Annotated in this window: 52 protein-coding genes and 1 riboswitch (2 of these 53 cut by a window edge); of the genes, 51 read left to right on the top strand and 1 reads right to left on the bottom strand. The window is 39.0% G+C overall.

The features are described from left to right. The 14 genes from HMPREF0873_RS09600 to ftsH form a co-directional block, all read left to right on the top strand. Positions 1-107, top strand: partial view of an amidohydrolase gene (locus HMPREF0873_RS09600; RefSeq protein ID WP_008603490.1) — the 3' portion only. It extends 1,033 nt beyond the left edge of the window; 107 of the gene's 1,140 nt are visible here — the last part of the coding sequence; its start codon lies beyond the left edge, outside the window; its stop codon occupies positions 105-107. A 110-nt stretch (positions 108-217) separates the two neighbouring features. After that, positions 218-1,774: an ABC-F family ATP-binding cassette domain-containing protein gene (locus HMPREF0873_RS09595; protein ID WP_008603488.1), complete on the top strand. Its 1,557-nt coding sequence runs from the start codon at positions 218-220 to the stop codon at positions 1,772-1,774. Positions 1,775-1,782: 8 nt separating this feature from the next. Further along, complete coding sequence (folE, locus tag HMPREF0873_RS09590; protein ID WP_004695394.1) at positions 1,783-2,352, top strand: GTP cyclohydrolase I; 570 nt, start codon at positions 1,783-1,785, stop codon at positions 2,350-2,352. Continuing rightward, positions 2,345-3,178: a dihydropteroate synthase gene (folP, locus tag HMPREF0873_RS09585; RefSeq protein WP_004695397.1), complete on the top strand. Its 834-nt coding sequence runs from the start codon at positions 2,345-2,347 to the stop codon at positions 3,176-3,178. Before folE ends, folP begins: the two co-directional genes overlap by 8 nt. Beyond that, complete coding sequence (folB, locus tag HMPREF0873_RS09580) at positions 3,178-3,540, top strand: dihydroneopterin aldolase (protein WP_008603485.1); 363 nt, start codon at positions 3,178-3,180, stop codon at positions 3,538-3,540. The genes folP and folB overlap by 1 nt, the downstream gene beginning before the upstream one ends. Next, positions 3,540-4,010: a 2-amino-4-hydroxy-6-hydroxymethyldihydropteridine diphosphokinase gene (folK, locus tag HMPREF0873_RS09575; RefSeq protein WP_008603484.1), complete on the top strand. Its 471-nt coding sequence runs from the start codon at positions 3,540-3,542 to the stop codon at positions 4,008-4,010. Before folB ends, folK begins: the two co-directional genes overlap by 1 nt. A gap of 101 nt (positions 4,011-4,111) precedes the next feature. Further along, the gene (locus HMPREF0873_RS09570; protein WP_008715821.1) at positions 4,112-4,927 is read left to right on the top strand and encodes a hypothetical protein; all 816 of its coding nucleotides are present in this window, start codon (positions 4,112-4,114) and stop codon (positions 4,925-4,927) included. Positions 4,928-5,021: 94 nt separating this feature from the next. Beyond that, entirely contained in the window at positions 5,022-5,969 is a 948-nt protein-coding gene (locus tag HMPREF0873_RS09565; RefSeq protein WP_038125918.1) for an L-lactate dehydrogenase, read from the top strand. Positions 5,970-6,146: 177 nt separating this feature from the next. Further along, positions 6,147-6,479 (top strand): septum formation initiator family protein, encoded by a 333-nt coding sequence (locus HMPREF0873_RS09560; protein WP_004698500.1) that lies wholly within the window; start codon positions 6,147-6,149, stop codon positions 6,477-6,479. A gap of 70 nt (positions 6,480-6,549) precedes the next feature. After that, positions 6,550-6,951 carry a S1 RNA-binding domain-containing protein gene (locus HMPREF0873_RS09555; RefSeq protein WP_004695410.1) on the top strand — a complete coding sequence of 134 codons (402 nt, stop codon included), beginning with the start codon at positions 6,550-6,552 and terminating at the stop codon, positions 6,949-6,951. Between the two features lie 96 nt (positions 6,952-7,047). Then, complete coding sequence (locus tag HMPREF0873_RS09550) at positions 7,048-7,944, top strand: phosphatase (protein ID WP_008603478.1); 897 nt, start codon at positions 7,048-7,050, stop codon at positions 7,942-7,944. Continuing rightward, complete coding sequence (gene tilS, locus HMPREF0873_RS09545) at positions 7,913-8,911, top strand: tRNA lysidine(34) synthetase TilS (RefSeq protein WP_038125915.1); 999 nt, start codon at positions 7,913-7,915, stop codon at positions 8,909-8,911. Before HMPREF0873_RS09550 ends, tilS begins: the two co-directional genes overlap by 32 nt. A 23-nt stretch (positions 8,912-8,934) precedes the next feature. Beyond that, positions 8,935-9,480: a hypoxanthine phosphoribosyltransferase gene (hpt, locus tag HMPREF0873_RS09540; protein ID WP_004695416.1), complete on the top strand. Its 546-nt coding sequence runs from the start codon at positions 8,935-8,937 to the stop codon at positions 9,478-9,480. 88 nt (positions 9,481-9,568) lie between these two features. Then, positions 9,569-11,497: an ATP-dependent zinc metalloprotease FtsH gene (gene ftsH / locus HMPREF0873_RS09535; protein WP_008715818.1), complete on the top strand. Its 1,929-nt coding sequence runs from the start codon at positions 9,569-9,571 to the stop codon at positions 11,495-11,497. Positions 11,498-11,550: 53 nt separating this feature from the next. On the opposite strand, the gene HMPREF0873_RS09530 is transcribed toward ftsH, so the two are convergent. Beyond that, entirely contained in the window at positions 11,551-12,894 is a 1,344-nt protein-coding gene (locus HMPREF0873_RS09530; RefSeq protein WP_008715817.1) for a threonine/serine exporter ThrE family protein, read from the bottom strand. Positions 12,895-13,065: 171 nt separating this feature from the next. Here HMPREF0873_RS09530 and HMPREF0873_RS09525 point away from each other — a divergent pair, with 171 nt between their 5' ends. The 37 genes from HMPREF0873_RS09525 to kdsA all read left to right on the top strand — a co-directional run. Further along, complete coding sequence (locus tag HMPREF0873_RS09525) at positions 13,066-14,040, top strand: biotin--[acetyl-CoA-carboxylase] ligase (RefSeq protein ID WP_008715815.1); 975 nt, start codon at positions 13,066-13,068, stop codon at positions 14,038-14,040. A 9-nt stretch (positions 14,041-14,049) separates the two neighbouring features. Beyond that, entirely contained in the window at positions 14,050-14,817 is a 768-nt protein-coding gene (locus HMPREF0873_RS09520; RefSeq protein WP_004695423.1) for a type III pantothenate kinase, read from the top strand. 94 nt (positions 14,818-14,911) lie between these two features. Continuing rightward, the gene (gene dusB, locus HMPREF0873_RS09515; RefSeq protein ID WP_008715813.1) at positions 14,912-15,898 is read left to right on the top strand and encodes a tRNA dihydrouridine synthase DusB; all 987 of its coding nucleotides are present in this window, start codon (positions 14,912-14,914) and stop codon (positions 15,896-15,898) included. Between the two features lie 123 nt (positions 15,899-16,021). Next, positions 16,022-16,495, top strand: coding sequence for a transcription elongation factor GreA (gene greA / locus HMPREF0873_RS09510; protein WP_004695428.1), 474 nt, complete (start codon positions 16,022-16,024; stop codon positions 16,493-16,495). Between the two features lie 29 nt (positions 16,496-16,524). Next, positions 16,525-18,042, top strand: coding sequence for a lysine--tRNA ligase (gene lysS, locus HMPREF0873_RS09505; RefSeq protein WP_008715811.1), 1,518 nt, complete (start codon positions 16,525-16,527; stop codon positions 18,040-18,042). A 430-nt stretch (positions 18,043-18,472) separates the two neighbouring features. After that, positions 18,473-18,571: riboswitch (purine riboswitch) on the top strand. 61 nt (positions 18,572-18,632) lie between these two features. Next, a complete protein-coding gene (locus HMPREF0873_RS09500; protein ID WP_008715810.1) occupies positions 18,633-19,976 on the top strand; it encodes an NCS2 family permease in 1,344 nt (447 codons plus the stop codon). Between the two features lie 101 nt (positions 19,977-20,077). After that, the gene (gene guaD, locus HMPREF0873_RS09495) at positions 20,078-21,358 is read left to right on the top strand and encodes a guanine deaminase (protein ID WP_008715808.1); all 1,281 of its coding nucleotides are present in this window, start codon (positions 20,078-20,080) and stop codon (positions 21,356-21,358) included. 242 nt (positions 21,359-21,600) lie between these two features. After that, positions 21,601-22,554, top strand: coding sequence for a cation diffusion facilitator family transporter (locus tag HMPREF0873_RS09490; protein WP_004695437.1), 954 nt, complete (start codon positions 21,601-21,603; stop codon positions 22,552-22,554). A gap of 125 nt (positions 22,555-22,679) precedes the next feature. Further along, entirely contained in the window at positions 22,680-23,960 is a 1,281-nt protein-coding gene (gene serS / locus HMPREF0873_RS09485) for a serine--tRNA ligase (protein WP_008715806.1), read from the top strand. A 13-nt stretch (positions 23,961-23,973) separates the two neighbouring features. Beyond that, positions 23,974-24,618 (top strand): fructose-6-phosphate aldolase, encoded by a 645-nt coding sequence (fsa, locus tag HMPREF0873_RS09480; RefSeq protein WP_008715804.1) that lies wholly within the window; start codon positions 23,974-23,976, stop codon positions 24,616-24,618. A 59-nt stretch (positions 24,619-24,677) separates the two neighbouring features. Next, positions 24,678-25,640, top strand: coding sequence for a class II fructose-bisphosphatase (gene glpX / locus HMPREF0873_RS09475; protein ID WP_004695442.1), 963 nt, complete (start codon positions 24,678-24,680; stop codon positions 25,638-25,640). 202 nt (positions 25,641-25,842) lie between these two features. After that, entirely contained in the window at positions 25,843-27,108 is a 1,266-nt protein-coding gene (gene murA, locus HMPREF0873_RS09470; RefSeq protein ID WP_004695444.1) for a UDP-N-acetylglucosamine 1-carboxyvinyltransferase, read from the top strand. Then, positions 27,089-28,474, top strand: a complete 1,386-nt coding sequence (locus tag HMPREF0873_RS09465; protein ID WP_038125913.1) for a rod shape-determining protein — start codon at positions 27,089-27,091, stop codon at positions 28,472-28,474. The genes murA and HMPREF0873_RS09465 overlap by 20 nt, the downstream gene beginning before the upstream one ends. A gap of 227 nt (positions 28,475-28,701) precedes the next feature. After that, positions 28,702-30,042, top strand: a complete 1,341-nt coding sequence (locus tag HMPREF0873_RS09460; RefSeq protein WP_008715801.1) for a phosphodiester glycosidase family protein — start codon at positions 28,702-28,704, stop codon at positions 30,040-30,042. An 88-nt stretch (positions 30,043-30,130) separates the two neighbouring features. After that, positions 30,131-30,415 (top strand): biotin/lipoyl-containing protein, encoded by a 285-nt coding sequence (locus HMPREF0873_RS09455; RefSeq protein WP_004695449.1) that lies wholly within the window; start codon positions 30,131-30,133, stop codon positions 30,413-30,415. A 12-nt stretch (positions 30,416-30,427) separates the two neighbouring features. After that, complete coding sequence (locus HMPREF0873_RS09450; RefSeq protein ID WP_008715799.1) at positions 30,428-32,410, top strand: SpoIVB peptidase S55 domain-containing protein; 1,983 nt, start codon at positions 30,428-30,430, stop codon at positions 32,408-32,410. A 30-nt stretch (positions 32,411-32,440) separates the two neighbouring features. Further along, a complete protein-coding gene (locus HMPREF0873_RS09445) occupies positions 32,441-33,202 on the top strand; it encodes an ABC transporter permease (protein WP_004695453.1) in 762 nt (253 codons plus the stop codon). 21 nt (positions 33,203-33,223) lie between these two features. Beyond that, positions 33,224-33,982: an ABC transporter ATP-binding protein gene (locus HMPREF0873_RS09440; protein ID WP_004695454.1), complete on the top strand. Its 759-nt coding sequence runs from the start codon at positions 33,224-33,226 to the stop codon at positions 33,980-33,982. Next, positions 33,982-35,241, top strand: a complete 1,260-nt coding sequence (locus tag HMPREF0873_RS09435; RefSeq protein WP_008603460.1) for an MlaD family protein — start codon at positions 33,982-33,984, stop codon at positions 35,239-35,241. Before HMPREF0873_RS09440 ends, HMPREF0873_RS09435 begins: the two co-directional genes overlap by 1 nt. Positions 35,242-35,283: 42 nt before the next feature. After that, complete coding sequence (locus HMPREF0873_RS09430) at positions 35,284-36,744, top strand: TolC family protein (protein WP_038125910.1); 1,461 nt, start codon at positions 35,284-35,286, stop codon at positions 36,742-36,744. A gap of 179 nt (positions 36,745-36,923) precedes the next feature. Further along, positions 36,924-41,213, top strand: a complete 4,290-nt coding sequence (locus HMPREF0873_RS09425) for a translocation/assembly module TamB domain-containing protein (protein WP_038125909.1) — start codon at positions 36,924-36,926, stop codon at positions 41,211-41,213. Positions 41,214-41,389: 176 nt separating this feature from the next. Then, the gene (locus HMPREF0873_RS09420; protein ID WP_038125908.1) at positions 41,390-43,558 is read left to right on the top strand and encodes an outer membrane protein assembly factor; all 2,169 of its coding nucleotides are present in this window, start codon (positions 41,390-41,392) and stop codon (positions 43,556-43,558) included. Between the two features lie 106 nt (positions 43,559-43,664). After that, positions 43,665-44,153: an OmpH family outer membrane protein gene (locus HMPREF0873_RS09415; RefSeq protein ID WP_004695463.1), complete on the top strand. Its 489-nt coding sequence runs from the start codon at positions 43,665-43,667 to the stop codon at positions 44,151-44,153. Between the two features lie 29 nt (positions 44,154-44,182). Further along, the gene (locus tag HMPREF0873_RS09410) at positions 44,183-45,154 is read left to right on the top strand and encodes a hypothetical protein (protein ID WP_008715796.1); all 972 of its coding nucleotides are present in this window, start codon (positions 44,183-44,185) and stop codon (positions 45,152-45,154) included. 11 nt (positions 45,155-45,165) lie between these two features. Next, positions 45,166-45,693 carry an OmpH family outer membrane protein gene (locus tag HMPREF0873_RS09405; RefSeq protein ID WP_004695467.1) on the top strand — a complete coding sequence of 176 codons (528 nt, stop codon included), beginning with the start codon at positions 45,166-45,168 and terminating at the stop codon, positions 45,691-45,693. 31 nt (positions 45,694-45,724) lie between these two features. Beyond that, entirely contained in the window at positions 45,725-46,756 is a 1,032-nt protein-coding gene (lpxD, locus tag HMPREF0873_RS09400) for a UDP-3-O-(3-hydroxymyristoyl)glucosamine N-acyltransferase (protein ID WP_004695469.1), read from the top strand. Between the two features lie 6 nt (positions 46,757-46,762). Beyond that, entirely contained in the window at positions 46,763-47,665 is a 903-nt protein-coding gene (locus tag HMPREF0873_RS09395; RefSeq protein WP_004695471.1) for a lysophospholipid acyltransferase family protein, read from the top strand. Positions 47,666-47,928: 263 nt separating this feature from the next. Beyond that, a complete protein-coding gene (lpxC, locus tag HMPREF0873_RS09390) occupies positions 47,929-48,768 on the top strand; it encodes a UDP-3-O-acyl-N-acetylglucosamine deacetylase (protein ID WP_038125906.1) in 840 nt (279 codons plus the stop codon). After that, positions 48,765-49,190, top strand: coding sequence for a 3-hydroxyacyl-ACP dehydratase FabZ (gene fabZ, locus HMPREF0873_RS09385; RefSeq protein ID WP_004695477.1), 426 nt, complete (start codon positions 48,765-48,767; stop codon positions 49,188-49,190). Before lpxC ends, fabZ begins: the two co-directional genes overlap by 4 nt. A gap of 19 nt (positions 49,191-49,209) precedes the next feature. Next, a complete protein-coding gene (gene lpxA, locus HMPREF0873_RS09380; protein WP_082717876.1) occupies positions 49,210-50,022 on the top strand; it encodes an acyl-ACP--UDP-N-acetylglucosamine O-acyltransferase in 813 nt (270 codons plus the stop codon). Positions 50,023-50,389: 367 nt separating this feature from the next. Then, entirely contained in the window at positions 50,390-51,226 is an 837-nt protein-coding gene (locus HMPREF0873_RS09375; RefSeq protein ID WP_038125905.1) for an LpxI family protein, read from the top strand. Further along, entirely contained in the window at positions 51,226-52,368 is a 1,143-nt protein-coding gene (gene lpxB / locus HMPREF0873_RS09370) for a lipid-A-disaccharide synthase (RefSeq protein WP_008715788.1), read from the top strand. Before HMPREF0873_RS09375 ends, lpxB begins: the two co-directional genes overlap by 1 nt. Further along, complete coding sequence (locus tag HMPREF0873_RS09365) at positions 52,361-54,091, top strand: ABC transporter ATP-binding protein (protein WP_008715786.1); 1,731 nt, start codon at positions 52,361-52,363, stop codon at positions 54,089-54,091. The genes lpxB and HMPREF0873_RS09365 overlap by 8 nt, the downstream gene beginning before the upstream one ends. 2 nt (positions 54,092-54,093) lie before the next feature. Next, positions 54,094-55,398 carry a 3-deoxy-D-manno-octulosonic acid transferase gene (locus HMPREF0873_RS09360; protein ID WP_038125904.1) on the top strand — a complete coding sequence of 435 codons (1,305 nt, stop codon included), beginning with the start codon at positions 54,094-54,096 and terminating at the stop codon, positions 55,396-55,398. Between the two features lie 54 nt (positions 55,399-55,452). Continuing rightward, complete coding sequence (lpxK, locus tag HMPREF0873_RS09355; RefSeq protein WP_004695492.1) at positions 55,453-56,565, top strand: tetraacyldisaccharide 4'-kinase; 1,113 nt, start codon at positions 55,453-55,455, stop codon at positions 56,563-56,565. Positions 56,566-56,609: 44 nt separating this feature from the next. Beyond that, positions 56,610-57,341, top strand: coding sequence for a 3-deoxy-manno-octulosonate cytidylyltransferase (gene kdsB / locus HMPREF0873_RS09350; RefSeq protein ID WP_004695494.1), 732 nt, complete (start codon positions 56,610-56,612; stop codon positions 57,339-57,341). Beyond that, on the top strand, positions 57,342-57,671 hold the 5' portion of the coding sequence (gene kdsA, locus HMPREF0873_RS09345) for a 3-deoxy-8-phosphooctulonate synthase (RefSeq protein ID WP_008715784.1). Its footprint extends 489 nt past the window's final position; only the first 330 of its 819 coding nucleotides appear in the window; the start codon lies at positions 57,342-57,344; the stop codon falls past the right edge of the window.

Here is a 57,671-nt window from a genome sequence, read left to right as displayed (position 1 = left end):
CGCCAGAATTTACTTGTGCTGCTGGATCTGACTATGGGTTAGACCAAGCGATTAAGGGTGCTAAGATTATGGCTGTTGTAGCCTTGCGTTATGCGATGTGTAAGTAAGTTCAATTTTTGACATATAGAGGTCAAAAAGGTACAATAGATATAATATTTAAGTAAGTATGAAATAAGCCGTCTTCAACAAGACGGCTTTTATTCCGGTGGAGATAGATATGAGTGTTTTAACCGTTTCAAATGTAACTCATGGTTTTGGAGCGCGACAAATTTTAGATGATGCATCATTCCGTTTGCTAAAAGGTGAACATGTAGGCCTCATTGGTGCAAATGGTGAAGGTAAATCTACGTTTCTTAATATCATTACAGGTAAATTGCCACCTGATGAGGGGAAAATTGAATGGTCCAATCAGGTAACTGTTGGGTATTTGGATCAACATGCTGTTCTTGAAAAAGGTATGACCATCCGTGATGTATTACAACGTGCTTTTGATGATTTATTCGTCATGGAGCAAAACATTAACGATGCGTATAATCGCATGGGTGATGTGTCCGAAGATGAAATGAATAAGCTACTTGAACAGGTAGGGGAATGGCAAGAAATTCTTGAGCAACGTGGGTTCTATGAAATTGATGCGGTTATTGAGCGTACCGCTGCCGGATTGGGACTTATGGATATCGGCTTAGATCGAGATGTAACAGAGCTCAGCGGTGGTCAACGTACCAAGGTTTTGCTCACAAAACTATTACTAGAGAAACCGACTATTTTGCTCTTAGACGAACCGACAAACTATCTTGATGTGGAGCATATTCAGTGGTTGCAAAACTATTTGCAAAATTATGAAAATGCCTTTATCTTGATTTCTCATGATATGGAGTTTTTAAACTCCGTAGTCAATGTTATTTACCATATCGAACAAGCGGTGCTTACGCGTTATACTGGTGATTATCATCAGTTCCAAGCTGCTTACGAGGTGAAAAAAGCGCAAGCAGCTAAGGCGTATGAACGTCAACAGCAAGAGATTGAGCGTATGGAAGACTTTATTCAGCGCAATAAAGCGCGCGTTGCAACACGTGGTATGGCAAATTCTCGAGCAAAGCGCTTAGAAAAGATGGAAATTCTAGAAAAGCCAAAAGAGTATATCAAGCCCACTTTTGGCTTTAAAGAAGGCCGTACGCCAAGTCGCTTTATCGTAGAGGCTTTTGGATTGCAATTAGGTTATGATGAACCATTAACAAGACCAGTAGACTTTCAAATTGAAAGAAACAAAAAAATTGCTATTCGCGGTGTCAATGGTTTAGGTAAAACAACGTTGTTGAAGACTATTTTAGGTCTATTAAAGCCTGTTAGTGGTGAGTTGGTAAAAGGTGAATTCTTACAAGTTGGCTATTTTGCCCAAGAGGATACGCCATCTAATTCTGAAACAGCATTAGATTATATTTGGAATGAATATCCGGCGATGACAAATGCAGAGGTGCGTGCAGCATTAGCTCGTTGTGGCCTTACAAATGAACATATTACGTCTCAAATGCGCGTACTTTCAGGTGGTGAGAATGCGAAGGTTCGCCTATGTAAGCTCATGCAGAATAAGTACAATGTGTTGGTCCTAGACGAACCGACTAACCATTTAGACATATATGCAAAAGAAGAACTGAGCCGTGCACTACGTGATTTTAAAGGTGCAATTATATTGGTAAGTCACGAGCCTGAATTCTATCAAGATTGGGTTACGGATATTTGGAATATTGAAGATTGGACGACAAAGATTGTTTAGGAGGACCGATGAATCAACGTGCAAATGACGGGATAAAGCAATTCTTAGAGGCTTTATCTGTTGATACAGAGGCACCAGAGTTAGAAAAGACACCAAGTCGTGTAACAGAATTATATGGTGAGTTATTTAGTGGCGTAGGAGTCGAAACAAAATCGGTATGGGGTGAAACGTTTAGCACTGATTACAAGGGACTTATAGCCGTTACAGGTATTCCCTTTTATTCTATGTGTGAGCACCACTTATTGCCATTCTTTGGGACTGTAGACATTGTGTATCAACCCAAGGATGGATGTGTGGCAGGGCTCAGTAAGTTTCAAGATGTTGTTAATATACTCAGTCGCAGACCGCAATTACAAGAGCGGTTAGCATCTGAATTAGCAGATGCGATAATGAATGATTTATCTGCTCATGGTGTTTTTGTTCGTATTACATCGACTCAATTATGTATGCTTATTAAAGGAACTATGCAGCAAGATTCAAAGGTAATTACATTAGAAAGCCGAGGCGTATTAGCTGAAACAGGTACAGTAAGGGATGAAGCGTTGGCAATGTTAGGCGGAGGACAGGTAAATGTTTAAACGTAGAAATTATACATGGAATGATGGCAAAAACTTATCTTTGTGTGATCGTACCCTTATCATGGGTATACTGAATGGTACACCTGACTCCTTCTCTGATGGGGGGCAATTTAATACACCAGAAACAGCTACTGCTCATGTGAAACAAATGATTGAAGATGGTGCAGATATTATCGATTTAGGCGTTGAGTCTACACGACCAGGTTCTACACCTTTGACTACGGACGAAGAAATAGAACGTCTTTCTTTATTGATAGAACCTGTGTTAAAGGCCTCTACCGTTCCTGTATCTATCGATACATATCATGCAAAAACCGCAGAATATGCTTTCTCAAAAGGGGCACATATTCTAAATGATGTATGGGGCTTACATTATGACCCTGACATGGCCGCGGTGGTGGCTAAATATAAGGTACCTGTTATCATCATGCATAATAGTAATGATACAAACTATGGTGATATCATTGAAGATATGAAAGCTTTCTTCTTCTGCGCTATTGATAAAGCGTTGAAAGAGGGTGTAACGCCACAACAAATCTGGCTTGACCCAGGTATTGGCTTTGGTAAAACTGAAGAACAAAATATTGAAGTTATGCAACGCTTGGGTGAGTTAACCGCTTATGAATACCCTGTTTTGCTTGCTCCAAGCCGTAAGCGTTTCATCGGATCTATGTTAGGCGGATTGCCTCCGGAAGATCGCGATGAAGGTACGGTAGCTGCTTGTATTACAGGTGTATTCCAAGGCGTTGATATGGTGCGTGTTCACAATGTGAAAATGCACAAACGCGCCTTAGCTGTAGCAGACGGCTTGTTACGAGGTGAATAATGGATAGAATCGTTTTAAAAAATATGGCATTTTACGGATACCACGGAAATTTGGCATCTGAGCAAGAACAAGGGCAACGATTTTTTGTAGATGTAGAAATAATAACTGATCTTACAAAGGCCGGTCAAAGTGATCAATTAGAGGACTCCATCAATTATGTAGAGGTATATGAAATTGTAGAATCAATTATGACTGGTGAAAAGCATAATTTGTTAGAACGATTAGGGGCGCTTATCGCCGATTCCTTGTACCAACATTATCAAGGTATCGTAGGTCTCTCAGTAACGGTGCGTAAACCATCTGTACCGATTTCAGGTATTTTGGATTATGTTGAGGTTATCACCACAAGAGGACAAATTTGATGTATACCTATTACATCAGTGTAGGCTCGAATATGGGGGATAAGAGAGGCTACATCAGTTCTGCTTTTCGATCCTTACTACATCATGAGGCAATTTCCAGGCTAGTCACTTCTCCTCTGATTGAAACTGAGCCGTGGGGATATACGGAACAAGACACCTTTGTCAATGGCGTATGGTCTTGTGAAAGCACTCTAGATCCACATCAAATGCTCAGCCTTATTCAGCAATTAGAGCAGGAGGCTGGACGAAAACGATTGATTCATTGGGGACCTCGCACATTAGATTTGGATATTATTTTAGTGTACGATATAGAGGGGAAGATGATTTCTTTGTGTGATGAAAGTCTTGTGATACCGCATCCTCATTTTTGGAATCGTAAATTTGTAATAGAACCGCTATCTCAGCTATTACCAACATTCACATATAAAGGGACTAAGATTGCTGACCGATTAGCTCAATTGGGTGTATAAGCTAGAATCGTATATAATCTAATGTTAGATACACTGTAAACACGATACATATTGTACGCATGCTTTTACGTTTTATGATTGGAAAGTCATGGAGAGCGTAGATGAATATAAAACGTATTGGATTATTTGTACTGGCACTTATTATAATGGGGATATCTTACTGGCTTGCTGTAGGAGCAAATTATGATAGTAAAACAGTACGTATTGATCCAGAAGCGCATACACTGGTTAATTCTAGTGATGCCATTATTTCAAAACGAATATTAGCTATGAAGACTAGTGGATCACAAGTGTATTTTTTAGGTTATGAAGGACTAGGGATTTATAATTTATCTGATAATGCACTTCGTTTAATGCCAATAACCTTTAGGGGACAACATATAGAGCCAACTAAATCGGATGATTACCAACGAGGTTTACGGAATATAACAAAGCTAAAATCTTTATCCGATTTCAGTGCTGAAGAGCAAAAAGAATTTAAAGGCTTGTTGGAGTCTACTGATGGAGGGGCCCATTATTATGGTGACTTTTACCATTCTGGTTATGAGTCGTCCCTCATTGATTTGAAGGACCAGTATTTTATTACGAATACAGTACGTGCATTAAAACGTGTTAATCATACATTATATGTGTATGATGGATCAGGTTTTATTATTATAGATTTAGATAATCGTCGTATCCAAGGGTTCTTTAATAACCGCATTAGTGGTGAAGGCTCTAAGGGTGTACCTGATAGCTTACGTGGGCACTATGGTTCTGACTTTACTATGATATATGCATTATCTAAATTGGATCCTACAGATTTGGATATTTTGTGGTCCATGCGTAAACAATATTTAGAAAAATCTCCTCAAGCGATGGAAGGAAAAGATTTGTTCCCACTCAATTTGGATGAGATGAATTTAAATGAGTTATGATTCTATTAAGATAAATCATATACAGATATATGTGATTTAAATAATTGGCATTTGAGGATATGCTATCGTTTTATGCTAAGGTATGGAGGCTCTTATGAAGTTACGTAAGGTAGGTATTATTGGCACTGGCCATGTAGGCTCTCATGTGGCATTTTCTTTAGCCTTGCAAGGTGAGGTTGATGGATTATATTTGATGGATATTGACGAGAAAAAAGCTCAGGCGCAAGCTATGGATATTAATGATGCCGTAAGCTATATTCCACATCAAGTAACTGCTACATCAGGTCCTATTGAAGAATGTGGAGATTGTGATATCCTCGTTTTTAGTGCGGGGCCTTTGCCGAATTTGTATCAGGATCGCCTTGAGAGCCTTGGTGAAACAGTGGCTGTACTAAAAGACGTTATTCCACGTATTAAGCAGTCTTCTTTTCAAGGTTTCATCATTTCAATTTCTAATCCTGCTGATGTGGTAGCTACCTATTTATGTAAACATCTTGAGTGGAATCCTAAGCGTATTATTTCAACGGGAACCGCTCTAGATTCAGCTAGATTGCAAAAAGAATTAGCTCATATCTTTACTATTAGTAATCGCTCTATTACGGCCTACTGTTTAGGTGAACATGGAGGTAGTGCCATGGTGCCGTGGTCCCATGTCTGTGTACAAGGTAAACCACTTTTAGAATTATATCGAGAGCTACCTCATAGATTTCCTAAACTTGACCATACAAAAGTACTAGATGATGTTAAAATTGGTGGCTATCATGTACTAGCTGGTAAAGGCTCTACGGAGTTTGGTATTGCGAGTGCTACCACAGAATTGATTCGCGCCGTATTCCATGATGAAAAGAAGGTATTGCCTTGCTCCTGTTATTTAAATGGACAATATGGAGAAGAAGGAATATTTGCATCTACTCCTGCTGTTATTGGTAAAGATGGTATCGAAGATGTTCTTGAACTGCAACTAACCAATGAAGAGCTAGCCTTATTTAAAGCTTCTTGTGCTGTCATTCGTGAACATGTTGCAAAGGCTGAGGCTATGTAAGTGGATGTTTACTTTTGTATATAGAAAGTTTACATCGCATATGGAGTTTTAAAATTATACGGATTTATGTTACCGTTCTTAATGAGAAATATCTGTAATTTTCTTTAGTCCCAAGCTCTGTTATGTGGTATAATCTAAAAATGACAGTATACAGATGATGAATATTTGGGGGACATTATGACTCAGGACACTATGGATGTACAACGCCCAAAAAGGCCACGCAAACGGGTTCGTCCTAATCGCAAAGCACAGGATCAGCGTATTATCCTCATGTGGATCAAGCGGATTGGCATAGGGATTATGGTGCTGTTACTGTTAGGGCAGGCTTATCGCTTGGTGGCTGTATATCAAGAAAAACAACATATAGAGCAACAATTGCAAGAGTTACAGCAGCGAAATGAAGAGTTAGAACAGGAAAAGGCTAGGTTACAAGATCCAAAGACCATAGAAGGGGTTGCTCGTGAGGAGTTAGGATTGGTAAAGCCTGGTGAAGTACCGTATGTAAAATAGAGTGTATTCTATTATTTTTTCCTTTGCATCAGTTTGTAGTTTAAGGTTTCCGCATTAATTAGGAGGTTGCATGGCAATCGAAGTTGGTAACATTATTGATGGTACCGTATCAGGTATTACAAAATTCGGCGTATTTGTTGATTTAGGAGAAAAGCAAACAGGGTTAGTTCATATTTCTGAAGTAGCTCATGGATATATCGAAGATATTAATACCCTTTTAAAGGTTGAGGATCCAGTAAAGGTTAAGGTTTTATCTATTGATGGGAATAAAATAGGACTTTCCATTCGTCAAACACAACCTAAAGAGGGGATGGACGAAGAAAAACGTCCTCATCGTGTTCAATCGAAACAAAGCATAGAGTCTTTCGAAGCGAAGATGAAATCATTTTTGCGCGATAGCAATGAACGATTACACGATTTAAAACGTAATACCGAAGGAAAACGCGGAGGCCGAGGTGGTCGTCGAGATTAATAGTGAGAGATGGCATCTAGCCATCTCTTTACTTATGTATAGAGTATTAACGCTATAATAGTATTAGGGAAAATCATTTATATGTAAGGAGCAATTATGAAGTTAGCAATTATCGATATTGGCTCTAATTCGGTGCGCTTATTATTGGCTACCTATGAGAATAACGAGTGGCGTTATGAGCCTAAGCAGTTGTGGACTACTCGTTTAGGTCAACGAAATACAGATGGTACCTTGCGAGATGAATCCATGGAAGCATCCTATCAAGCCTTTACGGATATACAAAAAATAGCAAATGAATACGGTGCTGACTATTGCTTTGGTTTTGCGACGAGCGCTGTTCGTGAAGCGGCTAATGGACTTGCATTTATGGAACGTATTAATACATACTGTCCTATGGAGTGGCGAATTTTATCTGGTGCTGAAGAGGCCATGTATGGCTTTTATGGCGCTTTAGGAAATCAATTAGAGGATGGACGTCATTATACGACCATTGATATTGGTGGAGGTAGTACAGAACTTGCATTAGGTAACAAGGATGGAGTGTACTGGAGCCGTTCTTATCCTGTGGGAGCGGTACGCCTTCAATCTATATCTGACGAAGGGCCTCAACGAGTGTGGGAGGAAACCCGTTTTCTTTGGGATCCGATGATGATTGAAGGTGAATTTGGTGAATTTATCGGTATTGGAGGAACCCTAACAACCTTGGCTGCTATTGATTTAGGTTTAGACCATTATGATGGCACAAAGGTACAAGGTCATAAATTGAGCCGTGAAACGGTGGAAGGCATTATTATGAATTTGCGGTATATGAGTCGTGATGAGAGACTACAAGTAAAAGGGTTACCCGCTGGGCGTGCCGACATTATTGTTGCTGGGGCAGAGATTTTAACGTCCTTTATGGATTTCTATGAGGTCCCTCATGTATTTGTGAGCGACCAAGATGGTATGGAGGCGATGGCCCGTGAATGTGAAAGCACTCATTCGAACCGTTAATCACACTTTAAAATTACATGATATATTTCCTGAGAATTGTCGTATCTTGGTAGCTTGTTCTGGTGGTCCTGATTCGATGGCTTTATTGCATTTATTGCAAGATATTGCTACACATCGCCATACAGTATATGAGCTTGGAGTTGCTATCGTAGATCATTGTATTCGTTCTGAAAGTAAGGATGAGGTCCTATGGTTAAGAAATCAAGCGGACGTACTAGGACTGCCATTTTATACGGCTGTCTTTGACGTGCCTAAATTGAGTCAAGCTCAAAAGCTATCAGAGGAAACTATAGGCCGCCAAGTTCGGTATCAATGGCTAACCGGTATAGCACAGTCTGAGGGGTATGACTATATTGCAGTAGCTCATCATAAAGATGACCAAGCAGAATCAATTTTAGCACATCTTATTAGAGGGACTGGACTTAATGGTTTGACAGGCATGGCCGTTGTTAGTAATGATTATACTGTTCCAGTAGTAAGACCTCTGTTAGATGTCACAAAAGAAGAATTACTTCTATATTTAAAAGAGAAAGATATTTCTTACTGTATAGATAGTACAAATGAGGATGTACGATATCAAAGAAATAGAATTCGTCATCGCATTATACCTGAGTTAAAAGCCATTAATCCTATCGTTATCGATGCTATAGTAAGGCTAGGGGCTTCTGTACGCGAAGACATTTCTCTTATTTCTAATTTAACGGATATGGCGTTTGATGAGTTAGTAACTATCTCTGATGAGGGCGCGTTTATATCTCGTAGGGGGTTACGTAAGAAGCCGTTGGCTATCCAACGTCGATTGTGGCAAAGACTGGTGAGCATCTTTGATCCTGAAATCAAGCTTACCACTGCTCATCAAGAGCAATTACTCGACATTGTTAACACTGGGGAAAAGAAAACTTTCAATATAAAAAGTATAAAAGTAAGTGCTCAATGTGATACAATAAAAGTATATTGCAAACATTAATATGAATTGCGGAGGTCATATAGATGCATCAAGATGCAAAAGATATTTTATATACAGAGGAACAATTAAAGGCACGTGTGGCTGAATTAGGTCATCAAATCAGTGCTGACTATAAAGGGGAATCCGTAGTTCTCGTAGGGGTATTGAAAGGTGCTATCGTTTTTTTTACAGATTTAGCTCGTTCTATCGATGAGAATGTGGATGTAAGCTTCGATTTTATTTCTTGCTCTAGCTATGGCAGCGGTACAACAAGTACAGGAGTAGTTCGAATTTTAAAAGATTTGGATCGCTCTGTAGAAGGAAAGCATGTACTCGTTGTAGAAGATATTGTAGATACGGGTACAACATTACATTACTTGCTAGAAAATTTACATGCCCGTGGAGCTAAAAGTGTACGCCTTGCAGCGTTATTGAATAAGCCTGAACGCCGTAAAATGGATGTAGAAGTAGACTATGTAGGCTTTGTCATTCCTGACTACTTTGTTATCGGCTATGGTTTAGACTATGCAGAAAAATATCGACACTTACCTTATATAGGTATTTTAAAGGAAGAAATGTATCAAGATTAAAAATATGATATAATATATGAGTGCATCTCTCAACGAGATGTACTCAATTCGTTTATGCCACTAAACTATTATTGAAAGGGGTAATATTTTGGGTCGATTTACTAAAAATATCGTCCTTTATTTACTTATCATTGCCGCTTTCGTTATCGCCATTGACGCTTTCTCTGGTCAAAGTGCGAATAAATCTGAACTCAGTTATACAGGATTTATTCAACAAGTACAACAGAAAAAGGTTGAGTCCGTAACGATTACCAATGATCATGGTATTAAAGGTAAACTAAAAAATGGAACAGAATTCAATTCTTATGCGCCAACTGATGAAACATTAATCAAAACTTTACAAGATAATGGTGTAGAAATTACTGCAGCTCCACCTGAGCAACCTGCTTGGTGGATGAGCTTGTTAGGTTCTGCTATTCCGATTATCATCTTGGTAGTATTATTCTTCTTCATCATGCAACAAACGCAAGGTGGCGGTGGCCGAGTGATGAACTTTGGTAAAAGCCGTGCTAAATTGATGGGTGAAGGCAATGTAAAGGTTAGCTTCAAAGATGTAGCTGGCGCTGAAGAAGCAAAACAAGAATTAGAAGAAGTAGTAGAGTTCTTAAAGGATCCAGGCAAATTTACAACTATCGGTGCTAAAATTCCGAAAGGTGTATTATTGGCAGGACCTCCAGGTACAGGCAAAACATTACTTGCTAAAGCTGTTGCTGGTGAAGCAGGGGTACCATTCTTTACGATTTCTGGTTCTGACTTTGTAGAGATGTTCGTTGGTGTTGGTGCTTCTCGTGTGCGTGATCTTTTCACACAAGCGAAAAAGAACGCCCCATGTATCATCTTTATAGACGAAATTGATGCGGTTGGTCGCCAACGTGGTGCCGGCCTTGGTGGTGGTCACGATGAACGTGAACAAACATTAAACCAATTGCTCGTTGAAATGGATGGCTTTGGTGCCAACGAAGGTATTATTACTATCGCTGCAACAAACCGCCCAGATATTCTAGATCCTGCACTTTTACGTCCAGGTCGTTTTGACCGTCAAGTTATTGTAGGTCGTCCAGACCTACGCGGCCGTGAAGCAATTTTGAAAGTTCATGCTCGTAATAAGCCTTTGGCTGATGATGTAGACTTGAAAATAATTGCGAAGAAAACTCCAGGCTTTACTGGTGCAGACTTGAGCAATTTGTTAAATGAAGCAGCTCTTTTGGCGGCTCGTCTTAACAAAAAAGTAATTACTATGGCTGAAGTTGAAGAAGCCAGTGAAAAAGTTAGCATGGGACCTGAACGCCGCAGTCATATTGTGAGCGATAAGGATCGTAAATTGACAGCATACCATGAATCTGGTCATGCTATCGTGGCACATCTATTGCCTTATGCAGATCCTGTTCATAAAGTAACGATTATTCCTCGTGGTGCAGCTGGTGGCTACACTATGATGCTTCCTACTGAGGAACAAAACTACAAAACAAAATCTCAATTATTAGCAGATATTCGAGTTGCTCTTGGTGGTCGAATTGCAGAAGCCTTGATTTTAGATGAAATCAGTACAGGCGCTTCTGGGGACCTTCAAAGTGTAACTAATACTGCTCGCGCTATGGTAACGCGTTGGGGGATGAGCGACGAGCTTGGTCCTATCGTGTTTGGTGAACAACAAGAACAAATCTTCTTAGGAAAAAACCTAGGCCATGAGCGCAACTATAGTGAAGAAATCGCTGCGAAAATCGACTCTGAAATTCATCGTATCGTAGAAGAAGCTTATAAAGATGTAACAAAACTTCTTAGCGATAATGAAAAATTCTTACATGACATGGCAAATGCTTTGTTAGAAGAGGAAACAATCGATGCGAAAGCGGTAGATAATCTTTACAAATATGGTACAACAAAAGAACCTGAAGCTGAGGAGCCTAAAGTAGCTTCTGAAGTAGAAGGTAGCGTAGTACCAGAGAGTGTTGATGCTAAAGAAATAACTAGTACTGTAGCAGATCCTAGTGAAGCATCATCTAATGAAATTAAATAATGGATTTTGTCCATATGAAAAAGAGCTAGCCTTTTTAGAAGGCTAGCTCTTTTTTACTGTCCATCGTTTATATGACGTGTGGCAAGAAGTTCTGTCATGCGTTGTTCTTTTAGTTTTTGCAAATATTTTTGTGCTAAAACATTTGGTATAGCTACACCGATTGCTATAGCTATAGTTGTAAATGTGCCAGTTACACCATTTTGTATCATAAGGATTAGACTAGCATCATTTAATGCATTGATGTGTAACATGTCGAAGAGAAATCGGTAGTACAGTATACCGGGCATTAATGCGATGGCAGACGGCACGATAATGATAGTGCTAGATGTTTTTAACCAAGTAGAAACTTTTACAAAAATAATACTCATAATGGCAGCACCAATAAAGGTAGCACCTGGTGTAGAAAATCCTAATTCTACGGATAGTATATTGCGAATACATACACATAGTACGCCACCAATACCAATGGATACTAATAGTCTGACAGGAGCATTAAAAAGTACCGCAAAAGCAGCTGCAGCTGTAAAAGAACCGATAACTTGCTCAATGGAAATAACATGAGGTTTAATATCAACAAAATTAAATGCTGGTGCAGGGCTAAAGTAGAGTGCCATGGCCATACCTAAAGTCATGCTACCCACGATGAGTAATGTTCTAATAGCGCGTGTCATACCCGATAAAATATGATTATTAATGATATCGATGACACAATTGATCAATGGTACCCCAGGAATCATGAACAAGGTACAGCAAACGAGTACATATAGTAAGGATTCATTATTTACATGACTATAAAAAGCGTAAGCCGATATCATGGCACCAAATCCGCCTAATGCGATTCCTACATATTCATTAAGCCCTAATCTGCCTGATAGGGTGCGCGTAAAATAACCAATACTAGAACATATGATAGTAACAATGAATGCGATAATATCGCCACTGTAAAGGTATGCAAGACCTGCCGATCCTAGTGCACAAGCTAGTCCTTTTATCCAGTTTGGATACGTCGGTATAGTTGTATCCAGTTTGGCAATTAGTCGTTCATAGGTCGTTAGTGAGTAATGTCGCTCAAAGGCGCGCCATGTGAGCTTTGATACGGCATTGATCATAGCCATATTCGGAATATGAACCGGTGTTTTTCTGAAGACCGTTATGGATCGTTCTTTGTGTAATAGATTGACCATAATAGTGGTATATGAAATATGGATATTTAAGTAATCATGAGGAATTCCCATAAATGTTGCGGCTTTTAGCATTTCCTCAATGATTCGATTTGTATTTGCCCCACATTCCATTAGTAACTTCCCTATGTTGAGTAGTACATCCAGTTTTCGATTAATATGGATAAAAGGGTTCTCTAAAACTTGATTTTTCTCTTCTAATGTAAACTGTTTCATATATCTCTCCGAAGGATAATAGATAGCATTATTGTTATCTATTTTTTTATGTATACCTTTATACTATATACATTATAACATTAATTATTTTAAATAATCCTTGCATTTTACAAGGTACACTTGTACAATCGAATTGTAAACCTAGGTTGACAAAGAAAGGGGCTCTAAACTATGCGTGATGAAGTGCTAGAATTCTTGAGACAAAACCAAGGTAGTTTCGTATCGGGACAAGATATGTCCGAAGCCTGCCATGTTTCGCGCACAGCTATTTGGAAACATATCAAGGCGTTACGTCAAAAAGGCTACAAAATTGAATCTTATACCAAGAGAGGGTATCGATTATTGGAAGAACCTGATTTGTTGAGCCCCTTGGCAATGAAACAAATCTTAAAAACAGATGTATTTGGTAAACGATATGTTTATATGGATACCACGGAGTCTACGAACTTAGAAGCTCGTCGTTTAGCTCAACAAGGTGCAGAAGAAGGTACGGTTGTGGTTACTGAGGAACAGGCTGCTGGTCGTGGGCGTTTATCTCGCGGTTGGTATTCTCCATTTGGCAAAGGCTTGTGGTTTAGCTTGATTTTACGCCCTGATTTTCCACCTGTAGAGGCTCCAAAGTGTACTTTGATGGCTGCAGTGGCTTTAACAAAGGCCTTTCATAAGATGGGGCTCACTGATGCGGGGATAAAGTGGCCTAATGATATTCTTGTGAATGGTCGTAAGCTAGTAGGTATTTTGACAGAAATGTCTGGTTCTATGGAAGAAATTTCTCATATTGTAATGGGCATTGGGGTCAACGTAAAAACAAAACAAGAAGAACTACCAGAAGAGTTAAAATTAATTGCTACATCCCTTGCGATGGAAGATATTGATATTGAGCGCACAGAAGCATTTAGACTTATATTAGAAGAATTAGAACATCAATATTATGAAGTGCTCGATAGTGGCTTTGACGAAACCCTTAATGAATGGCGGCAATTATCTGTTACTCTCGGTGAAGAAATTGAAGTGCGTGCTCCTGGCAATACCTATGAAGGGGTGGCTACAGATATTGATGAAGATGGTAATTTATTAGTAAGAATCTCAGATGGGACAATTAAACGTATTGTGGCAGGGGACGTATCAATTCGTCCGCGTAAATAGGAGGCATTAATGTTATTAGTAATTGATGTGGGAAACACCAATATTGTTCTCGGTGTATACGACAAGACAGAACTTGTGGGTCACTGGCGTATTTCCACAGATCGGGTCCGTACCACCGATGAATATGGCATGCTGATGATGAACTTATTCTTTCACGACCGTAAGGTTGATGTAAAAGATATTAATGCTATCATTATTTCCTCGGTTGTACCACCATTAATGCCTACATTAGAGCGCGTGTGTTTGCGCTACTTTAATGTAAATCCTCTTATTGTAGGTCCAGGTACTAAAACTGGCATCGCTATTAAGTATGATAATCCTCGTGAAGTAGGGGCTGACCGTATTGTAAATGCTGTAGCAGCACATGAGCTTTATAAGGGCGATTTAATTATCATCGATTTTGGTACGGCTACAACTTATTGTGCGGTACAAGGTAATGGCGATTATATGGGCGGGGTTATTACTCCAGGGGTAACAATTTCTGCAGAGGCTTTATTCCAACGGGCGGCCAAATTACCTCGTATCGATGTGAGAGACCCAGGGCAAGTCATTTGCCGAAATACGGTGTCTTCTATGCAATCTGGTATGTTCTACGGTTATGTAGGTCAAGTAGAAGGCCTCGTGTCTCGTATGAAAGCGGAAATGGGAAATCATGTAACTGTAGTGGCTACAGGTGGTTTGGCACAGCTTATTAGCAGTGCTACAGACTGCATTGACCATGTAGAACCTATGCTTACATTAGAAGGCTTACGCCTTATTTACGAAAGAAATAAATAATGCTACTATAATATAGTTACGTATATGTAACGAAGTAGTGTACATTCGGGTACAGCTTATGCTGTACCTTTTTTATTAAGGGAAATAGAATTATATGAATAATAAACAGTGGCAAATTGGGGCTGTCAAAATTGATGGTCAAGCCATATTAGCGCCTATGGCAGGGGTTAGCGATATTGCGTATCGACTACTGGCTAAAAAACATGGTGCAGCCTTGGTATGTACCGAAATGGTCAGTGCTATGGGCATTAAATATAAGAATGAACGTACTCATGAATTATTGCGCATTGAAGAGGCAGAACGTCCTGTATCCATGCAAATTTTTGGCTCTAATCCAGAAGCAATCGCTTTGGGGGCTAAGGTTGTGGCCGATGCGGGCGCCGATATTGTAGATATAAATATGGGTTGTCCTGTTAAAAAGGTAGTTACCTCTGGCGATGGTTCGGCACTTATGAAAAATCCTGATCTAGCGGCTCGTGTTGCAGAAGCCGCTGTTGAGGCTATTGATGTACCGGTTACTGTAAAAATGCGTATTGGTTGGGATAGTGACTCTATCAATGTCGTGGATTTTGCAAAGCGCATTGAGTCTACAGGTGTGGCTGCTATTGCTGTACATGGTCGTACAAAGGAGCAAATGTATAGTGGACATGCGGACTGGTCTTATATTAAGGCTGTGAAAGAAGCTGTATCTGTACCCGTACTTGGCAATGGAGATATAGTGAATCCTGAAGATGCTAAGCAAATGCTTGATGAAACCGGTTGTGATGCTGTAATGGTAGGCCGTGGTGCACAGGGGAATCCTTGGATCTTTGGTCGTATTCATCATTATTTAGCCACTGGTGAAGTATTGCCGGCTCCGACCGATATAGAGCGTCTAGATATGTTATTAAAGCATTTTGACCTGTTATGCCAATACAAGGGTGAAAGTATGGCCGTTAAGGAGATACGCACTCATGCGGGCTGGTATATGAAGGGACTTCCGGAATCTGCATATTGGCGCAATCGAGTGAATACAATTCATACTGTAACAAGCTTTCACAATGAGCTAGAATCATATCGCAAAATACTGTCCGAAGGGTAGTCAGATTGACAAATAAATAGTATTTTTATATAATGATTGAGATAATTTAGAAACAAGAGATAAGGTGTCATCTTATTATGACACTTTTTCTTATTATTTATATGTAGAAAGAGTGGGGTACCCATGGCAGACGTAAAAGAAACATTACTCACCGCCGAAGGTTTAAAGAAGTTAGAAGAAGAATTAGCGTACTATAAATCTGTACGCCGTATTGAAGTATCTGAACGTATTAAAACTGCTATTGAATATGGCGATATCAGTGAAAACTCTGAATATGATGATGCAAAAAATGAACAAGCTTTTATTGAAGGTCATATTGTAGAGTTAGAGAATAAGATTAACACTGCGAAGATCATCGATGAATCTGTAAAAGGTGACGTTGTATCTGTAGGTAGTAAAGTTACTGTACTTGACACTATGTACAACGATGAATTGGAATATGTTATCGTTGGTTCCTCTGAAGCGGATCCATTTAACAATCGTATCTCTAATGAATCTCCTGTAGGTAAAGCTATTTTGGGTAAACGTAAGGGCGATGAAGTAGAGGTTTCCACACCAGATGGTCCTGTAACATTCAAAGTGTTAGCAATCCAATAATTTACAATTACCGACAAAGAGGCGATAACATGAGTGAAGAAATTAAAAATATACAAGAAGAGCTGAATGAGCAAATGCAAATTCGCCGCGATAAATTAGCCGAATATGAAGCTGATGGTATTTACCCATTTGGCCAACGTTTTGTCGTAAAAGATTACGCAAAAGATATTAAAGAAGACTTCTTTTTGAAATATGATGGCCAGCCTGTAGTTATTGCAGGTCGTTTGATGACAATCCGTTCCCATGGTAAAACGGCATTTGCGAATATTCGTGATAAATCTGGTGATATTCAAGTATACTTCCGTAAAGATGTATTGGGCGAAGATGCTTATAAATACGTTAAAATGCTTGATATCGGTGATATCATCGGCGTAGAAGGTCACGTATTTAAAACACATACCGGTGAAGTTACCATTAAAGTTAACAAATTAACATTGTTATCTAAGTCTTTACGTCCATTACCAGAAAAATGGCATGGATTAAAGGATACAGAACTTCGTTACCGTCAACGCTATGTTGATTTGATTGTAAATCCTGAAGTGCGTGATACATTTGTAAAACGCTCTCAAATCGTTGCTAAGATTCGCGAATACATGATGCGTGATGGCTTCATGGAAGTGGAAACACCGATGATGCATGCTATCCCTGGTGGGGCTGCTGCACGTCCATTTATCACTCACCATAATGCGCTTGATATCGATATTTACATGCGTATTGCACCAGAATTGTATCTCAAACGTTTAATCGTTGGTGGTATGGACCGCGTGTTCGAAATGAACCGTTGCTTCCGTAACGAAGGTATCGATAATCGTCATAATCCAGAATTTACTACTATCGAATCGTACCAAGCCTATGGCGATGTAGAGGATGCGATTCGCTTAACAGAAAATCTTGTGTCCTACTGTGCTCAAGAAGTACTTGGTACACAAGAAATTACATACCAAGGCACAGAAATTAATTTGACTCCTCCTTGGAATCGTATCACAATGGCTGAAGGTGTAAAAAAATACACTGGTGAAGATTTTGATGCAGTCACAACTATAGAAGAAGCTCGTGCTATTGCTGATCGCTTAAATGTAGAATACACAGAAAATGATGGTATTGGTAAAATCTTAAATCTTTGCTTTGAAGATTATGTAGAAGAAAACTTGATTCAGCCAACTATTGTATATGGTCATCCTAAAGAGATTTCTCCACTTGCTAAAGCAAGTCGTGAAAATCCATTGGCTACAGAACGTTTTGAAGCTTTCATCTATGGTCGTGAATTGGCAAATGGCTTCTCCGAGTTAAATGATCCAATCGACCAAAAACAACGTTTCTTGGATCAATTGAAAGAACGTGAAGCGGGTGACGATGAAGCTCATCGTATGGATGAGGATTTCGTTACTGCTCTTGAGTACGGCTTGCCTCCAACAGCTGGTCTTGGTGTTGGTATCGACCGTCTTGTTATGTTCTTAACAGACTCTGCATCTATTCGAGATGTATTATTGTTCCCGTTGATGAAACCAGAAGCTCCTAAGCATTTTGAAGCTGAAGAAGCAGAATAATAATCGACACTATTAAGGCTCCCTATTCTTTGAGTAGGGAGCTTTTTATATATTTATGAAATAGTTAGTATCATATAAATATCATTTTAAACCTGTTACTACGATACTGCCTTTAAATATGTATTGAAACATGAATGCTATATGTAATTTTATACGATGGATTAATGGAGTGGTTAATATGTTGAGCTCCTGTACCAGTCTATAAGTATATAAAAAAATTAACGATATAAAGTCTATAGAAAATAATTTCTAGGATAAAAGAATAGTTTATGATTATTCATCAATTGTTATTGACATTGTATAAAAATAATTTTATACTAAGTGTGAGATGTGGTATTTACATAATATATATGATATAAATTCATGCATATAAAGTTTTTCTTATTTATCTTTACTTTATCGAATCTGAATGTGATGATATAGATTAACTGTATAGAACTACTACATACCTTGTATAACCTTGACGGGATGGGTCAAGTCTCTCTAGCGTGAACCGAGATTTACGGCTACAAGAGCTTATTTATGATGCTCTTGTAGCCGTTTTTTATTTAACTAAATTTATATTTCTAAAAGTTTAGGAGGTAAGTGCGATGAGTTCAATGGATTATGAAAGAGGTAATCAAGCCAATGGTTGTCTTGATCGGTTTTTCAAGTTAACCAAACATGGAACATCAGTAAAGACTGAGATTTTTGCGGGTATTACAATGTTTATTGCATCAGTATACATTCTGGCAGTAATACCCAATCTATTATCTGTATCAGGAATGCCTCATGGTAGTGCTGTAGCGGCTGTAATTTTAACAACTGCCTTTGCGACAATGCTAATAGGTTTTGTTGCTAATGTTCCGGTTATCGTAGCCCCTGGACTTGGCCTAAGTGCATTTTTCTCGTATACCATTTGTGGTGCTATGGGCCTTAGTTGGCAAACTGCATTAGGTGCCGTTTTTATTTCCGGTACAGTTTTTGTTATTTTAACAGTTACTAAAGTTCTTAATAAAATAGTAGATGGTATTCCACAAGTGCTGAAAACCTCTATTGGCGTAGGTATTGGTTTATTCGTTGCCTTCATTGGCTTTAAAAATGCTCATATAATTATTTCTGATAATGCTACATTTGTAACCCTTGGGAACATGAAAGATCCTGCAGTACTATTAACATTGTTAGGCTTGTTTATTACAAGTATTTTATTAGCTAAGCAGGTTAAGGGTGGATTGTTAATTGGTATGGCCTTCACTACGATTTTGGCTATGGTGTTAGGTTTGACTAAGGTTCCTATATCTAGTTCGGATATCTTTAACTTGGTACCACCATTTCCAGTAGACACATTTGGTCAACTTGATGTAATGAGTGCTATTGGGTATGGCTTTTTCTCCATTATCTTCTCCATTACTATTGTGGATATGTTCGATAATATCGGTACATTGATTGGTGTAACGAGAAAAGCAAACTTAGTAAATGAAAAAGGGAAATTTGAAGGTTTGAATCGTGCCTTGCTATGTACGTCTATTGGTGCCGCAGCAGGTGCTGTTGTAGGTACCTCTACAGTTACTTCTTATATTGAAAGTGCGGCAGCCGTTGCTGATGGTGGTCGCACAGGTCTTACGGCAGTAGTAACTGGCCTTTTATACTTGGTATCTTTATTCTTTGCACCGTTGTTCTTATTGGTACCGGTACAAGCGACTGCACCTGTACTGATTACTATTGGCGTATTTATGATGAGTGAGGTAACGCATATTGATTTTACTGATTTCACGGAAGCATTGCCTGCGTTCTTAACAATTCTTCTTATGCCATTAACATTTAGTATTGCTCAAGGTTTATCCTTTGGTTTTATTTCTTATACATTAATTAAATTGGCCACAGGTCGTCATCATGAAATTCATCCTATTATGTACATCATGACTGTGGCGTTCATCATTCACTTTGCTATTTAAATAGCATATACTATGAATCATATAGCATAGTCTATTAAACGAAAATCTAGCGTAGTATATGGGCGCAGTACTTTAGGGCTCTAATCACGCGAGGAGGTTATATGAATTCAACGATTATTTTAAAAGGAAATATATTATATACACCGAATCCATCAGCACTTGTATCTATTCAACAGGGTTATGTTATTGCTGTAGATGGGGTGGTTGTTCATTGTGGTGAAAGTATTCCTACAGTTTATACAGAGTATGATGTTGTTGATTACGGTGATAATCTCATTATTCCTGGTTTTGTGGATACCCATGCGCATGCACCACAATATTGTAATCGTGGACTTGGTATGGATAAGGGACTGTTACCATGGCTTGAAACTTATACATTTCCTGAAGAGGCAAAATTTATTGATCCTGACTATGCTCGTCTAGTATATGGCGCCTTTGTTCACGATTTATGGCGCAATGGTACGACGAGAAGTATTTTGTTTGGCACAATCCATAAAGACAGTACATTGGTGTTGATGGAGCTTTTACAAAAAGCAGGATTGTCAGCTTATGTGGGCAAGGTAAACATGGACCGTAATAGTCCGGAATTTTTGATTGAAGAAACGAATCAATCCTTAGCTGATACTAAAGTATGGTTAGATGCGTCAGCTCAATTTGGACCTTTAGTTAAACCTATTATTACACCGCGCTTTGTACCATCTTGTACGAGTGAACTCATGACAGGACTTGCTAAATTAGCGAAAGAATACGATGTTCCTGTTCAATCTCATTTGTCGGAAAATCACGGCGAAATTGATTGGGTCGCATCGTTACATCCTGAGTCGTCAAACTATACAGATGTGTACTATGAACATCATTTGATGGGTACCGTGCCAACTGTAATGGCCCATTGCATTCATTTGAGCGATGTAGAAATGGATCGCATGGCTGAAACGCAGACTATGGTATCTCATTGTCCATATTCGAATGTAAATCTTTCTAGCGGAATTGCACCGATTCGTAAGCTGATTGAGCGGAATATACCAATTGGTTTAGGCTCCGATATTTCTGGTGGACATATTGTATCGATGGCAAAGGTCCTTACTGAAGCTATTGGTCTATCGAAAATGAAATGGGCTGAAGTAGACCCAAACTATGCACCTCTTACCTTGAGTGAAGCCTTCTATATGGCTACCAAGGGTGGTGGACAATTTTTTGGCCACGTTGGAAGCTTTGAAAAAGGCTATGAATTAGATGCCCTTATTATCGATGATACGTCCCTATTCGACCTAAATGAACGTTCTTTGGAAGAGCGTTTAGAGCGCTGGCTATATGTAGGGGATGATCGCCATATTATTGAACGCTATGTGGCTGGTCGCGTAGTTCCGAGTCCAAAAGGGTAAAGTTTATATCTTACAGAAAAAAATATTGATATATTTAAAGCAGCTAGTTTGTATACCCTTCAAACTAGCTGCTTTTCGGTGCTTCTTTTAGAAACTGACCGAGGTGTTAGATAAACTTTGGATTATGATTTATGGTAGGTTTTATAGCTTTCCTGTTTATATTACTGAACAGGGCGATTTTGCTCATCAATTCACTTGGTGTATAATAAAAAAATGTACAAATTAAGAAAGTGGGGGTCTTAATGGATATATTAGGAGCAAGACGCTCTATTGAACAAAAGCTATTAATGCAATCTGTTGCTTTGATGGCGCTAGTTGCGGTGAGCGGCACTGTGATGGGGATTGTAACGGGATCTAGTGCAGTGTTGTTAGATGGGGTATTCTCCTTCGTTGATGTTGTTATTAAGATTATGATGCTTATGACAGCTAAGTTAGTTGCTAGAGAAACGAGTAAGCGATTCCAATTCGGTTTTTGGCAATTTGAACCTCTGGTGCTCGCCGTGGAGGGCTTTTTTATTCTTCTCATAGTAATTTATGCCTTATCTAGTGGGATTACAGATCTTTTGTCTGGTGGACGTCACGTAGACTTCGGGCCAGCTATTTTCTATGCTATATTCTTTACTGTTGCGGATACTGCTTACTATCTTTATGTACGTCGTATTAATAAAAGTTTGCAGTCTAACTTGATTAAATTTGATAATGTAAGCTGGTATGTCGATGCTTTGTTAGAAGCGGCTATCTTGATTAGTTTCGTTGTAGCTACTATGCTAGAAAGTACTGAATATGCTAGATGGGCTACTTATATTGACCCTATTGTATTAATTATTTTAGCGGTACAGATGATACCCTCTGCATTTCGTATCATTGTGCCATCCATGAAACAAATATTAGGATGGGCACCAACTTCATTGCATAATGAAGTGCAAGAAATTATGGATCGATTTATGGAAAAGTATAATTTTAAAGATTATGTGACGAGCGTGCAAGTATATGGCAATACTCGAATCATTGAAATTGATATTTTAGTTCCTAAAAGTTTTCCATATCAAACCATTGCTGAAATTGATGCTATTCGCAATGAAATTGACCAAGAAATCGGCGGTAACCCAACGGAAAAATGGGTGACCATTTCTTTTACAGGCACGCGTAAATGGATGGCAAAAGATTATTTGCTAGATGAAGAAGAGGATGAATAATATAAAATATTGGTGAGAAGTCTAGTATATAGCACATAATTTAATGATAAATACACCAATATATGGTATACTTAAACGTATTGAATATATTGTGCGTAACATAGTTGGAAAATGAGGTTTATAGTATGTTAGATTTAAAATTTGTCCGTGAAAATATTGATTTAGTGCAACAAAATTTAGATAATCGTCATACAAAAGGCGATCTGAAAACCTTTGTATCCGCTTATGATGAACGTCGTCAATTGATCGGTCGAGTAGAAGAATTAAAAGCGCTTCGCAATTCTGTAACAGAAGAAATTAGCAAATTAAAACGCAACAAAGAAAATGCTGATGAAAAAATCGCAGAAATGAAAAAAGTAGGCGATGAGATTGCTGAGTTTGATAACCGTATTCGCGAAGTGGAAACAAAATTGCGCGATGCGGCATTGATGTTGCCAAATATGTGTGATGCATCTGTTCCTGTAGGGGCCGATGAAGATGAAAATGTGGAGCAACGCAAATGGGGCGAACCACGTCAATTTAATTTTGATGTACAGGCTCATTGGGATTTAGGTGAAAGCCTCGATATCCTTGATTTCAATCGTGCAGGCAAAATGAGTGGAGCTCGCTTTACTGTGTATAAGGGGTTAGGGGCTCGTTTGGAACGCGCTCTTATCAACTTCATGGTGGATCTTCATGTAGATAAACATGGCTATACTGAAATGATGACGCCATATATGGTAACACGTGAAACTTTGACGGGCACTGGGCAATTGCCTAAATTTGCTGAAGATATGTACCATGTAGAGGGAACGGAATATTTCTTGATTCCAACTGCTGAGGTTACATTGACTAATTATCACGGTGGTGAAATTTTTAGCGAAGAGGAATTGCCTAAATACTATACTGCATTCACCGCATGTTTCCGTGCTGAAGCGGGTTCCGCGGGGCGTGATACTCGTGGCCTTATTCGACAACATCAATTTAACAAAGTTGAAATGGTTAAATTAGCTAAACCAGAAGATTCTTTCAAAGAATTAGAAACATTAACAGATAATGCAGAAGAAGTATTGCGCTTATTAGAATTACCGTTCCGTGTTATCACTCTGTGCACAGGTGATATGGGCTTTGGTTCTGCTAAAACCTATGATGTAGAGGTGTGGATGCCTGCACAAGGCAAGTATAGAGAAATTTCCTCTTGCTCTAATATGACTGATTTCCAAGCTCGTCGTGCTAATATTAAATTCCGTCGTGGACCTAAGGGTAAACCGGAATTTGTTCATACATTAAATGGATCTGGCCTTGCAGTAGGGCGTACGGTAGCTGCTATCTTGGAAAACTATCAACAAGCCGATGGGTCCGTTGTAATTCCAAAAGTTCTCGTGCCATACATGGGTGGCGTTGAAGTGATTTCACCGGCTAAATAAGAGGGGGCATTTTATGAGATTCTTTATTGATACAGCAGAATTTGATGAGATTAAAGAGGCCTATGATTTTGGTTTTATTGATGGCGTAACTACAAACCCATCGCTTATCGTGAAAGCTAAACGCGATTTGAAACAGGTTATTTCTGAAATTGCAAACCTTGTTGATGGACCTGTTAGCGCAGAGGTTATTTCCTCTGATGCTGAAGGCATGGTGGCGGAAGCACATGACCTTGTGAAATTAGGCTCTAATGTGGTTATTAAAGTTCCTATGACTCCAGAAGGTCTTAAAGCCGTTGCTATTTTGAGCAAAGAAGGCATTAAAACGAATGTGACTTTGATTTTTTCTGCAAACCAAGCCTTATTAGCTGCTCGTGCAGGTGCAAGTTATGTGAGTCCATTTGTGGGTCGTATTGATGATATCAGCATGGATGGTCTTACATTGATTCAAGATATTACAGATATTTTCGCTATTCATGAAATTGAAACTGAAATTATTGCTGCAAGTGTGAGAACTCCGCTGCATATTATTCAATGTGCTAAAGCAGGTGCTCATATTGCAACTGTTCCATTTAAAGTACTCATGCAAGCTATGAAACATCCGTTGACTGATGCAGGACTTGCAAAATTTATGGAAGATTGGAAACAAGCTAATCAATAAGTTAGAGACTCTAGGTAAGAGTCATATCAATACATAGAGGACTTATAAGGAGGCCCATTATGGATCGTACATTATCTTTGGAATTTGCTCGTGTCGTTGAAGCCGCAGCTTTGCGTAGCGGTCGTTTGCTTGGCCGTGGGCAAAAGGATGCAGCCGATGGTCTTGCTGTAGATGCTATGCGTCAAGCGTTTGATTCTGTTCGCATTTCTGGTACTGTGGTTATCGGAGAAGGCGAAATTGATGAAGCTCCTATGCTTTATATCGGAGAACACGTAGGTGCTGGCGGACCAGAAGTAGATATCGCTGTTGATCCTATTGAAGGGACAAACTTGATTGCTAAAGGTCAAAATGGTGCTATTGCAGTTATGGCGATTGCAGAAAAAGGTGGCTTGTTACATGCACCGGATATGTACATGGAGAAACTTTGTGTTGGTCCTCGAGGTGCAGGTGCTATCGATATTACGAAATCTTTGACCGAAAATATCAAAAATGTAGCGGCTAAAATGGAACGTAATGTAGATGAAATCACGTTGGTTATGCTTGATCGTGAGCGTCATCAAGGCTTGATGAAAGAGGCTCGTGAAGTAGGGGCTCGTATTATGCTCATTTCTGATGGTGATGTTAATCCAGCTATGGAATGTTGTATCGAAGGTTCTGGGGTGCACATGGTTGTAGGTACTGGTGGTGCACCTGAAGGTGTATTAGCGGCTGCAGCCTTAAAATGTGTAGGCGGCGATATGCAAGCTCGCTTAAAACCAGAAACGGAAGAAGAAATTCGTCGTTGCCATGAAATGGGCATTGCCGATGTAAACCAAGTGCTCACATTAAATGATTTAGTTCGTACTGATGATGTTATTTTTGCGGCTACTGCCATTACACGTGGTAACTTATTAAATCCAATTCAATATTTCCCAGGTGGTGCGCGTACACATACTATTGTGATGCGGTCTAAAACTGGTACGGTTCGTTTCCTTGATACAGTGCATATGGATCATAAACTTAAAACATTAAAAGCTAAATAAGAATAAAGCCCTGAAATATACTCAAAAATTTGGCACAAATTTTTGAGATATATTCAGGGCTTTTTTTTTCTTTGTATTTTCTCTCATTCTCTTGATGAGATATATCGAAAAATAGTATAATAACATTTAGTATATGACGTTATAAATACAAGGTCTTGTAGCTTATACAAGATGAACGATATAAAGTGTAGGAGGAATTCTGTTGGAAAAGTTAATCATTCAAGGTGGCAATCGATTGGAAGGACGTGTACGTGTTAGTAGTGCTAAAAATGCAGTACTCCCTATTATTGCCGGTACTTTGCTAGCATCAACGCCTAGTAAATTGCTTGAAATTCCAAATTTAGAAGATGTAGGCACGATTTGCCAAGTTATCGAGTCTTTGGGGGTTAAAATCACTCGTAATAATGCAGATGGTGAAATTGTTTTCGATGCTTCTACATTGACTGCTACGGAAGCTCCTTATGAACTTGTGCGTAAAATGCGTGCATCCTTTCTTGTCATGGGTCCACTTTTGGCTCGTAAAGGGGAGGCTAAAATCTCAATGCCTGGTGGATGTGCTATCGGTGCACGTCCCATTGATCTTCATTTAAAAGCATTTGAAGCATTAGGTGCAAAAATTGAAATTACTGAAGATTATGTATATGCTCATGCTCCGGAAGGACTTAAAGGGACTCAAATTTATTTGGATTTCCCAAGTGTGGGGGCTACAGAGAATGTAATTATGGCTGCTTCTATGGCGGAAGGTAAAACCGTTATCGAAAATGCTGCAGAAGAGCCTGAAATTGTTGATTTAGCTACATTCTTAAATGCTATGGGTGCTAATATTCGCGGAGCTGGTACAAATGTGATTCGTATTGAAGGTGTACCTCAATTACACGGTGCTATTCATACAGTTATTCCTGATCGCATTGAAGCTGGTACATATTTAATCGCTGCTGCTATGGCAGGTGGTGATGTATTCGTAGAAAATGCATTGCCAGAACATCTAAAACCAGTAGTGGCTAAATTAAAGGAAGCTGGTGTAACAGTAGAGGAAGAAATCGACGGCATTCGCGTTATCAGTAGTGGTAAAGGCATTAAAGCTGTCGATATTAAAACCTTGCCATACCCTGGATTCCCAACAGATATGCAAGCTCAATTCATGGCTCTTACCACGATTGCGGAAGGCACTAGTACAGTAACAGAAACTGTATTTGAAAATCGTTTTATGCATGTTGCTGAACTTCGTAAAATGGGGGCGCATATTGACATCGATAATCGTCAAGCTATTGTCGAAGGTATGCCAAGCTTACACGGGGCTATAGTGAATGCTACTGACCTGCGTGCTGGAGCGGCGCTGGTATGCGCTGCATTGACTGCGGAAGGTAGAACAGAAGTCGGTCGTTTACATCATATTGACCGAGGTTATGATGATTTTGTAGGTAAATTGCAAAGGTTAGGTGCTGATATTGTTCGGGTTGACGAATAAGAGTACACAGCCAAAACAAAATAAAAAGAAAAGAAGCCGGCGCTCTAAAGGGCCGGCTTTATACAACGAGCAACAGAACTTAGGTGCTGCAAAGGTTGAGAATTCGAAAGCGAGTACTACACGTAAACCATTGAGAAGGACAAAACGTAAGTCTACTAAGCTTTCAAATGGCGTGGCAAAGCAAGCTAATCATTTGGCCTCCAATATGCGCGAGACCATGATTAAAGTTACAAAAATGCGCCGTGCTGAACGACGTAGTCGTGAGACTGTAGCGATTGCTAAAACAACGCCAGCCATGACATTAAAACGTTTAGTTCGACCTGAGCAAGTTGGAGATTTTATGAGTCGTTTGAATCGATCCTTAAACTTCGATTTGGGAATTGATTTAGGGACTGCAAATATCCTCATTTTTGCGAAGGGTAAAGGCTTGGTATTAGATGAACCTGCGTATATTGCACGGGATGATAAAACCGGTGATATTCTTGCTTTAGGTGAGGCTGCACGTTCTATGGTAGGCCGCACTCCAAAAGGGATTTCCGTCATCCGTCCAGTTCAAGCGGGCGTTATTGCAGATTATGATATGACAGAATTCATGTTGAAGTACTTTATTCGCTCCGTTGTACCTGCTTCTAGATTGATGAAGACGCGTATTATCGTATGTGTGCCATCAGGCATTACACCTGTAGAGAAACGCGCCATTTTAGAGGCCTTACTCAGAACCGGTGCAAAAAAGACGGTCCTTATTGAAGAGCCATTGGCTGCTGCTATGGGGACTGGTCTCAATGATGCTAAGCACGTAGGGGCGATGGTTGTCGATGTTGGCGGTGGCACTACGGATATTGCCGTTCTTTGTGATACGGGTGTGGTTGTAAGTGAATCACTTCGCATCGGTGGAGATTCTTTTAACGAATCTATTATCCGTTATATCCGCCGTAAGAAGCGCCTCGTTATTGGTCCGCTAACGGCAGAGAAAATTAAAATTTCTGTAGGGACTGTGGATCGTCGTGCAAAGGAGCGTACGATTGAGGTACGAGGACGAGATGCAAGTTCTGGATTACCAAAGATGGTTGCGGTGAATTCTTTAGAGATTCAACGTGCTCTAGAAGCACAAGTGATGAATGTTTTGGAAGGCGTTAAGTCCATTTTAGAAAAAACTCCACCGGAACTTGTGGCCGCTATCAATGATCATGGTATCATTCTTACTGGTGGTGGCGCGCTCATCGATGGATTAGACCGTGTTATTACACGTTCTATTGGAATCGCGGCATACCTTGTAGAATCTCCAAGATATGCAGTAATTAAAGGTGTTGCAAAGGCTTTAGATGAAATGTCACAGCTTCGTGATACATTAGATGAGTTACAATAATATAGTTACAATAATATATCATGATGAAGTAAGCTTAAATTGACGAGGTTATGGTCTACAGTTATTCTATTTTATGTATGGAGTATCTTTAGACTGTAACTTCGTTTTTCGTTTATTTTTTGAATTTTTCATCTTTATGCTGTATACTATAGTAAAAGTATATTGCGTAAAATTGATGTAATGATATAAGGCCATTATTATGGTTTGTAGCTATAGAGGAATTAAAGATGAAACGATATCTGTATATGACTTTTGCTGTTTTAGGTCTACTGGGTAGTACCGTTCCTCATGCTGAGGCCGGTAATTTAACAGGGGTGCGCGTATCTAATCATGAAGGTACAAGCCGAATTGTTTTAGATGTATCTGAAATGCCTGTATCTTGGACTCAATCCTATAATGAAGAAACACATGCTCTTACATTGAACTTAGGGGGTACTACAAATGGTTTAACTGGCCCCATATCACAAAATGATAAAAAAACGGGAGTTCTTAAAGGCATTGGTTTACAACCGGTTAATGGGGCCTTACGAGTAACATTAACAGCGAATAAGGATGTACAACATCATGAGTTTGCATTAGAAAAGCCTTCGCGTATAGTAGTGGATTTATTTTCTGGCTATGCGCAACAGACTACAAAAGATGTAAATAAATCTGTAACGTATAGCAAAATTAATAACACCGTAGCTGAAGGGAAAATTCAAGCCTTTGCATTGACCGTAGATAATGATTCACCTATGGTGGTGGCGCATGTTCCAGAAGGTAAACCATTATCTTCTGTCACTCAAGCTCATACAGCTATCATTGGAGCAAAGGTAAAAGGGGGCAGTTTTGAACGACCTTACTCAGTGGCGAGTGATGGAGCCATTGATTTAGAGCGTATTTCTAATCGTGGTACGTTACGATATACGCCTAATAGAGGATACTTTATAGAAGAGAAAAAACCTTTGCTTCAAGCTAAAACAAAGAATGAGAGTTTTGTAATCACCTCCGTTGATACGGTTCGTAAAGAGAATGCATTGACCCTTTATACGTCAACTTATGGTCCTTCTACAAAGACCAATGAATATGGTTATGAAGTGACTGTAGCTAATGGCAAGGTTATTAGTAAACAAAAGGGAAATTCTAAAATTGGGGAAAACCAATACGTATTGTCTGGTCATGGCGAATCTGGAAGTGCTTTACGTAAATTAAAAGTTGGAACACCTATTACGATTCAAAATAGAGAAGAACTTGCTCAAGTTAGTACTACCGGTGGAGCTAGTTTAGAAGTGGGCACTATGGTGATGAAAGGCGGTCGCTATGTAGGAGCTGATGAATCTAATAACAAAGGTCGTAGTTTCATTGGAACCACAAAGGAACATGATTTAGTTGTGCTAACAGTTGATAAATCCGAACTTCAATCTGTAGGTGTGACTCAAAAAGAAGGAGCTCAGTTATTGTCTAAATTAGGTGTTGTTGATGGCGCTGAATTATCAAATCAAGGTAGCATTGATATAGTTATCAATGATGATTATGTACACAAATCTTCTGCACCTATGAGTTATGAGGATATAGTAATCATAAAATAGATTCGTTGCATACAATTTTGTTTGAAATATTACTAATAATTTAGTATACTATAAATACATAACTAATTTTGTAAAAGGAGGGATCGTTATGAAAAGAGTAGTGTTAGCTTTAGCTGCATTAGGTATTTTAAGTGTTAGCTCTGTAATGGCGGCCCCTGTATCATACCAAAGTGTATTAACAGGTAAAGTTGCTTCTACAGTTTCTGTTGGTACTTCTGTAACAGAAGGCCAAACATTGGTGACTGTAGAGACATTGGCTGGTCCTATGGCTGCTGCTAAATCTACTGTAACTGGTACTGTAACGGCGGTTAATGTTACAGTGGGTTCAGACGTTTCTCGTGATCAAATCGTTGTCACTGTAGAAAGTAAATAAAGGAGAGAAGGAATGAAGTTTTCTCATTCTTGGCGTTGGTATAGAAAAGCGATACTGGCGCTTTTCTTCTGTACTTCACTTACAACTGCACAGGCTATTGATTTTATGCCTGTCAATGATGTAACAACAGGTATGGAAGGTATTGCAAAAACTGTAATCGTAGGGGATACTATTTCCACCTTTGATGTAAAGGTACTGGGTGTCATGAAGGATAAGGGACCATCTGGTCATCTTATTTTAGCCAAGTTTTCCGGCCCCGTTATGGATCAAACTGGTGGCATTGCGCATGGTATGAGTGGTAGCCCTGTATATATAAATGGTAAACTCGTTGGGGCTGTTGCTTATGGCTGGGGGTTTGCGGATGGTACGATAGGTATGATTACTCCTATTGAGGATATGGTCAAACTATGGAATATACCATATGAGAAAAACTTATCTAAACCTTGGGATGATACACAATTGATTCCTTTAGGTACTCCACTTATGGCATATGGCTTCGATGCGGCATCAATGGAATACTTTAAATCGAAGTTACCACAATATAAATATGAAACATATGACACCGCAAGTGCTAGTGGTGATGAAATTGCAAAACCTTTAGAAGCTGGTGGCTCAGTAGCGGCTTTGCTAGTTGATGGTGACCTTAAATTGGGCGCTATTGGTACTGTTACTCATGTAGATGGTGAAAAGGTTGTTGCCTTTGGTCATCCATTCTTAAAACATGGTTCTTCTAACTATTTTATGCACAATGCAAGTATCTTTACCGTTGTAAAAAGCTATAATGCTGCCTTTAAGCTTGGCTCTATGGGTAAAGAGATTGGCTCTGTTACCGAAGATAGAGGTGCCGGTATTGCAGGTGTATCAGGCGTGATTTCGCCAGGTATTCCATTGCGATTCCATTTAAAGGATATTGATATGGGCCGTGATAGAACTAGTTCCGTCAAGGTTATTGAAGATGGTGAAATGACACCAACTTTAGCAGCTACAGCCTTATACAATATGTTGAATAAAACATTGGATCGCAGTGGCTCTGGTACGGCTACAATTTCTTATACTATTACGCCAAAAGGGAAAGAACATAAGCCATTAACGCGGACAAATATGTTCTACAGCTCTGATTCTATTAGTGAAAAAGCAGTTGATGAATTTTATAATGTCATTGATGTTCTTATGAACAATCGATTCATCAACTATGAAATTTCGGATATTTCGGTTGAAACAAACGTAACGCAAGATAAGAAAACAGCAAAGCTTATCGATGCTTCTGCTTCGTCTACTGTAGTTTCTCCTGGGGATACTATCGTAGTAGATGTAACATTAGAGCCGTTCCGCGGTGAAAAGGTTATTAAACAAATTTTCTTTAAGGTACCTGAAGATCAAGCTATTGGTAAGTATACCTTAGAGGTGCGTGGCGGTGGCGAGATTCCATTACCATACGTATTGGAAAAACAGAAATATAATTTAACAGATGAAATTTTACGCCGTTTGAAAGTTCATAAAGATTTTGATGAGCTTTATGATGAAATTCAAAAGACAGATACAAATAATCAAATCGTTGTAGAATTTTTGGAAGATGGTATCAGCTTAGTTGATGAAGATGGCTCTCAATCTGTTAAAAAGGCTAAGCTTAAAGATGTGGAATCAAAACCTATGCCAGGGGATGTAAAGAAAAAAACAGGTCAAGAAGATTTGAGTTCTAGTAAGGATGATGAAAAGAAACCTGAAAAGACTGCTGTTGATACTGAGTACATTGTGCAAGGTGATGGTCAATTTACGATTCATGTAATGAAGCCTGCTGATCGGGATAAAGAATTAGCAAAACGTGTCAAAGAAGCGAAACATCAGATTAAGATGGAACGCAAGTTAGAATTGGAAGATCAATCTAAAAAAGATAAAACGGATAAAGCTGAGTCTAAAAAGGATTCTAAAAAAGAGTCGAAAGAAACCAATAAAAAAGATGAGGCTAATGCTGGTGGAACAAATACAGCTGAATAAGTTGAAACTGTAAGGGAAAGGGATAGACTGTTGAGTTGGCTAGAATCGATAGGTCGAGTCGTCATAAACGGCTTATCGCAGATGGGTAGTGCTACATTATTAGTGTGGCAAACAATAAAACAATTAAAAATGATTAATCTGTGGCATGTATTTCAACAGATGGCTCACTTAGGGGTAGACTCCTTGCCTATTATTAGCTTAACTCTACTCTTTGCTGGTGCCGTTATGACCTTACAGATTACAGATGTACTCATTACCTATGGTGCTCAAAGTACAGTAGGTGGCCTTATGGCTGTAGCTATGGGCCGTGAATTGGGTCCTATCTTAGTTGGTGTAGTATTAGCCGGCCGTGTTGGCGCAGCTATCACGGCTGAAATTGGTACAATGAAGGTAACAGAACAAATTGATGCCCTACGTGTTATGGCTGTTGATCCTGTTGGTTACCTCGTGGTACCACGTGTAGTAGCGTGTATGATTATGGTGCCAATTTTGGCATTTTATGGTGTTGTTATCGGTATTGCCGGTGGTTACTTTGTAGCCACTGTTATCAAGGGTTTGGCGCCTAGTACATATTTAGATTCTATTCAAATGTTTTCTACCATTTCAGATTTCACCTTAGGACTTATAAAGTCTAGTGTGTTTGGTGCTGTCATTGCATTGGTAGGTGCTTATAAGGGCATGGAAACTAAAATGGGCGCAGAAGCTGTTGGTTTTTCCACTACTAGTTCTGTAGTAACTAGTATTATTCTAGTATTTGTATTAAATTACTTTTTATCTACATTGTTATTTTAGTGGATATTTTTAGAGGGATTTATGATTGAACTACGCAATGTTGTAGTTGCCTACGAGTCACGTGTGATTTTAGACTCTGTTAATCTCACTATTAATGATGGGGAGACGTTAGTTATATTAGGCGGCAGTGGTAGTGGTAAAAGTACATTACTTCGCTTATTAATAGGTTTACAACGTCCTACATCAGGGCAGATTATCGTAGATGGCACAGATATAACTACATTATCTGAAGATGAATTTAATACGGTACGAAGAAAAATGGGGATGGTATTCCAATATTCAGCTTTGTTTGATTCTATGTCGGTAGGTGAGAACGTAGCTTTTGGTTTGCGTCAACATACGAAGTTAAAGGATGACGAAATCAAACGCATTGTGGCAGAAAGACTTGATTGGGTTGGTTTAAAGGGATATGAGTCCTATATGCCTAATGAGTTATCTGGTGGTATGAAAAAGCGGGTTAGCTTAGCTCGTGCTATAGCACTAGATCCGAGTTTAATTCTTTATGATGAACCTTCATCAGGGTTAGATCCTATTACATCAGGTACGATTAGTATGCTAATTAAGGGGATGCAGAATCGGCTTGGTTGTACTTCTATCGTGGTAACACATGATATGCAGTCAGCATTTTATGTTGCTGACCGCATAGCTTTACTCGATCAGGGGCATTTTGTAGAAATTTCTGATACAATAGAATTTAAGAATTCTACAAATAAGAAGGTACAACAATTTATTCATGGTGAAGCAGAGCCGATTAACGAATCTGCGATGGGAGATATATAATGAAGTGGACGATGGAGGCCAAGGTAGGGGCTTTTACAATAATAGGTATAGTTCTATTTATTGCAGGCATACTATTTGTAGGCCGTATCGATATTTGGGCTAAACCGCAAATGACAATTACAGGTGATTTCACTCAAGTAAATGGCCTAAAAAATGGGAATCAGGTTAAATTTTCCGGCGTGGCCATCGGGACTGTTTCTGATATTGAAATTACACCGCGTGGCGTTGTGGTTAAGATGAAACTTGATGAAAAAACGCAGATTCCAAGTGACTCAATCTTTTCCTTGGGGTCAGATGGTTTTTTAGGTGATAAATTTATTCAAATTTCACCAGGACAGTCTAAAGTATATTTACAAGATGGTGACTCCGTTAAAGGTGAAGGCGTTGATGCTGTGGATAAGGCCATGCAGAGTGCACAAAAATTAATGGATGGTACTGAGAAGATGCTACAGTCTATTAATAGTATTATTGGTGATCCTGCAACTCAAAGTGCACTTAAATATTCTTTGCAATCTACAGCTGTGATGGCTGATAATGCGGTAGCTATTACACAAAATATGGCGGATGTAACGGCTCAGCTAAATCAAGCAGCACAACAGTTTAATGCTGATGGTAATGCAGGCAATGATATGCGTGCTATTTTAACTAATTTAAAACAAACTACTGATCGTGTAGATAATATGGCTCGTACCATGGAATCAACTGTAACAGATCCTAAAGCACAAGAAAATATTAAGGAGACTTTACATAATACGGCACAGATTTCAGCTCGCATCAATAAACTGATGGGCGGAAAGGCGTACCAAACGGATGTAAATGGAAAGAGTGTAGAGGTTGGTATGACTGAAAAAAAGTCATCTACCAAGATTGAACCATCTGTAGATTTGTTGTATAACACAACGGATAATGAATTCCGTGTCAATGGTAGAGTACGTGCCTTTAACAATAAAGGAATGGCTGAAATTGGCCTTTCTAATATAGGTGATGATACTACTTTTGATCTGAATGCAGGTCGATTTATCAGTTCTAAATGGTTGGTGCGTGGTGGTATTTTTGAAAGTGAATTGGGTCTTGGGGTGGATTATAACCTCCGTGGTCCAGTGTCCTTATCAGCCGCGCTATATGACCTTAATCATCGTAAATATCGTATTCGTAGTGATATACGTTTGCATAAAGATACCTATGGCGTTATTCAAATGACCAGACCGTTCAGTTCTACGAATGGAGGTACCTATTTCGGTATTAAACAAGTATTCTAATGACTAACACATTTACTCTATATGAGTATGGAGGTACATATTATGAATAAAAAGGTTCTTTCCTTAGGTGTAATGCTTTCTTTAGTTACTACTGGTGCATTCGCCGCTGATGTAGTAACTACATCCGTTAACAACGGAGACCAATTAAGCAAATATCAAAAAGAAGCTATTCAATTAACACAAAAGCAATTAGCAGAAAAATCTGTTTTAGACAGTAAAACCTATGAACGTACATTAGCTTTAAACGAAGCCCGTACGGTTGATTTAGCATTAGCTAATAATCGTACAGCTAAGCAAACTAAATGGGGTTATGAAGCTGCTAAATCTGCAGTAAGCCAAGTAGCAGCTGGTAAGAATCCAAGTGTTAGTTATGGTTGGAGTGCTCAAAAAACGGGCGGTGACACAGGTAGTGGCAAATCTGGTAGTCATAACTTCTCCATTAGTGCGCCTGTATTCAATCCACAACTCGATGCAAGCATTGATTCTGCACGTTATACTCGTGAAGGTACTGGTGCTAGCTATGAAGAGGCTTTACAACAATCAAAATATGATGCTCTTAACGGTTATTATACATTGATTATGAGCCGTAATATGGTAGATGTAGCACAACAAGCTGTTAAAGATTATCAAGGTCATGTAACCAATGTAGAGGCACAGTATAATGTTGGTTTAGTGGCGAGCTCCGATGTATTGGCCGCTAAAACAAATCTTGATGATTCTCAAACATCTCTTGTAAAAGCGCAAAATGCTGCAAATTTAGCAGAGGCGAACTTAAATCAAGTTATTGCATACCCTGCACAAACGGCTATTACTACAGCAGAGCATGATTTACAATATAAACCATATAATGTAACCTTGGAGCAAGCGAAAGCATATGCTATGCTTCATCGTTCCGCTCTTGTTAAATCAGCTCTTGATGTAAAATCTGCGGAAGAAGCTGTAAAATCTGCTAAGGCGGGTTATTTGCCTACGGTTGCTGTAAAAGCTGGTCGTGGCTATGGTGATCCAGATGGTTACTTTGGTACAAGTACAAAGTCCTGGAGTGTTGGTGCTAGTGCTACTTGGAACTTATGGGATGGTGGTGCAACACAAAATGCTATTAAAAAAGCAAATGCACAACTTGAACAAGCAAAAGAAGCTAATTTGGCAACTGTTGATGCTGTATTGTTAGCCGTACAAAAAGCATACTTGAATTTACGAGCTGCTGAACAAACAATCCAAAGTACACAAACTGCAGTCGCACAAGGTCAAGAAAGTTTCCGTATTGCTACGCTTCGTTACCGTGCAGGTGTTGGTACGAACCTTGATGTACTTGATGCAGAAACTAAGTTGACAACAGCTCGTAATAACTATGTAGAAGCTCTTTATAATTACAATATTAGCATTGCGGCTCTTGAACAATTAACAGGCGTTCCATTGTCTACACCTGTAGGTCAAGGTGCTGAAGTTATCGCTAATAGTGGTGCTGTTGAACAATTGTCAAAACTAGGCGGCAATCAATAATATGATCTTTAAAAAGACGACTTCGGTCGTCTTTTTTTCTTGTAATGGACATTATAGACAATGAGTGTTCTTGATAGGTTTTATAAAATTCACTCTGAAAATACTATAGTTATTACTGTGTCTGTGGTAAGATTAGTATATATATTTATATTATTCATAATGTGTATGGGAGTATCATTATGACCCGTAAAAAGTGGCTCCTTATCGGTGCAGCGATTTTAGGTTTGTCTAGTATTGTTGGTGCCAGCATCAATCCTATGGCTCAAACTTACATTGCACCTATGGTTAAAGAACAAGTAAATAATGTCATAAACGGATCTATAGACTATGATTCTCTCCGAATTAATTGGAATGGTGATGTTGTTCTAACAGATGTGACTATCAAAGATAGAGATGGTCATTTAGTTGGAACTGCTCAAGAGGTAGCTGTAGGAGTTAAACTATCTTCTTTGCCGAAGATTGTCGGTGGCAACACATCAGGGGCTACGGCTATTTCTAGTGTAATCGTTGAGGCGCCAGATTTTCATATATGGCAACTAGCTGATGGGTCGTGGAGTATAACTAAGTTAGTAAAACCATCCGATCCAAATAAGTCGGGTACTTTTGATGGCTCTGTGACTATTAATGATGGTCGCGTAGCGCTACGTACTAAAGATGGAATAAAGAGGAATGTAGAAAATCTTGATGGGACTATGGCGCTTGATATGAGTGGCATGTCTAAAGGTGCCTTTACTGCTGATGTAGATGGTTCCGCAATTACCTTGAATGGCAAAATTGATATGAACAATGTATCTAATTTTGATCTCTTTGTACAAGCTGATGAAATTGATACTGCTGGTATTATGAGTTTTGTTCCACTTCGTAAGGATCTATCTGTAACGAGTGGTAAGTTACAAGATTTACATTTAAATCTTAAAAGTGAAGATGGCAAATACATTATGAGTGGTAATGTAGGCTTTAAAGGTTTAACAGGCACTTATAAACGGGGTAATACAATTTATAATATTACCGATGGCACGGGTCGCATTATGCTTAATAATGATCAAATCGTTATTAGTCGTAGTTCTTGGAGGGTAAATGATCAAGTAACAAAGATCAATGGCTTAGTTACACTAGGCAAAGATGAAGAGTATTTAAATCTTAATGTTGTGGCCGATAAAGTAGATTTAGAGGCGATAACAGACGTCGGTGTTTCTGGTATTGTAGGTGGGCGTGCACATATTGGTGGCACGACAGTAGCTCCACGTGTAGATGCAACGATTGCTAGTGATGGTATTTCTTATAATGGTTACTATATTGATCGTTTACAAGGTGATATTGTATATGATAACGGTTTAGTTCGTACGGATGATGTGCGCCTATCAGTAGGCGAAGGTAGTGCAAAGGTTAAGGGCCAATATGTGGTTGATACAGGGGATTTTGATACTACTATAAAGATTCAAAATTTACCTTTAGGCACTTTCACAAAAGATATGATCTCACCGGTTACAGGTAATATCGATGGTGAGATGCGTATCTTAGGAAAAAATAATCAAGTTACAGATGTTGTAGGCTCTGTTAAAGGTCGCCAAATAGGCATTCGCGGTGTTGTAGTTGATACTGCAAAAGCTAACTTTACGCATGCTGATAATAGTACAAATATGACCGTTGTAGGCACTATAGGAGATGGGGCGCTAAGCGGATATGGCTATATCCAAAATGGTAATATAGATGCCACTATTTCCGGTAATGCATTGCCATTGACCGCACTAAGTCTTATTATTGGTCAAGATGTTGATGGCACCTTGAATACCTCTTTTGCGATACAAGGTACATTGGATAATCCAAATGTAATGGGCACTGTATGGGGGCAAGAGGTACATTATAAAGGGGCTCGATTCAATAATATCCATGGAGATATTAAGCTAGATAACCATATTCTCACTATCACCAATGGACATATTGGTGATGGCGATGGGGGCTATGATGTTAATGGTTGGTATAATCTTAATACAGATGTGTTAGATCTAAATGCCAAGGCTCGGGCTGCTCGTATTGAAAATGTGATTCGTACTGTTACAGATGTTCCTATTACAGGTTGGTTTGAAACAGACAATCATATTACAGGGACGGCTGCAAATCCGATTATAGAAGGTCGTGCTCATTTGTGGGATGGTTCTGCTTATGGCAAACTCGTGACCAATGCGTTTGCAAAATATAACTATCAGAATGATACATTAGAGCTTTATAGATTTGATATTGAAGGTTATGGTGCAACTATCACAGGTGGCGGTACAGTATCTAAAGAAGCAATTAATATTGATTTTGAAGGCAAAAAAATTGATATGGGCAGATTGCTCATTAATACGGATTACAAAGTTGATGGTTTGCTATCTGGTCGAGGACAAATTACTGGATCTGTGGATAACCCTCAATTCAATGGCTATATTTCATCCGATGCCTTATCAGTTAATGGGGAATTATTGAACGATATTCATGGTCGTGTTTATGCAGATAAATCGGTTGTAAATGTGCAAGATTTCACCTTTGCTGAAGCCGATGGTGGTCGCTACACTGCTAAAGGTGGTATGAAGTTTGATGATAGTAGACAACTATTTGGTGTATTAGATGTTACTAATGGTAGCGTAAAGAATTTGCTAACCTTGCTAGACCGGTCCAATGAACACATTGATGGCAAATTAAATGGTTCTGTTGAAATCGGAGGTACACGCGACAATCCAAGCGTTAATGTAACAGGCAAGATTAATGATGTAAGTATTGATGAAAAGATTGTTGGTGATGCAACTATCGATGCAAGTCTTGCTAATCGTAAATTCAAAGTTACAACTTTGAAACTGCCTGTTGATGAAGGTCTCATTGCAATAGGCGGTACGATGGATCTTGATGGTCAAGCGGACTTACAGGTTGCATTAAAGGATGTTGATATAGTACCGTTCTTGCCACTTATGGGTAAGGATATTCAAGCTACTGGTTGGGTGACTGGCGTTGTAAATATCACTGGGGAAACTAAGAATCCTAAAGTAGAATTATCCGGTGCTGTAGAGTCGGGGTCCTTTAATGGTGTTGGTATTGATGAAGGTTTTGTATTGGCTACAATGCAAGATCAAGTTATTCAGATTCAACGAATTCAAGGTGCCAAAAGTGGGTATAAACTTAGCGTCTATGGTAAGATTCCATTAGCGGCAATCTTTACGTCTGGGTATATTCCAGCAAATGATAGCAAATCTATGGATGTAACTATTGATTTTAACGAAGCAGATATGGCTGTTATCCCTCTTCTTACAACTAGTGTTAAGGAGGCAACAGGTCCGTTAAAAGGCACGGTTCACATTACAGGCACTATTGATCAGCCTGAAGCATATGGTACTGTATCGGTACGTAATGGTACGATGAAATTAGCAAGTGTAGAAAATCAAATTACTGGTATTGATGGTGACTTAATTTTCTCTGGTCAACAAGGTGATTTCCAATCCCGTATTAATATGGGCAAAGGCTCAGCTGGTTTGGCTGCTAAAGTAAATTGGTCTGGACATACTCTTACTAATTACAAGGCGGCAGTTCAGCTAGAAGACTTAGAGGTTCGCAGTGAATATGTAAGAGGACCGTTGAATGGTGAACTTTATATTGCTGACCGAGATGGATTGCCGACCCTTATTGGTACTTTAAATCTTGAAAAGATTCAATTCAAAATTCCTCTTTCCTTACAATCTAGTGAAAGTACCAAAGATATGGGGGTGGATGTTACTGTTCATGCGGGTAAAGGTGTACGTTTATATGATCGCACCTTATACAACATGTTTATCAGTGGCGATGTTCATTTTGGTGGATCTTTACAAAATCCAACTGCTAGTGGTCAATTTGATGTTAGAAATGGCACGTTTAAGTATTTGAGCCATGTATTTAATATTACAAAAGGGAATGCCCATTTCGTAGGTGGCTCTTATTTACCAAACTTACAATTAGAGGCTGAAACAAATGTAAGTAATTACACTATTATGCTTGGCGTAAAAGGGACAGTGGATCATATGGACTTATCATTGTCCTCTAATCCTACATTGTCTAGAAAGCAAATCATTTCCATGTTGACCTTCGGCCGCGGTGCAGATTCAAATAGTAGTACTTTGACAAATGAAGATGTGAATGCCGTGGCTACAGCAGGGCTTCAAATGTTTGCTTTTGGCTATGTACAAGATGCATTACAAAATACACTTGGGTTAGACCGCATCAATATTACAACAGGGTCAATTGATCCCGATGAGCCAACCAATAGGGATACGGCAAGTAATTATAATATTGAAATCGGTAAATATGTATTACCGAGAGTCATGTTGACTTATTCTCAAGGTATTAATAACAAACAAAATAAATATGGTATAGAATATTCTGTTAAACGAAACCTTAAGTTCACGGGATGGCATACATCAAAAGGGAACAATTATATAGGTGGTCGTTGGACACGTAGCTTTTAAGAGTATGGCTAGAATGTGTAAACCCCTTAGGTATGCACATTCTAGTCATATTAATTTCATAAAATTTGTTTAATATAGTACTCATTCCAAGCAATTTATGCTATAATGATAAAGATTTATTAGTCTTTATAAATAAGATGTAAACTCTTTATGGGGATGAGTTCTAGGAGGAATTTATGTTTAAACCAAAAGCTTATAAAAGTATGCTTGCAGCGTCCGTGTTGACTGCTGTCATGGGGACAGGCAGTGTATTTGCTGCTGAGGTACAAGCTGGCTATACTCCAGATTTAAATAGCACAACGACGACTAATGCTGCTACAGCAAATGATGCAGCTACTACACAAGCTGTTTATAATGCTGATGCAACTACTACAACTATACAAGATGAAACTGATGCAGCTATCTTAGCTGCTCGTGGTGATACGACTATATCTAGTGACGGCACTGTAGTAAAAGGTTCTGATGGAACTGTTACAGTCAATAATGCTGCTTTAAAAACTGATGATAAACAAGTAAAAATGGTATCTAAAACTACTGGTGGTACTGATCTTGATAAGGCTGCTGAAAATGGCCAAACTCAAGCTGTTACAACAGTAGAAGCACAATATGTCACATCTGCTAGTGCTGAATCTGTTAATCCTTACGTAGGTAAATTGATTACCGGTTTATCTATATCTGGCGTTACAGCTGAACAGCAAGCAAATTTGTTGCCAATTTTAACTGAAAAAGTTGGCGATACCGTATCTGTTGATGGCGTATTTAAAGATGTAACTAATCTTGGTAATACTGGTTACTTCTCCGAAGTAAATCCTGTATTTACTTCCGTGCCTGAAGGCGTAAAATTGGACTTTGCCGTAACAGTAAATCCAGTTACTACTGGCGTTTCCTTTGAAGGTAATACTGTATATTCCTCCGAAGTATTGACTAAGTTCATGGATATTCAACCAGGTCAAGTTCTTAACTCTGTATCCGTAGGGCAAAAAGTTCAAGGCATTAATGCTGCATATGCTCGCGATGGCTATATGTTAGCACACGTTGATGGTATCCGTGTAGATGACCAAGGCATACTTCATATACACATTGTTGAAGGTGTCGTAGAAGATATCATTCCAGCAGGTAACAAGAAAACCCGCAATAAAGTTATTACTCGTGAATTTGTTCAAAAGAAAGGAAAACCTTTTAATAAATTCTTGGTACGTCGTTCTGTAGAACGCGTATATAACTTAGGTTTCTTTGATGACGTAAACGTTCGTATGTTGCCAGGTGAACAAGATCCAAATAATGTAATTATTGAAATCGATGTATTGGAACATAAGACTGGTACCATCACATTAGGCGCTGGTTACTCTAAATCTGATGGATTGATGGGTATTGTTGAATTTGGTGAAGATAATTTACGTGGTACTGGCGATAAATTTAAAGTTCACTGGGAAATCGGTGGTAAGAAAAAATATAAGAACTACCAAATCTCCTATTTGAAACCTTGGATTGATAGCAAAGGTACATCCCTTGGCTTCTCCTTCTTCAACCGCGAAGATGAATACACAGATTACAATGAAGATGGTAGTGAAGTAGCAGAATACAATAAGAAATCTCGTGGTTTCAATATTTCCTTCGGTCGTCAAACTGGGGAATATACTCGTGATTACTTGACATTAGAATCTCGTAAAGATACTTATAAATGGGATGATGATGATAGCTCTGGTTTCCGTTATGATAAAAATGCGGGTAAAGGTACAAACTGGGATAATGGTTCCTATAACTTTGCATCTGACAACTATGTAAAAAATAACTTCGGTCGCATTAACTCCGTAACATGGCAAAAAGTATACGATTCTCGTGATAATATCTATGAACCAACTCGTGGTCGTCGTATTTCCTATACTACACAATGGGCTGGTCATGGTTTAGGCGGTGACTTCGACTTCTATAAATTCACAGCTGAAGCACGCATGTATAAAAAACTTGGTGCTAAGAATGTATTGGCATTCCGTGCACGTGGTGGCTTTATTCAAGGTGATGCTCCTTATAGCCAATTGTTCACATTGGGTGGTGCTGATTCCTTACGTGGTTATGAAGATGATCAATTCCGTGGCAAGTATATGTACAATGCTACATTGGAATTCCGTTTCCCAATCGTTAAAAAGGTTAGTGGCGTATTGTTTACTGATATCGGTGATGCATGGGATGCACCAAATGTTACATGGTATAATAGCAAGAAAACCTTTAACTATGGCGTTGGTGCTGGTGTTCGTATTACGACTCCAATTGGTCCAGTTAAACTTGACTATGGCGTGGGTAAACACAAAAATAAATTCCACTTCAGCTTCGGTACACAATTCTAATATAGTAAATGTATATGGTGAAGGCCTCTTTTTAAAGAGGCTTTCACCAATATCTCTATATGGCATCCTTTGATGCAGTGATTTAAAGAAATGAGGGCACTCTATTATGATGCGAATGATGAACAACAAGGCGAATGTAAAGATTTTTTCCATCGTCATTGCTGCAATTTTTATTGTTGGTATTGGTGCGTTAGCTTATACGCAAATGGCTTCGCCTAGTAGTAATAGTGGGACTAGTACTATTGGGGTTATTGATACATCTCGTATGTTGTCTCAAGATAATCCAATTTATATCTCTGCAGCTCAAGAATATATGAGCTATCAAAGCCAATTACAACAAGAAACGCAAGCTAAAATTGATGCAGCACAAGATGATGCTACTAAACAAAAAATCGCTGAAGAAGCGCGTCAAAACCTAGCAAAAAAAGATCAAGAAATTGCTAAATCCGTTCAAGATAAAGCTATGGAGGCTGCAAAAGCAGTTGGTGATGCTAAGGGTCTTAGCGTTGTTATGACTAAAGATACTGTACTATATGGCGGTGTTGACATTACAGATCAAGTATTGAAAAAACTAGCTACTGATGCAAAAAAATAAACTGTAGTTCTATGTAAGGGAGAACGACAATGAACGGGAAACAACGATATATAGGACTAGTCATATTTCTCGTTGCTGCAATAAGTGCTATGGTTTGGGCCTATGGTTTTGTAACAAATCGCCAACAGGGTCCTGATGGCATGTCAATAGGTGTTGTACGCATTGATGATGTACTAGCGTTTAATCCATCCTATGCGGATTATAAACAAGCCAAGAATGAACTGGAACTTTTACAACGTCAATATGAACTTGAACAACAAGCCTTAAATGCCAAGTCAGAGACACAAGATGAACAGTTGAAAACACTTGCACTGGATTCAACCTTGTCAGATGCTCTTACGGTAGAATTGCAAACTCGTATTGCAACAAAAGAAAATGAACTAAATCAGCAATTAAATTCGAAGCGCAATGAATTGACTCAAAAGTATTTAGCTGAGTTAAAGGTTAGTACTAATGAATATGATCTGGAAATCGTAAACCTTCAATTAGACTTATATGCCTATGATGCACGTGTATATATAGATGATGCACAAAGAGCAGCGGCTATGGCTGAAAAGGCTAAAAAAGAAGAAAGGTTAAAAGAATTATTAGCTAAGAGAAAGCCGTCGGATTTCGATGTGGATTCAATTAAAGCAAAGGTACAGGCTGAGCTTGCTCCAATGCAACAAAAAGGGCAGGAAGAGCTCAATCAATACGCTGCATCCCTACAGAAGGAATTAGCTGAGAAACGAGACTCCATGGTGCAACAACAAGCACAAGCCATCATTGCTAATAATAATCTGCCTGTGGCGCAAGAGTGGAATGATACATGGGCAAAAAAGCTTTCAGATAAAGAAGCTGAAGTGAGTGCGCTTCATGAGGCCATTTTAGAAGATGTTCGTATGCGCGTAGCAATTATTGCTGAGGAACAACATTTGGATTTAGTCATCATCGATGATGGTGGTAATATTAAAGGGCTTGATATTACTGATGCAGTGAAGGCGTCCTATCGAGTTCAATAAGGAGTTATATTATGAATAAACGTATTAAATCTTTAGTATTAAGTGCAGCTTTAGTAGCTTCTATGGCTATCTTAGGTGGTTGTGGTTCTAACAATGTTGGCTATGTGGATAGCGTGAAAGTAGCAAATAGTACTGAAAAAGGTATTGAAATTACTAAAGAGATTAACGCTAAAAAAGCGGAATTAGATGCTAAAATTGCTGCTGCTGATGAAGCATCTAAACAAAATGTATTTAACCAAGCGAATCAAGAATTAAATGCCTTTGCAAATGCAAAAGCACAAGAATACCGTCAATATCAAGAACAAAAAATCAATGAACTTGTGAAAGAAAAAAAACTTGATGTTATTATTGAAAAAGGCGCTGTTGTTGGTGGTGGCTCTGATGTAACCGATGATTTGATCACAAAAATGGGTAAGGCTTCTGACGATCAAATCAAAGAAGTTGAAAACGCAGCTAAAGCTCAAGAGCAACAAGATGCTCAGCAAAATGCACAGCAAGCAGATCAAGCTACAACAAGTACAACTGAAGCTGCACAATAATTGAGGATTACCACAGGGGGAGGAGTTTGCCTTGGAAAAAACTTTACAGGAACTCGCAAATTTAGTAGGCGGTCAACTTATAGGGGATGAGTCTATTGTCATTACTGAGACACGTAGCTTTGAACAAGCGGTAAAACAATCCATAACTTTTGCAATTGGTGAATATGTTGAACATATTGCGTTATGCCAAGCGGGTGCTGTTATCGTTGAATCAGAAGTAAAAAATGCACCGATGGCGCAAATCGTAGTTGATAATGCAAAATCTGCATTTGCCCAAGTGCTAGAAGTATTCCATCCACCTGTTGTAGTTCCCCGTGAAGTGCATAGTACTGCTATTATTGGCAAGAATGTTACACTTGGTAAAAATGTAGCTATTGGTGCCTATTGTGTTATTAATGATAATGCTGTTATCGGTGATAATGTAACGATTCGACCTTATGTATATATTGGTCATAATGTACGAATTGGGGAAGATTCTGACATCTATGCGGGTGCTATCGTACATGAGAACTGTATTTTGGGTAAACGCGTTGTATTGCGTGCTAAAGCAGTTATCGGTGGTGAAGGTTTTGGTTTTGCCACAGAAAATGGTATTCATACGCATATTCCTCAAGTAGGCAATGTTATTCTTGAAGATGATGTAGAAATTGGCTCTTGCACTACTATCGACAATGCTACAATGGGATCTACCTTGGTACGCCGCGGTACCAAAATTGACAATCTTGTTCACCTTGGCCACAATGTTGAGATTGGAGAAGATTGTTTCTTAATCGCACAGGTTGGGATTGCAGGTAGTACAAAATGTGGTAACCATGTAATCTTTGCAGGACAAACAGGCTGTACAGGTCATATTACAATTGGAGATAATGTACAATTTGCAGGTAAAACAGGAATTACTGGCAATGTGCCTTCTAATTCTGTTATGGCTGGGTATCCAATGAGACCTCATAAAGAGTGGCTAAAATTGGCTGCTTACGAGAATCGTTTGCCAGAAATGGTGAAAACTGTAAAACAATTACAAAAAGAAATTGACGCTTTGAAAGCACAGCTTAAGGAGAGCTAATAATCCATGTATAGGTTTATGAAAATCTTTAGTGCCTTTATTTGCTTATTACCTAAAGGTTTGCAATATGCTATTGGTACATTGCTTGGTGAAATTGCGTGGTTAGTGGTGCCACCTAAACGCAAGCGCCTGGCGATAGGCCAAATTTTATTCTGTAATATTACAGATGATCCTAAAGAAGCTCGACGTATTGCGAAAGCTAGTACTACACGCTTTGGCCGTATGATTATTGATGTATTGCGCTATCCTGAAATTAAAGATGGCGCATACAAAGATATGGTGGAGTTTATTAATCGAGAGTACTTAGATGATGCCTTAGAAAATGGTCGAGGTGCAATTTTAGCTGCTGTTCATAGTGGTAACTGGGAACTTTTAGGTGGCGTTCTTGCTTCTGAAGGATATCCGCTGATTTCTGTGGCTATGAAACAGAATGGTGATGCCGATAAGTTTATCAATGAATATCGTCGGATTATGCATCAACATGTGACCTATAAAACAGGTGTTCGTGAAATGATTAATGAACTAAAAAAAGGTGCATTTTTAGGCCTTATTATGGATCAGGACCCTGGTGATGATGGCGTTCTTGTACCATTCTTTGGCTATGAAACATTGACGGCTGCGGGGCCAGCTGTACTGGCTCGTATGCAAGATGTGCCTATTATTTTTGTAACCATACATTATAGCCCGTTTTCTGAGAAATATGAGATTGAAGCACATCCACCAATTTATGTGGAACGTACAGATGATAAAAAGCGTGATATAGCGGTAACAACAACTCGTCTAAATGAGTTTATTGAAGATTATATTCGACGATATCCTGAAGATTGGTTCTGGCTTCATAACCGTTGGAAATGGACTCGTCGTTTTTATGGTGAACAAATAGATACACCACCTGATGTTTTTCAATAGTTAATAATTTTAAAGAGATTTTGTTTATGCGATTGTGGAATCTTCAAGATGAAACTGATTCCTACTAGCATGGATGAAATCTCTTTTTATTTTATAACTTATAACTTAGTGTTTAAAAATAATCTATTAAAATTTTAAAGACTAAGAATAGTCTTTCCAATTAGCGTAATATATGGTAAATTTCTTGTAACGCCTATGCAAATAGGGTATAATACATATTGGTGTATAGTAAACGTGAATTCAGATTATGAAAGGACTTTCTTATGAGTAAGCCACAACAAACAATTAAACAGGCTATTTCATATCAAGGGATTGGCCTTCATAGCGGTGAACCAGTGAATATGGTTTTTAAACCTGCACCTGAAAATACAGGAATTGTGTTTATCCGCACGGACATTGAAGGTCATCCTTCTGTGCGAGCACACATTGATAATGTGACGAACACTATGCGCGCTACTACATTGGAAAATGGTGAAGCGAAGGTTTTCACTGTAGAACATGTTATGGCTGCGTTCAGTGCTATGAATATTGATAACTGTTATATCGAGATGGATTCTCCTGAACCTGCTGTAGGTGATGGTAGTAGTGCTATTTTTGTAGGCCTTATAGAAGAGGCTGGCATTCAAGAACAAACAGCACCACGTCATGTATATAAAATAACTCGCTCTCATACTATTTATGATGGTGATCGTTTTATAGTTATTTTGCCATACGATGGCTATCGCATTACATTTACATCGGTTAACAGTCATCCGTTACTTGGTACGCAAAATTGCGATTTTGAGGTTTCACCAGAATACTTTAAAGAGCATATTAGTGCTGCTAGAACTATCGGATTTATGAAAGAATTAGAACAATTACAGGCTATGGGCCTTGCAAAAGGTGGTACCTTAGATAATGCGTTAGTTTATGATGATGAGAAGTGTTTGTCTGTACCTCGCTTTGATGACGAATTAGTTCGTCATAAGGCATTAGACGTAGTAGGAGACTTATTCTTATTAGGACGAATCGAAGGTCATGTAATTGCTATGAAATCGAGTCATGAATTAAACTCAAAATTGGCTCGTAGTATAATGGAAGAAATAAGGGAGACACAGCCATGATTCTTAATCACGAAGACATTTTAGAAATTTTACCTCATCGTTATCCTATGCTTTTGGTAGATCGCATCGTTGAGTTAGAACCTATGAAACGCGCTGTGGGCATTAAAAATGCTACATTCAACGAATTGTTCTTCCAAGGTCACTTCCCAGGTAATCCAGTAATGCCAGGCGTGTTATTGACTGAGGCTATTGCACAAGTTGGTGGTATTGCTTTGCTATACCCTGAAGAAAACCGAGGTCTTACACCTATGTTTACAGGTATTGATAAAGTTCGTTTCCGTCATCCTGTAAAACCTGGTGATCAAGTGCGTATGGAAGTTGATATTGTAAAAATCAAAGGTAAAATGGGTAAGGTTGAAGGCCGTGCCTATGTTGGCGACAAATTGTGCGCTAGCGGTGAATACATGTTTGCCCTTGTATAATGATTGAGGAGTGATTGTAGTGATAGTTGTAGGCATGGAAAATGCAGAATCCAACATCCATAGTACAGCCATAGTCCATCCAAATGCTAAATTGGGCAAAGATGTAATCGTAGGTCCTGGCGCTGTAATCGGCGAACATGTCGAAATTGGCGAGGGGACACAAATCGGTGCACATGTTGTAATTGGTGGTTGGACAACCATTGGTAAGCGTTGTGAGATTTACCCTAACGCATCTATTGGGTTGGAACCGCAAGATTTAAAATTCAAAGGCGAAAAAAGCTATTGTAATATTGGCGATGAAACGGTTATCCGTGAATTTGTCACTATTAGCCGCGCTACTGGCGAAGGTGAAGAAACACGTGTAGGCAATAACTGCTTGCTTCAAGCATGTACACATGTGGCTCATAACTGTATTGTTGGCAATAATGTAATTATGAGTAACTGTGCAGGTTTAGCTGGTCACGCTATCGTTGAAGATCGCGTAGTTATTGGTGGCCTTGCAGGTATTCATCAATTTGTTAAGATTGGTCGAAATGCTATGGTTGGTGGCATGGCTAAGGTGGTCCAAGATATTCCACCATACGTTATTGCTGATGGTCAACCAGCGCGTGTTATCGGCCTTAACTCTGTTGGTTTATCTCGTGCAGGTATTTCAGAAGAAGTACGCCGAGATTTGAAACAAGCATTCCGTATTATCTATCGTTCTGGTTTTAGTTTATCTAAGGCTATTGAAGAAATGGAAATGCAGCTTGATTCTTCTGTAGAAATTGAAAATTTATTACGCTTCTTACGCAATGCCGATCGTGGTATTATGCGTACACGTCGCGACTAATTCAAAAGACCTCGTACAATGTACGAGGTCTTTTTGTGTAATCTATAAATATTAATATTTTTATATGATCTATAAAATTTAGGCTTTTAATTGGATAAGAATTTTATAATAGTAGTTCATTAATATTAAATATTTTGATAAAAATATCTGAATATATTTTACGTTCCTGAGTTGTAAAATTAGGATTAAAATAATTCTGTTAAAATGTTGAAGAAATAGGCATAAAACATGGTGTTTTAATGGTAAAAAGTGGCTATTTATAGTACAATATATTGTATATGATTATGTCTTTTTTGAGGCATTATTTATTGTAAATTTGTAATTACTAATTGATATATAGGCCGTAGGTCATCTAGGAGGTATAGTCTTGGCAAAGGTAGGATTGATTGCAGGCATTGGAGTTTTACCTGTAGAATTCATGCGTGCCGCTCATGTATTAGGTCACGAGGTAGTTGTTATCGGCGTGGTTCCAGATGTAGACCCGGCTCTAAAGGCTGAGGCTGATGCTTTCTACGATATTGGTGTTGCTAAACTAGGTAAAATCTTCAAAACCTTGAAAAAAGAAGAGGTTCAAGAGTTAACTATGCTTGGGAAAGTTACTAAAGAGATTCTTTTTAAAGGCCTTACGTTTCCTGATTTAAAAACATTAGGCGTTTTAAAGCGTCTTAAAAATCGTAAAGATGATACGATTATGCTCGCTATCGTTGATGAAATAGAACGGGAAGGCTTTAAAGTATTAGATCAAACAGCATACTTAAAACCATTTATGCCAAAGGTAGGGGTGCTTTCAAAAGCACAACCTACAGATGAGCAATGGGCTGATATTTGTTTTGGTTTTGAACTAGCTAAACAAATGGGTGCCCTTGATATAGGTCAAACTGTTGTTGTTAAGCATAAGGCGGCCATGGCTATTGAAGCTATTGAAGGTACTGATAAGTGTATTTTACGAGGTGGTGAGCTCGGCCGTGGGGATGCGGTTGTTGTTAAAACCGAAAAACCAAATCAAGATGTACGCTTTGATGTGCCGGCAGTAGGCATAAAAACGCTCATGTCTATGATTGATAGTGGTTGTAAGGTACTAGCTGTAGAAGCGGAAAAGACTATTTTCGTACAACAACAAGATGTGCTTGATATGGCAGATCGTCATGGTATTGTTATCTGTGCTGTTGACCAAGAATTTGTAAATTCCAGAAAGGATGCATAATGAAAGTCATGTTTTCCGCCGGTGAAGCTTCCGGCGATACTCATGCGGCAAGTGTAGCCAATGCATTGAGAGAAATAGATCCTTCTGTAGAAATGTTTGGTATGGGTGGCACCTTGATGGAGCGTGCTGGTGTTCGTATCGTGTATGATATTAAGAATCTTGGTGTCATTGGTATTGTAGAGATTGTGAAATCATTGCCAAAATTCTTTAAGTTGCGCACGTATTTGAAACGCGTCATGATGAAGGAGAAACCAGATATTCTCGTTTGTGTAGATTACCCAGGTTTTAATATGAAATTAGCTGCGGTGGCTCATGAACTGGGGATTCCTGTTTTGTATTATATTGCTCCAACGATTTGGGCATGGCATAGTAGTCGAGGTAATACAATCCGTAAGTATGTAACTAAGGTAGCATCTATCTTCCCATTTGAAGCTGAAGCATATCGCAAGTATAAATGTAATGTAGATTTTGTAGGGCATCCTTTACTCGACATCGTACATCCTACGATGACTAAGGATGTGGCCGAAGCATACTTTGGGGCTCGCAAAGAGGCTAAAAAGATATTGCTCATGCCTGGCAGTCGTAAACAAGAGGTTTTATCCTTACTTGATACGATGTTAAAAAGTGGTGAGCAATTGATGGCGAAACATGAAGATATTCAATTCTTCTTGCCTCGAGCACATACAATTGATCGAAGTGAGCTAGAAGAGTTTATCGATGTTCATAAGGTGCCTGTTACGATTACGGAAGACCATACATATGACTTGATGCAGATTTGTGATGTGTGCCTTGCTGCATCAGGAACGGCTACATTAGAAACGGCGATGATGGAATTGCCAACGGTATTATTGTATCGTGTATCTCCAATTACGTATGGTATTGGTAAGATGGTTGTGAATGTAACACATGTGGGCTTGCCTAATATTGTAGCGGGTAAAGAAGTCATTCCCGAATTATTACAAGATGCTGTCACTCCAGACGCAATTGTGTCTTTGGTAGAACCATTGCTCAGCGATGTAGACAAAAATGAAGCTATGCGCAGTGAATTGCGCGAAGTACGTCATAAATTAGGTGAGCCGGGTGCAGTAAAACGGGTAGCACATCTTGTATATAATCTCGGTAAGGAGAAATGTAATGAATAGTTATTCTAGGCTCTTATACTTTGTAAAGCCTTATTATAAGCGAATGCTTTTTGCAGTATTCTGCATGATTGTCGCTGCTGCTGCCTATTTGGTGGTACCTTGGCTAATTAAGAATGTAGTAGACCAAGTATTAGATGAAAAGAATATGTTTATGTTGAACCTTATTGTAGGTGCTATTATACTCATTTTCCTAATTCGTGGCTTTGCTACCTATGGTCAAACTTATAACATGTCCTACATCGGACAGCGCGTGATTATCGATGTACGTGAGGCTATTTTTAATCATCTACAAAAATTAAGCTTATCCTATTTCGATCGTCGTAAGACGGGCGTTATCATGAGTAATCTTACAAATGACGTAGCTGCATTGCAAACGGCGGTGGTAGATAACTTGATTTCTTTTATCACTGAATCTGTAACACTTATCGGTTCCTTGGTATCCATGCTTCTCATTGACTGGAAATTGACGTTAGTTACTTTTATTACGGTTCCCGTAGTTTTAGTGATTATCAATGTGTTTGGTAAGAAGCTTCGCGTGGCGGGGCATGATGTCCAAGGGCGTGTAGCTGATATTACGGCACTTTTACAAGAGGTAATTAGTGCAGTTCGCGTTGTAAAATCCTTTGCTCGTGAAGATTTTGAGCGTAAGCGCTTTGAAGACGAAAATGATCGCAATTTTAAAGCAGTTATCAAAGCTACTAAATTGACTAGCTTGTTAAGCCCAATGGTTGAGTTTTCTGCGGCAATCGCTGTAGCGGTCATCCTTTGGTACGGTGGTTACTCCGTAGTAACAGGTGCTATTACTGCAGGCTCTTTGATTGCTTTCTTGATTTATGCTATTAACTTGTCAAATCCCGTAAAACGTTTGAGTCAAGTATATGGTAATATTCAAAAGGCGTTGGCTGCTGCCGATCGTGTATTTGAAATTTTAGATACTAAAACAGATGTTGTGGAGAAACCTGATGCTATTACATTGCCTGCTATTACCGGCAATGTGGAGTTTAATGATGTTTCTTTCTCCTATGATGGAGAAAAGACTGCCTTAGAAAACTTTACCTTGTCAGTTAAGGCTGGCGAAAGTGTAGCCCTTGTTGGACCATCTGGTGCAGGGAAGACAACTCTCGCTAATTTACTACCTCGTTTCTATGATGTAACCGGTGGTTCTATTACAATTGATGGTTACGATATAAAAGATGTTACTTTTAAATCTTTGCGTGAACAAATTGGTCTTGTACCACAGGAAACCGTATTATTCAATGCTACAATTAAAGAGAATATCTTGTATGGCCGTTTAGATGCTACTGATGAAGACGTGTATGAAGCGGCTAAAGCGGCTAATGTACTTGAGTTCGTTGAGAAAATGCCTGATGGTCTCGATACGATTGTAGGTGAACGAGGCAGTTCGCTATCTGGTGGACAACGTCAACGCGTTGCTATCGCACGTGCTATTTTAAAAGATCCTCGAATTCTAATTTTAGATGAAGCCACATCTGCTTTAGATACTGAGAGCGAAAAGCTTGTACAAGAGGCGTTAGATCGTCTCATGAAAGGGCGTACGGCATTTGTCATTGCCCATCGATTGAGCACCGTTCAAAATGCTCATCAAATTGTTGTACTTAATCAAGGTCGCTTGGTAGAGCAGGGGACTCACCAAGAGCTATTAGCTGTTGACGGCGGATTGTACAATCATCTTTATTCCGTTCAATTCTCCAATAAAGGATAACCATGTACTGGATATATAACGTATTGCTCATATTTTATTGGATAGGCTTGATTCCGGTTATTTTATACCGACTTGCCTTTGAAGATGGCTTTTATGAGCGTATCAAACAAAGTGCAGGCTATATGCCCGCTTCGCTATTAAAGAAAATTGAAGGGCGTCGTGCTATTTGGATTCACGCCGCTTCCGTAGGGGAAATTGTGGCTACCAGTCCATTGGTAAAAGAGGTTAAAAAGGAATTTCCTGAAGCTGTTGTGGTTGTGTCAGTAGTTACTGCTACTGGTCATGCTATGGCTCATCGTATCATTCCTGAAGCAGAAGGAATTATATTCTTTCCCCTTGATTTGCCGTATTTAACTCGTAAAATTTTACATATTATTAAGCCGATTACTATTTTACTCGTAGAAACTGAAATTTGGCCAAACTTCTTGCGTATCGCCGAATCGGAAAACATTCCAGTTATGATGGTTAATGGACGCATTTCAGATCGCAGTATGAAACGTTATAAGTATATCAGTGCTTTTACGCGTGAAATGTTACGCTCTATTGAGCGTTTCTGCATGCAGTCCAAATTTGATGCGGCGTATATTGAAAGTTTAGGTGCTCATACACCTGATATTACCGTAACAGGTAATATGAAATACGATCAAACATATGCCACCGTATCATATGAAGAAAAACAAGCTCTTCTCGATGAATTTGGCTTTGGAAATAATCATCCTATCATTATTGCAGGTAGTACTCACAAAGGTGAAGAAGAGGCTATTTTTGAAACCTTCAAGCAAGTATTGAAAGAGTATCCACAAGCTCGTTTATTGATTGCGCCTCGTGAAATTTATCGCGGTCATGATGTGCAAAATATTGCAAAGCGTTATGAATTGAGTGCTATTTGTCGTAGCGATATGAAGGAGCCTGTTCATGAAGGTATTCCCGTTGTCGTTTTAGATACCATTGGTGAACTTGGCCGACTGTATAGCTTAGGCGATATTATCTTTGTTGGTGGTTCCCTTGTTAAAACTGGAGGCCATAATATTTTGGAACCAGCTGCACATGGTAAGCCAATTTTGGTTGGGCCTCATATGTTTAACTTTAAAGAAATTTTCGCCTTATTAAACTCTCGAAATGCTTGTGAGCAAGTGAAGAATGGAAAAGAGTTAACCACTATGGTCTTGCGTTTATGTAAGGATAGAGACTTGGCTAAAAAGATGGGGCAAAACTGCCTGGATATCATTAAAGAAAATCGTGGTGCTACGCGGCGTAATACACAAGAGTTACGTTTGCTATTTGAGAAACATCAAATTATTCCGTAGTAAGACTAAATTTGTAGATTAGTTTACTGTATTACATAATAGGAGGCGTCACCTATGAGTGGGGAAGCATTATTCAAATCCATCGTTAGTGGTGAAGATCAATCCGTATTAGGTGATATAGCTCGCTCCAGTTTAGGCCTTTTGAGTAAAGGTTATGAGAAAGCTGTATCAATACGCAATGCTCGATTTGATGAGGGTAAAGGCGTTACGAAAGTTACAGTGCCTGTAATCAGCGTTGGCAACATTACGGCTGGTGGTACTGGAAAAACACCGATGGTGCGATTTATTTGTGATGTGCTTACTCAGAAGGGCCTTCATCCTACTGTTCTTAGTCGTGGATACCGTGCAGAAGATAATAACAAAAATATTATTATTTCTAAAGATGGAACAATGCTTGTAGAGCCATCTATCAGTGGTGATGAGGCTTGGTTACTGGCTAAGGTTTTACAAAAATCTAATGTAATCATTGGACGTGAACGTTCCAAATCTGCAGAAATCGCTATTAATGAGCTAGGTGCCGATTGTCTTATTATGGATGATGGCTTTCAACATCGTGCACTAGCAAGAGATATTGATATTGTACTAATCGATGCATCCAATCCGTTTGGCTATGAACATGTATTGCCACGGGGACTATTACGTGAACCCCTTAGTGGTTTACAGCGTGCGGATATTATCGTTCTTACTAAGGTTGATCAAGTAGCACCAGGTATTGTATCCGGGATTCGAAAGCGATTAACTCAGATGATTCCCAATATACCTGTCTATGAAACAACACATAAGCCGCAATTTATGTACACCTTAGATGAGTGGGCTAATGGTTCTGTTGGGGCTTCTGTAGATGCTTACAAGGAACAACGCATTATGGCTGTGAGTGGAATTGGAAACCCTCAATCCTTTACACAAACGTTAACTGATGTAGGGTATAACGTTGTTCATACCTTGCCATTTGGAGATCATCATGACTTTTCAAATGATGATGTAGTTGAGATTTGGAAACAAGCATTTGCTCATCAAGCTGATGCTATTTGCATTACAGAAAAGGATGCAGTTAAGTTAAGTCAGTTGCATGCAATTGAAGACTTGAAAATACCGATTCTGGTGCTATCTATAGGAATTGAATTTGTTTCTGGAAAACAAGAATTCATAGAAAATTTAGAGATTTAGTGTATAATAATAAGATACACGAATAACAGAAATGGGGTTTTATCGTGAAGTTTGGATGTGTTATTCCTGCGCGTTATGGTTCTACAAGATTACCGGGCAAACCATTAGCTGATATTGCAGGTAAACCTATGATTGAACGGGTTTATGCAAGGGTATCACAAGCTACAAAGACAGTATGTACAATTGTAGCCACTGATGATAACCGCGTATATTCTGCAGTACAACAGTTTGGGGGAACTGTTATGATGACAGATCCTAATCATCCTACAGGGACGGATCGATTAGCAGAGGTTGCGAGTCATTATACAGACTTGGATGTTGTTATCAATGTCCAAGGTGATGAACCGATGATTGATCCAAATCTTATTGATGACTTGGCACGTCTATTTGAGGAAGATCCAAACTTGCAGATGGCCACAGTAGCTACTCCTTTATTAGAGGAAGAGTACGAGGAGCCATCAGCGGTAAAGGTCATTTTAAATAATCGTAATGATGCGATGTATTTTTCTAGATCTTTAATCCCATATCCTCGCCATGATTTTGTGCGTCCGCCACTAAAACATATTGGCATCTATGCATATCGTAGAGAGTTTTTATTAAACTACGCTAAGATGGAGCCAACTCCGGCGGAGCAAACAGAATCTCTAGAACAATTACGTGCTCTAGAGAACGGTTATACAATTCGTGTTATTTTGACAAATAAACGATTTATCGGTGTTGATACACCTGAAGACTTAGCTCGTGTTAATGCAATTTACGAGCAAGAGGAGAAATAAATGAAAACAGTTCAAATTAAAGATATTACTGTGGGTGGCGGCAAGGGTTTATTTGTCCTTGCAGGTCCATGTGTTATTGAGGACTATGACCGCACATTAGCTATCGGTAAACGAGCAAAAGAGATATGCGAACGTTTAGGTGTTCCCTATATCTTTAAAGCTTCCTTTGATAAAGCTAATCGCTCTAGCTTTAGTTCCTTCCGTGGACCAGGTCTTGAGGAAGGGTTAAAAATGCTTGCTTCTATTAAGAAGGAACTCAATGTGCCCGTTGTCAGTGACATTCACTCTATCGAGCAAATTGAACCTGCAGCTGAAGTATTAGATATTCTA

Origin of the sequence: Veillonella sp. 3_1_44 (assembly GCF_000163715.1) — a bacterium.
GTDB classification, from domain to species: domain Bacteria; phylum Bacillota; class Negativicutes; order Veillonellales; family Veillonellaceae; genus Veillonella; species Veillonella parvula_A.
Note: the sequence above shows the minus strand (reverse complement) of the source record. Positions and strands in the feature narration are given on the sequence as shown.

What these genes read in the sequence shown, in the direction of transcription:
- HMPREF0873_RS09595 (WP_008603488.1), top strand. Translation starts at nt 218, where the DNA reads ATGAGTGTTTTAACCGTTTCAAATGTAACTCATGGTTTTGGAGCGCGA.
- folE (WP_004695394.1), top strand. Translation starts at nt 1,783, where the DNA reads ATGAATCAACGTGCAAATGACGGGATAAAGCAATTCTTAGAGGCTTTA.
- folP (WP_004695397.1), top strand. Translation starts at nt 2,345, where the DNA reads ATGTTTAAACGTAGAAATTATACATGGAATGATGGCAAAAACTTATCT.
- folB (WP_008603485.1), top strand. Translation starts at nt 3,178, where the DNA reads ATGGATAGAATCGTTTTAAAAAATATGGCATTTTACGGATACCACGGA.
- folK (WP_008603484.1), top strand. Translation starts at nt 3,540, where the DNA reads ATGTATACCTATTACATCAGTGTAGGCTCGAATATGGGGGATAAGAGA.
- HMPREF0873_RS09570 (WP_008715821.1), top strand. Translation starts at nt 4,112, where the DNA reads ATGAATATAAAACGTATTGGATTATTTGTACTGGCACTTATTATAATG.
- HMPREF0873_RS09565 (WP_038125918.1), top strand. Translation starts at nt 5,022, where the DNA reads ATGAAGTTACGTAAGGTAGGTATTATTGGCACTGGCCATGTAGGCTCT.
- HMPREF0873_RS09560 (WP_004698500.1), top strand. Translation starts at nt 6,147, where the DNA reads ATGACTCAGGACACTATGGATGTACAACGCCCAAAAAGGCCACGCAAA.
- HMPREF0873_RS09555 (WP_004695410.1), top strand. Translation starts at nt 6,550, where the DNA reads ATGGCAATCGAAGTTGGTAACATTATTGATGGTACCGTATCAGGTATT.
- HMPREF0873_RS09550 (WP_008603478.1), top strand. Translation starts at nt 7,048, where the DNA reads ATGAAGTTAGCAATTATCGATATTGGCTCTAATTCGGTGCGCTTATTA.
- hpt (WP_004695416.1), top strand. Translation starts at nt 8,935, where the DNA reads ATGCATCAAGATGCAAAAGATATTTTATATACAGAGGAACAATTAAAG.
- HMPREF0873_RS09530 (WP_008715817.1), bottom strand. Translation starts at nt 12,894, where the DNA reads ATGAAACAGTTTACATTAGAAGAGAAAAATCAAGTTTTAGAGAACCCT.
- HMPREF0873_RS09525 (WP_008715815.1), top strand. Translation starts at nt 13,066, where the DNA reads ATGCGTGATGAAGTGCTAGAATTCTTGAGACAAAACCAAGGTAGTTTC.
- HMPREF0873_RS09520 (WP_004695423.1), top strand. Translation starts at nt 14,050, where the DNA reads ATGTTATTAGTAATTGATGTGGGAAACACCAATATTGTTCTCGGTGTA.
- dusB (WP_008715813.1), top strand. Translation starts at nt 14,912, where the DNA reads ATGAATAATAAACAGTGGCAAATTGGGGCTGTCAAAATTGATGGTCAA.
- greA (WP_004695428.1), top strand. Translation starts at nt 16,022, where the DNA reads ATGGCAGACGTAAAAGAAACATTACTCACCGCCGAAGGTTTAAAGAAG.
- lysS (WP_008715811.1), top strand. Translation starts at nt 16,525, where the DNA reads ATGAGTGAAGAAATTAAAAATATACAAGAAGAGCTGAATGAGCAAATG.
- HMPREF0873_RS09500 (WP_008715810.1), top strand. Translation starts at nt 18,633, where the DNA reads ATGAGTTCAATGGATTATGAAAGAGGTAATCAAGCCAATGGTTGTCTT.
- guaD (WP_008715808.1), top strand. Translation starts at nt 20,078, where the DNA reads ATGAATTCAACGATTATTTTAAAAGGAAATATATTATATACACCGAAT.
- HMPREF0873_RS09490 (WP_004695437.1), top strand. Translation starts at nt 21,601, where the DNA reads ATGGATATATTAGGAGCAAGACGCTCTATTGAACAAAAGCTATTAATG.
- serS (WP_008715806.1), top strand. Translation starts at nt 22,680, where the DNA reads ATGTTAGATTTAAAATTTGTCCGTGAAAATATTGATTTAGTGCAACAA.
- fsa (WP_008715804.1), top strand. Translation starts at nt 23,974, where the DNA reads ATGAGATTCTTTATTGATACAGCAGAATTTGATGAGATTAAAGAGGCC.
- glpX (WP_004695442.1), top strand. Translation starts at nt 24,678, where the DNA reads ATGGATCGTACATTATCTTTGGAATTTGCTCGTGTCGTTGAAGCCGCA.
- HMPREF0873_RS09460 (WP_008715801.1), top strand. Translation starts at nt 28,702, where the DNA reads ATGAAACGATATCTGTATATGACTTTTGCTGTTTTAGGTCTACTGGGT.
- HMPREF0873_RS09455 (WP_004695449.1), top strand. Translation starts at nt 30,131, where the DNA reads ATGAAAAGAGTAGTGTTAGCTTTAGCTGCATTAGGTATTTTAAGTGTT.
- HMPREF0873_RS09450 (WP_008715799.1), top strand. Translation starts at nt 30,428, where the DNA reads ATGAAGTTTTCTCATTCTTGGCGTTGGTATAGAAAAGCGATACTGGCG.
- HMPREF0873_RS09440 (WP_004695454.1), top strand. Translation starts at nt 33,224, where the DNA reads ATGATTGAACTACGCAATGTTGTAGTTGCCTACGAGTCACGTGTGATT.
- HMPREF0873_RS09435 (WP_008603460.1), top strand. Translation starts at nt 33,982, where the DNA reads ATGAAGTGGACGATGGAGGCCAAGGTAGGGGCTTTTACAATAATAGGT.
- HMPREF0873_RS09430 (WP_038125910.1), top strand. Translation starts at nt 35,284, where the DNA reads ATGAATAAAAAGGTTCTTTCCTTAGGTGTAATGCTTTCTTTAGTTACT.
- HMPREF0873_RS09425 (WP_038125909.1), top strand. Translation starts at nt 36,924, where the DNA reads ATGACCCGTAAAAAGTGGCTCCTTATCGGTGCAGCGATTTTAGGTTTG.
- HMPREF0873_RS09420 (WP_038125908.1), top strand. Translation starts at nt 41,390, where the DNA reads ATGTTTAAACCAAAAGCTTATAAAAGTATGCTTGCAGCGTCCGTGTTG.
- HMPREF0873_RS09415 (WP_004695463.1), top strand. Translation starts at nt 43,665, where the DNA reads ATGATGCGAATGATGAACAACAAGGCGAATGTAAAGATTTTTTCCATC.
- HMPREF0873_RS09410 (WP_008715796.1), top strand. Translation starts at nt 44,183, where the DNA reads ATGAACGGGAAACAACGATATATAGGACTAGTCATATTTCTCGTTGCT.
- HMPREF0873_RS09405 (WP_004695467.1), top strand. Translation starts at nt 45,166, where the DNA reads ATGAATAAACGTATTAAATCTTTAGTATTAAGTGCAGCTTTAGTAGCT.
- HMPREF0873_RS09395 (WP_004695471.1), top strand. Translation starts at nt 46,763, where the DNA reads ATGTATAGGTTTATGAAAATCTTTAGTGCCTTTATTTGCTTATTACCT.
- lpxC (WP_038125906.1), top strand. Translation starts at nt 47,929, where the DNA reads ATGAGTAAGCCACAACAAACAATTAAACAGGCTATTTCATATCAAGGG.
- fabZ (WP_004695477.1), top strand. Translation starts at nt 48,765, where the DNA reads ATGATTCTTAATCACGAAGACATTTTAGAAATTTTACCTCATCGTTAT.
- lpxB (WP_008715788.1), top strand. Translation starts at nt 51,226, where the DNA reads ATGAAAGTCATGTTTTCCGCCGGTGAAGCTTCCGGCGATACTCATGCG.
- HMPREF0873_RS09365 (WP_008715786.1), top strand. Translation starts at nt 52,361, where the DNA reads ATGAATAGTTATTCTAGGCTCTTATACTTTGTAAAGCCTTATTATAAG.
- HMPREF0873_RS09360 (WP_038125904.1), top strand. Translation starts at nt 54,094, where the DNA reads ATGTACTGGATATATAACGTATTGCTCATATTTTATTGGATAGGCTTG.
- lpxK (WP_004695492.1), top strand. Translation starts at nt 55,453, where the DNA reads ATGAGTGGGGAAGCATTATTCAAATCCATCGTTAGTGGTGAAGATCAA.